At 74.0% G+C, this 56026-nt stretch carries 43 protein-coding genes and 2 pseudogenes (1 of these 45 running past the window's edge); 27 read left to right on the top strand and 18 right to left on the bottom strand.

What is annotated here, in order from left to right; all coding sequences use genetic code 11:
* Nucleotides 1-370: 370 nt before the first annotated feature.
* Complete coding sequence (locus ACIBJE_RS03720) at nucleotides 371-958, bottom strand: helix-turn-helix domain-containing protein (RefSeq protein WP_396742428.1); 588 nt, start codon at nucleotides 956-958, stop codon at nucleotides 371-373.
* A gap of 74 nt (nucleotides 959-1032) precedes the next feature.
* On the opposite strand from ACIBJE_RS03720, the gene ACIBJE_RS03715 reads away from it, so the two are divergent.
* The 4 genes from ACIBJE_RS03715 to ACIBJE_RS03700 all read left to right on the top strand — a co-directional run bounded on the left by ACIBJE_RS03715 (nucleotide 1033) and on the right by ACIBJE_RS03700 (nucleotide 5655).
* Complete coding sequence (locus ACIBJE_RS03715; RefSeq protein WP_396742426.1) at nucleotides 1033-2610, top strand: FAD-dependent oxidoreductase; 1578 nt, start codon at nucleotides 1033-1035, stop codon at nucleotides 2608-2610.
* 61 nt (nucleotides 2611-2671) lie between these two features.
* The gene (lnt, locus tag ACIBJE_RS03710; RefSeq protein WP_396743466.1) at nucleotides 2672-4252 is read left to right on the top strand and encodes an apolipoprotein N-acyltransferase; all 1581 of its coding nucleotides are present in this window, start codon (nucleotides 2672-2674) and stop codon (nucleotides 4250-4252) included.
* A gap of 48 nt (nucleotides 4253-4300) precedes the next feature.
* Nucleotides 4301-5083: a polyprenol monophosphomannose synthase gene (locus ACIBJE_RS03705; RefSeq protein WP_396742424.1), complete on the top strand. Its 783-nt coding sequence runs from the start codon at nucleotides 4301-4303 to the stop codon at nucleotides 5081-5083.
* Between the two features lie 56 nt (nucleotides 5084-5139).
* The gene (locus tag ACIBJE_RS03700; RefSeq protein WP_396742422.1) at nucleotides 5140-5655 is read left to right on the top strand and encodes an FxsA family protein; all 516 of its coding nucleotides are present in this window, start codon (nucleotides 5140-5142) and stop codon (nucleotides 5653-5655) included.
* A gap of 60 nt (nucleotides 5656-5715) precedes the next feature.
* Here ACIBJE_RS03700 and ACIBJE_RS03695 read toward each other — a convergent pair whose 3' ends face one another.
* Nucleotides 5716-6057 carry an RNA polymerase-binding protein RbpA gene (locus tag ACIBJE_RS03695; RefSeq protein ID WP_088983966.1) on the bottom strand — a complete coding sequence of 114 codons (342 nt, stop codon included), beginning with the start codon at nucleotides 6055-6057 and terminating at the stop codon, nucleotides 5716-5718.
* Between the two features lie 250 nt (nucleotides 6058-6307).
* A complete protein-coding gene (locus ACIBJE_RS03690; protein ID WP_396742420.1) occupies nucleotides 6308-7444 on the bottom strand; it encodes a hypothetical protein in 1137 nt (378 codons plus the stop codon).
* 125 nt (nucleotides 7445-7569) lie between these two features.
* Here ACIBJE_RS03690 and ACIBJE_RS03685 point away from each other — a divergent pair, with 125 nt between their 5' ends.
* Complete coding sequence (locus tag ACIBJE_RS03685) at nucleotides 7570-8049, top strand: DUF1992 domain-containing protein (protein ID WP_396742418.1); 480 nt, start codon at nucleotides 7570-7572, stop codon at nucleotides 8047-8049.
* 238 nt (nucleotides 8050-8287) lie between these two features.
* Here ACIBJE_RS03685 and ACIBJE_RS03680 read toward each other — a convergent pair whose 3' ends face one another.
* The gene (locus ACIBJE_RS03680) at nucleotides 8288-8425 is read right to left on the bottom strand and encodes a hypothetical protein (RefSeq protein ID WP_396743463.1); all 138 of its coding nucleotides are present in this window, start codon (nucleotides 8423-8425) and stop codon (nucleotides 8288-8290) included.
* Between ACIBJE_RS03680 and ACIBJE_RS03675 the strand changes: the two genes are divergently transcribed.
* The gene (locus tag ACIBJE_RS03675) at nucleotides 8375-8716 is read left to right on the top strand and encodes a hypothetical protein (protein ID WP_396743515.1); all 342 of its coding nucleotides are present in this window, start codon (nucleotides 8375-8377) and stop codon (nucleotides 8714-8716) included. The genes ACIBJE_RS03680 and ACIBJE_RS03675 overlap by 51 nt on opposite strands.
* 24 nt (nucleotides 8717-8740) lie before the next feature.
* Here ACIBJE_RS03675 and ACIBJE_RS03670 read toward each other — a convergent pair whose 3' ends face one another.
* Together ACIBJE_RS03670 and ACIBJE_RS03665 are read right to left on the bottom strand one after the other, a co-directional pair.
* Nucleotides 8741-9967 carry a glycosyltransferase gene (locus ACIBJE_RS03670; RefSeq protein WP_396742416.1) on the bottom strand — a complete coding sequence of 409 codons (1227 nt, stop codon included), beginning with the start codon at nucleotides 9965-9967 and terminating at the stop codon, nucleotides 8741-8743.
* A 9-nt stretch (nucleotides 9968-9976) separates the two neighbouring features.
* Nucleotides 9977-12202: an HAD-IIIC family phosphatase gene (locus ACIBJE_RS03665; protein ID WP_396742414.1), complete on the bottom strand. Its 2226-nt coding sequence runs from the start codon at nucleotides 12200-12202 to the stop codon at nucleotides 9977-9979.
* A 373-nt stretch (nucleotides 12203-12575) separates the two neighbouring features.
* Here ACIBJE_RS03665 and ACIBJE_RS03660 point away from each other — a divergent pair, with 373 nt between their 5' ends.
* From ACIBJE_RS03660 to ACIBJE_RS03640, 5 genes are read left to right on the top strand one after another with little or no spacing between them, the layout of a single operon-like run.
* Complete coding sequence (locus ACIBJE_RS03660) at nucleotides 12576-13280, top strand: DUF6875 domain-containing protein (protein WP_396742412.1); 705 nt, start codon at nucleotides 12576-12578, stop codon at nucleotides 13278-13280.
* Nucleotides 13270-16524: a condensation domain-containing protein gene (locus ACIBJE_RS03655; RefSeq protein ID WP_396742410.1), complete on the top strand. Its 3255-nt coding sequence runs from the start codon at nucleotides 13270-13272 to the stop codon at nucleotides 16522-16524. Before ACIBJE_RS03660 ends, ACIBJE_RS03655 begins: the two co-directional genes overlap by 11 nt.
* Entirely contained in the window at nucleotides 16521-19673 is a 3153-nt protein-coding gene (locus ACIBJE_RS03650; protein WP_396742408.1) for an amino acid adenylation domain-containing protein, read from the top strand. Before ACIBJE_RS03655 ends, ACIBJE_RS03650 begins: the two co-directional genes overlap by 4 nt.
* 32 nt (nucleotides 19674-19705) lie before the next feature.
* Nucleotides 19706-23140: an amino acid adenylation domain-containing protein gene (locus tag ACIBJE_RS03645; RefSeq protein WP_396742406.1), complete on the top strand. Its 3435-nt coding sequence runs from the start codon at nucleotides 19706-19708 to the stop codon at nucleotides 23138-23140.
* Nucleotides 23137-27705, top strand: a complete 4569-nt coding sequence (locus ACIBJE_RS03640; RefSeq protein ID WP_396742404.1) for an amino acid adenylation domain-containing protein — start codon at nucleotides 23137-23139, stop codon at nucleotides 27703-27705. The genes ACIBJE_RS03645 and ACIBJE_RS03640 overlap by 4 nt, the downstream gene beginning before the upstream one ends.
* 709 nt (nucleotides 27706-28414) lie before the next feature.
* On the opposite strand, the gene ACIBJE_RS03635 is transcribed toward ACIBJE_RS03640, so the two are convergent.
* Nucleotides 28415-29074 (bottom strand): MarR family transcriptional regulator, encoded by a 660-nt coding sequence (locus tag ACIBJE_RS03635; RefSeq protein ID WP_396742402.1) that lies wholly within the window; start codon nucleotides 29072-29074, stop codon nucleotides 28415-28417.
* A gap of 196 nt (nucleotides 29075-29270) precedes the next feature.
* On the opposite strand from ACIBJE_RS03635, the gene ACIBJE_RS03630 reads away from it, so the two are divergent.
* The 8 genes from ACIBJE_RS03630 (at nucleotide 29271) to ACIBJE_RS03595 (ending at nucleotide 35612) form a co-directional block, all read left to right on the top strand.
* Entirely contained in the window at nucleotides 29271-30476 is a 1206-nt protein-coding gene (locus ACIBJE_RS03630; protein ID WP_396742400.1) for a cytochrome P450, read from the top strand.
* A 3-nt stretch (nucleotides 30477-30479) separates the two neighbouring features.
* Nucleotides 30480-30692, top strand: a complete 213-nt coding sequence (locus ACIBJE_RS03625) for a ferredoxin (protein ID WP_396742398.1) — start codon at nucleotides 30480-30482, stop codon at nucleotides 30690-30692.
* A 243-nt stretch (nucleotides 30693-30935) separates the two neighbouring features.
* Nucleotides 30936-32363 (top strand): rifampin monooxygenase, encoded by a 1428-nt coding sequence (gene rox, locus ACIBJE_RS03620; RefSeq protein ID WP_396742396.1) that lies wholly within the window; start codon nucleotides 30936-30938, stop codon nucleotides 32361-32363.
* Nucleotides 32364-32666: 303 nt separating this feature from the next.
* Complete coding sequence (locus ACIBJE_RS03615) at nucleotides 32667-32933, top strand: TetR/AcrR family transcriptional regulator (protein ID WP_396742394.1); 267 nt, start codon at nucleotides 32667-32669, stop codon at nucleotides 32931-32933.
* A gap of 87 nt (nucleotides 32934-33020) precedes the next feature.
* A complete protein-coding gene (locus ACIBJE_RS03610) occupies nucleotides 33021-33203 on the top strand; it encodes a hypothetical protein (protein ID WP_396742392.1) in 183 nt (60 codons plus the stop codon).
* A 261-nt stretch (nucleotides 33204-33464) separates the two neighbouring features.
* Nucleotides 33465-35114 (top strand): ATP-binding cassette domain-containing protein, encoded by a 1650-nt coding sequence (locus ACIBJE_RS03605; RefSeq protein WP_396742390.1) that lies wholly within the window; start codon nucleotides 33465-33467, stop codon nucleotides 35112-35114.
* A 94-nt stretch (nucleotides 35115-35208) separates the two neighbouring features.
* Entirely contained in the window at nucleotides 35209-35346 is a 138-nt protein-coding gene (locus ACIBJE_RS03600; RefSeq protein ID WP_396742388.1) for a hypothetical protein, read from the top strand.
* A gap of 32 nt (nucleotides 35347-35378) precedes the next feature.
* Nucleotides 35379-35612: a hypothetical protein gene (locus tag ACIBJE_RS03595; RefSeq protein WP_396742386.1), complete on the top strand. Its 234-nt coding sequence runs from the start codon at nucleotides 35379-35381 to the stop codon at nucleotides 35610-35612.
* A 129-nt stretch (nucleotides 35613-35741) separates the two neighbouring features.
* Here ACIBJE_RS03595 and ACIBJE_RS03590 read toward each other — a convergent pair.
* Nucleotides 35742-35894, bottom strand: a pseudogene (locus tag ACIBJE_RS03590) (sugar O-acetyltransferase); the annotation flags it as partial.
* Nucleotides 35895-36513: 619 nt separating this feature from the next.
* Between ACIBJE_RS03590 and ACIBJE_RS03585 the strand changes: the two are divergent.
* Nucleotides 36514-37695: an MFS transporter gene (locus tag ACIBJE_RS03585; RefSeq protein ID WP_396742384.1), complete on the top strand. Its 1182-nt coding sequence runs from the start codon at nucleotides 36514-36516 to the stop codon at nucleotides 37693-37695.
* A gap of 40 nt (nucleotides 37696-37735) precedes the next feature.
* Here ACIBJE_RS03585 and ACIBJE_RS03580 read toward each other — a convergent pair whose 3' ends face one another.
* Nucleotides 37736-39676 (bottom strand): amino acid adenylation domain-containing protein, encoded by a 1941-nt coding sequence (locus ACIBJE_RS03580; protein WP_396742382.1) that lies wholly within the window; start codon nucleotides 39674-39676, stop codon nucleotides 37736-37738.
* A gap of 50 nt (nucleotides 39677-39726) precedes the next feature.
* Here ACIBJE_RS03580 and ACIBJE_RS03575 point away from each other — a divergent pair, with 50 nt between their 5' ends.
* A complete protein-coding gene (locus ACIBJE_RS03575; protein ID WP_396742380.1) occupies nucleotides 39727-40128 on the top strand; it encodes a hypothetical protein in 402 nt (133 codons plus the stop codon).
* 176 nt (nucleotides 40129-40304) lie between these two features.
* Here ACIBJE_RS03575 and ACIBJE_RS03570 read toward each other — a convergent pair.
* Nucleotides 40305-41361 (bottom strand): annotated as a pseudogene (locus tag ACIBJE_RS03570) (aldo/keto reductase).
* A gap of 183 nt (nucleotides 41362-41544) precedes the next feature.
* Complete coding sequence (locus ACIBJE_RS03565; protein ID WP_396742378.1) at nucleotides 41545-42006, bottom strand: HNH endonuclease; 462 nt, start codon at nucleotides 42004-42006, stop codon at nucleotides 41545-41547.
* 114 nt (nucleotides 42007-42120) lie between these two features.
* Between ACIBJE_RS03565 and ACIBJE_RS03560 the strand changes: the two genes are divergently transcribed.
* Nucleotides 42121-42885 (top strand): phosphotransferase, encoded by a 765-nt coding sequence (locus tag ACIBJE_RS03560; protein WP_396742376.1) that lies wholly within the window; start codon nucleotides 42121-42123, stop codon nucleotides 42883-42885.
* A gap of 18 nt (nucleotides 42886-42903) precedes the next feature.
* Here ACIBJE_RS03560 and ACIBJE_RS03555 read toward each other — a convergent pair whose 3' ends face one another.
* Nucleotides 42904-43971, bottom strand: a complete 1068-nt coding sequence (locus ACIBJE_RS03555; protein ID WP_396742374.1) for a MerR family transcriptional regulator — start codon at nucleotides 43969-43971, stop codon at nucleotides 42904-42906.
* Nucleotides 43972-44191: 220 nt separating this feature from the next.
* On the opposite strand from ACIBJE_RS03555, the gene ACIBJE_RS03550 reads away from it, so the two are divergent.
* Nucleotides 44192-44617: an Hsp20/alpha crystallin family protein gene (locus tag ACIBJE_RS03550; RefSeq protein ID WP_396742373.1), complete on the top strand. Its 426-nt coding sequence runs from the start codon at nucleotides 44192-44194 to the stop codon at nucleotides 44615-44617.
* A 171-nt stretch (nucleotides 44618-44788) separates the two neighbouring features.
* Here ACIBJE_RS03550 and ACIBJE_RS03545 read toward each other — a convergent pair whose 3' ends face one another.
* Nucleotides 44789-45970, bottom strand: coding sequence for a nucleotide disphospho-sugar-binding domain-containing protein (locus tag ACIBJE_RS03545; protein WP_396742372.1), 1182 nt, complete (start codon nucleotides 45968-45970; stop codon nucleotides 44789-44791).
* 166 nt (nucleotides 45971-46136) lie between these two features.
* Between ACIBJE_RS03545 and ACIBJE_RS03540 the strand changes: the two genes are divergently transcribed.
* From ACIBJE_RS03540 to ACIBJE_RS03530, 3 genes are all read left to right on the top strand, one after another.
* Nucleotides 46137-46976 carry an LLM class flavin-dependent oxidoreductase gene (locus ACIBJE_RS03540; RefSeq protein ID WP_396742370.1) on the top strand — a complete coding sequence of 280 codons (840 nt, stop codon included), beginning with the start codon at nucleotides 46137-46139 and terminating at the stop codon, nucleotides 46974-46976.
* Nucleotides 46973-47671: an SDR family NAD(P)-dependent oxidoreductase gene (locus ACIBJE_RS03535; protein WP_396742368.1), complete on the top strand. Its 699-nt coding sequence runs from the start codon at nucleotides 46973-46975 to the stop codon at nucleotides 47669-47671. The genes ACIBJE_RS03540 and ACIBJE_RS03535 overlap by 4 nt, the downstream gene beginning before the upstream one ends.
* 246 nt (nucleotides 47672-47917) lie before the next feature.
* Complete coding sequence (locus ACIBJE_RS03530) at nucleotides 47918-48919, top strand: tyrosine-type recombinase/integrase (protein ID WP_396742366.1); 1002 nt, start codon at nucleotides 47918-47920, stop codon at nucleotides 48917-48919.
* A gap of 7 nt (nucleotides 48920-48926) precedes the next feature.
* Here the strand turns inward: ACIBJE_RS03530 and ACIBJE_RS03525 are convergent, their stop codons facing one another.
* The gene (locus tag ACIBJE_RS03525) at nucleotides 48927-50630 is read right to left on the bottom strand and encodes an acyl-CoA dehydrogenase family protein (RefSeq protein WP_396742364.1); all 1704 of its coding nucleotides are present in this window, start codon (nucleotides 50628-50630) and stop codon (nucleotides 48927-48929) included.
* Between the two features lie 115 nt (nucleotides 50631-50745).
* Here ACIBJE_RS03525 and ACIBJE_RS03520 point away from each other — a divergent pair, with 115 nt between their 5' ends.
* Nucleotides 50746-51201, top strand: coding sequence for a hypothetical protein (locus ACIBJE_RS03520; RefSeq protein ID WP_396742362.1), 456 nt, complete (start codon nucleotides 50746-50748; stop codon nucleotides 51199-51201).
* 21 nt (nucleotides 51202-51222) lie between these two features.
* Here ACIBJE_RS03520 and ACIBJE_RS03515 read toward each other — a convergent pair whose 3' ends face one another.
* The 4 genes in view from ACIBJE_RS03515 to ACIBJE_RS03500 are tightly spaced (each overlapping or abutting the next) and all read right to left on the bottom strand, a layout consistent with a single transcriptional unit that may run on beyond the window.
* Nucleotides 51223-51915 (bottom strand): ABC transporter ATP-binding protein, encoded by a 693-nt coding sequence (locus ACIBJE_RS03515; RefSeq protein WP_396742360.1) that lies wholly within the window; start codon nucleotides 51913-51915, stop codon nucleotides 51223-51225.
* The gene (locus ACIBJE_RS03510) at nucleotides 51912-52883 is read right to left on the bottom strand and encodes an ABC transporter ATP-binding protein (RefSeq protein WP_396742358.1); all 972 of its coding nucleotides are present in this window, start codon (nucleotides 52881-52883) and stop codon (nucleotides 51912-51914) included. The genes ACIBJE_RS03515 and ACIBJE_RS03510 overlap by 4 nt, the downstream gene beginning before the upstream one ends.
* Nucleotides 52880-55624, bottom strand: coding sequence for an ABC transporter permease (locus tag ACIBJE_RS03505; protein WP_396742356.1), 2745 nt, complete (start codon nucleotides 55622-55624; stop codon nucleotides 52880-52882). The genes ACIBJE_RS03510 and ACIBJE_RS03505 overlap by 4 nt, the downstream gene beginning before the upstream one ends.
* Nucleotides 55621-56026, bottom strand: partial view of an FtsX-like permease family protein gene (locus ACIBJE_RS03500; protein ID WP_396742354.1) — the final stretch only. The gene runs 2780 nt beyond the window's last position; 406 of the gene's 3186 nt are visible here — the last part of the coding sequence; its start codon lies off the right edge, out of view — the gene reads right to left on this strand; the stop codon is at nucleotides 55621-55623. The genes ACIBJE_RS03505 and ACIBJE_RS03500 overlap by 4 nt, the downstream gene beginning before the upstream one ends.

Genomic DNA, 56026 nt, shown 5'->3' with positions numbered 1-56026 from the left:
CCGGGGGCGACACGACTGGCCGGCGCGGGTTGACAGTGCCCGGGGGGTGGCACGTACCGTCTTTGAGTCCTACTACGGGGAAGCGGCTGTTGTTCGCTTCGTCCCTTCGTCCGCTGGCCGAGCGACCAGATGGTTGCGGCGGCCAGGTCCAGCGGGCGGGGGTCGGCGGGGCGGCGCGAACCGGCCGCGGTTACCGGTGTACGGGCAGGGTGAGGTGCACGGCCAGTAGACAACGGCCCGGCGGGGGCAGCCAGTCCACCGTCTGGTCGGTCCGAAGGTCGGGGTGCCTGATCCTCGCCCCACCGGCCGGGGAGGGCCTGGGAGCATCGGGGCGCGGCAGTAGCCGCGCCCCGATTTTCGTGTCCGGGGTCTAGCGGGATGTGGTGGGGCGGGCGCGGACGTGGAGCCGTTCGCCCTGGGGTCCGTACAGGTTGAGGATCTCCGCTGGGTGCGGGTCGGGGTTGGCGACGGCGTGCGGCAGTCGGGTGTCGAACTCGGCGACCTCTCCGGGGGTGAGGATCAGGTCGTGGTCGCCGAGGATCAGCCGGACGCGGCCGGAGAGGACGTACAGCCACTCGTAGCCCTCGTGGGTGTTGGGTTGCGGGTCGGCGGGGGTGTGCGGCGGGATGATCTGTTTGAACGCCTGGAGGCCGCCGGGGCGGCGGGTCAGCGGCAGGAACGTCATGCCGTTGCGCACGATCGGGCGGGGGTGCACGCGCGGGTCGGCGGTGGGGGTGGCGCCGACGAGGTCGTCGAGGGGCACCTGGTGGGCGCGGGCCAGGGGGAGCAGCAGTTCCAGGGTGGGGCGGCGCTGTCCGGACTCCAGGCGGGACAGGGTGCTGACGGAGATGCCGGTGGTCTGCGCCAGTTGGGTGAGGGTGGTGCCGCGTCGGGTGCGTAGGGCCCGCAGTCGGGCGCCGACTCCGGCCAGCACCGCCATCTCGTCGTCGTTTGCCATAACGGCAAGGATAGTTGCCGCCGCTGCGCGGGTGGCGCACCGTTGCGGGCGACGACGACGAACAGGGGTGCGGTATGGACGACAGGTACGACGTGGTGGTCATCGGCGGCGGCGCGGCCGGGCTCGCCGGCGCGGTGGCTCTGGCCCGGGCCCGACGGTCGGTGCTGGTGATCGACGCGGGCCGGCCCCGCAACGCCCCCGCCGGCGGGGTGCACAACCACCTCGGTCGGGAGGGCAGCCCCCCGGCGGAGCTGCTCGCGTCGGCCCGCGCCGACGTCACCGGCTACGGCGGGCAGATCGTCGACGCCACGGTCACCACGGTCGGCCGCGACGACGACGGGTTCCGGGTCGACCTCGCCGACGGGCGGGGCGTGTGGGCGCGGCGGCTGCTGGTGGCCACCGGTGGCGTGGACGCGTTGCCCGACGTGCCCGGCCTGGCCGACCGGTGGGGACGGGACGTGCTGCACTGCCCGTACTGCCACGGCTGGGAGGTCCGCGACCGGCGCATCGGGGTCCTCGCCGACGGGCCGCTGGGGGTGCGGCAGGCCCTGCTGTGGCGGCAGTGGAGCCCGCACGTGCTGCTGCTGCGTCACCACGGCGACGCGCCCGATCCGGCGCAGGCCGAGCAGCTCGCCGCGCGGGCCGTCACCGTCGTCGACGGGCCGGTCACCGGTCTGGTCGTCGACGACGACCGGCTCACCGGGGTCCGCCTCGCCGACGGGGGCGTCGTGGGCGTCGACGCGCTCGTCGTGGCGTCCCGGGTGGCCGCCCGCGTCGACGTGCTCGCCCCGCTCGGGCTGACCCCGGTCGACGTCGACCACGAGGGGCAGATCGTCGGTACCCGGATCCCCGCCGACGCGTTCGGGGCCACCGACGTGCCCGGGGTGTGGGTGGCCGGGAACGTGACCGCCGTGGCCGCGACGGTCGTGGTGTCCGCCGCGCAGGGCGTGACCGCCGCCGGGGCGATCAACGCCGACCTGGTCGCCGAGGACACCGCCCACGCCGTCGCGGCGTACCGGCACGACCTGGCGACCATGTTCGAGCAGGACGCCTGGGAGGACCGCTACCGGTCCCGGCCGGTGATGTGGAGCGGCAACCCCAACCCGCAGCTGGTCGCCGAGGCCGGTGACCTGCCACCCGGGCGGGCCCTGGACGTCGGCTGCGGGGAGGGCGCCGACACGGTGTGGCTGGCCCGCCGGGGTTGGCGGGTCACCGCCGTGGACATCGCCCCCACCGCGGTGGAACGCACCGCCGCGCACGCCGCCGACGCCGGGGTCGCCGACCGGGTCACCGCCCGTCAGGCCGACCTGCGGGTCGAGGCACCCGAGGCGGGCGCCCACGACCTGGTGTCGGCGCAGTTCATGCACCTGCCGTCCGGGCAGTGGCGGGACCTCGTCGCCCGGCTGGCCGACGCGGTGGCCCCCGGTGGCACCCTGCTCCTCGTCGGCCACCACCCCCTCGACCTGCGCACCACGGCCCGGCGGATGCACTTCCCCGACCTGATGTTCACCGCCGAACAGGCCGCCGACCTGCTCGATGCGGCCCGCTGGCAGGTCCGCGTCGCGCAGACCCGGCCCCGCACGGCCGTCGACCCCGACGGCCGGGACGTCACCGTCCACGACGCCGTCCTGGTCGCCCGCCGGCTGCCCTGAGACGTCCCGGCGGCGGGCGGGTAGCCTTCGGCGGTGTGATCGAGGTGAGGTGCCGGTGACGATGCTTGACGAGGTACGCCCCGCCGCCGCCGGCACGTCGCCGCTGCCGCGTCCGCTGCCCCTCGCGGTGGCCGGGCCGCTGGCGGTGGTGGCCGGGGTGGCGCTGCTGCTGGCGTTCCCGCCGTACGGGTGGTGGCCGCTCGCGGCGGTCGGGGTGGCGGCGCTCGCCGCGGCGACACACCGCCGTCGGGCCCGCGCCGGCGCGGCCCTGGGGTTCCTGACCGGGCTGACGCTGTTCGCGCCGCTGCTGGCCTGGACGAACCTGCACACCGGCTATCTGCCGTGGGTGCTGCTGAGTCTGTCGCAGGCCGCCTACCTGGCGTTGCTCGGCGCCGCGTCCGCGTACGCGTCGCCGCTGGCCGACCGGTGGCGGGCGGCGTGGCCGGCGGTGACCGGGCTGTTGTGGGTGGGGCAGGAGGCGCTGCGCGACCGTACCCCGTTCGGCGGGTTCCCGTGGGGGCGGCTGGCGTTCAGCCAGGGCGACTCGCCGCTGCTGCGGCTGGCCGCGCTCGGCGGCGCCCCACTGGTCACCTTCGCCGTCGCGCTCTGCGGTGGGCTGCTGGTGGTGCTGCTGTGGCGGCCGTGGCGACGCCCGCACCCGTCCGCCGTGCTGCCGGCCGTCGGCCTGGTCGCCGTGTTCGTTGCCGCCCTGGCCGCGCCGGTGGGGTTGCGTGGCGGCGGCGAGCAGGTCACCGTGGCGATCGTGCAGGGCAACGTGCCGCGCCTCGGGTTGGACTTCAACGCCCAACGGCAGGCGGTGCTCGACAACCACGTCGAGGCGACCCTGGAGCTGGCCCGTCAGGTCACCGCCGGGCAGGCCCGCCGACCCGACCTGGTGGTGTGGCCGGAGAACTCCAGCGACATCGACCCGCTGCGCGACACCACGGCCGGCGCGCGGATCACCCGGGCCGCCGACGCGATCGGCGCGCCCATCCTCGTCGGGGCGGTGCTGCGCGGCCCCGGCGAGGGGCAGGTGCGCAACGCGGGACTGCTGTGGCGGCCCGGCAGCGGCCCCGACACCGACCAGCTGTACACCAAACGGCATCCGGTGCCGTTCGCCGAGTACGTGCCCATGCGGGACCTGGCGCGGATGGTCAGCAAGCAGGTCGACCGGGTGCGGGCGGACTTCGTGCCCGGTGACACGCCGGGGGTGCTGCGCACCGGCGACGCGGTCCTCGGCGACGTGATCTGCTTCGAGGTCGCCTACGACGGGCTGGTCCGGGACACCGTCACCGGCGGCGCGGAGCTGCTGGTGGTGCAGACCAACAACGCCACCTTCGACGAGTCCGAGGCGTTGCAGCAGATGGCGATGGTCCGGTTGCGGGCCGTCGAGCACGGCCGGGACGCGTTGATGGCCTCCACGGTCGGGGTGTCCGGGTTCGTCTCCCCCGACGGGCGGGTAGACGGGGCGACCGGGTTCAACACCGGCGCGGTGGTGGTCCGGCAGATGCGGCTCGGTGACGGGCTGACCCTGGCCACCCGGCTGGGCGTGTGGCCGGAGGTGGCGCTGCTGGTGGCCGCCGGCCTCGTCCTGGTCGGCGCGGCGGGGCTGCGTCGCCGGCCGGTGCCGCCACCCGGGTAGAACCGCACGACGGCCCGTCCGGGGCCGACGCGACCGGGGGAGGTTCAGGTGGGCGAGCAGACCGGCCGTGCGGCCGGAGGTCCGGAGGTGGGGCGGGTGCTGGTGGTGGTGCCCACCTACAACGAAGCCGACAACCTCGCGGGGATCGTCGACCGGGTCCACCGGCACGCGCCCGCCGTGGACGTGCTGGTCGCCGACGACAACAGCCCCGACGGCACCGGGGCCGTCGCCGACGGTCTGGCCCGTGGCGACAGCCGGGTGCATGTACTGCACCGTGAGGGCAAGGAAGGACTCGGCGCGGCGTACCTGGCGGGATTCGCGTGGGCGCGGCGACGCGGCTACGACGCGGTGGTGGAGATGGACGCCGACGGGTCGCACGCCCCGGAGGACCTGCCGGCGCTGCTGGCCGCCGCCCGCGACGCCGACGTGGTCATCGGGTCCCGGTGGAAACACGGGGCGCGGGTGGTGAACTGGCCGTGGCGGCGGCTGCTGCTGTCCCGGGGCGGGAACTGGTACGCCCGGTGGGCGCTCGGGGTGCCGGTCTCCGACGCGACCGGCGGGTACCGGGTGTACCGGCTGCGGGCCCTCGACGCCGTGGACCTGGACGGGGTGTGTTCGCGGGGCTACTCGTTCCAGGTGGAACTGTCCCGGCTGCTGCACCGGGCGGGGGCGCGGATGGTGGAGGTGCCGATCACGTTCGCCGAGCGGGAACGCGGGTCCAGCAAGATGAGCCCGTGGATCGTGCTGGAGGCGCTGTGGCGGATCACCCTGTGGGGGTTGCAGGACCGGCGGTGGGGACGACGGCGGGCGGTCGCGGGCCGGTGGCCGTGACCGGTGGCCGTGGCATCCTTGACCAGGACAGCGTCGCCGAGGCCGGATGAGGTGTGATGCGCCGGACGTGGAGGTTCGTACCGCTGGGGTTGCTGGCCGGGTTGGTGGCCGAGGTGGCGGTGTTCGTGCTGGTCGGCCGGGCGATCGGGTTCGCCTGGGCGGTGCTGGTGGTGTTCGCCGCGTCGCTGGCGGGTCTGCTGCTGCTGCGCCGGGAGGGCATGCGCGCGTGGCGGGGTTTCCGGGTCAGTGTCGAGTCGCACCAGCCGCCGGGCCGGCAGCTGACCGACGGGCTCGTCGGTCTGGTCGGTGCGTTGCTGCTGGCCGTGCCGGGTCTGGTCAGTGGTGTGGTGGGGGTGGCGTTGCTGGTGCCGCCGCTGCGTCGGCTCGCCGGCGCGGGGGTGCAGCGGGCCACGGAACGGCGGGTGTCGTCGATGGTCGCCGGTGACCTGTTCGGTCCCCGCCGGGTGCGGGTGTACCCGGGGGCGCCGTCGACCGACCCGGGTCCGTCGCCTCAGCGGCCCGCCGACCCGGCCGCCGCGATCGAGGGGGAGATCGTCGAACCGGGCCGGTGAGCCCGTGACGTGCGACGAGCCCCCGGGACGGGTCGTCCCGGGGGCTCGTCGTGGTCGGTGTCAGGCGCGACCGCGGCGGGTGCGGACCTCCTGGAGCCGCTCGGCGAGGATGTCCTCCAGCTCGGTGATCGACCGCCGCTCCAGCAGCATGTCCCAGTGGGTGCGCGGCGGCTTGGCCTTCTTCTGCTCCGGCTCGCTGCCGTCGACCAGCCGGGCGACGCTGCCGTCGAACTTGCACTCCCAGGTCGTCGGGACCTCGGCGTCGACGGCGAACGGCACCTCGAACTGGTGGCCCTTGGCGCAGAGGTACTCGCGGGTCTGACGCGGCGCGAGCTCCGTGTTGCGGTCGGACTCGTAGCTGACCGCGCCCAGACGGCTACCGCGCAGCATACGCTCGCCCATGTTCGACTTCCCCTCGTTGGTGGTGCTGGTCTTCTCGGTGTAACGGCTCGCCGTCGTCGGAGCATTCCCCGGTGACGGCGGGTGACGCGGCCACGCCCGGCGGGCGAGCCTGGCCGGACCCACGCCGGTCACCCGGCGGGCCGCCCCGGCCGGGTGGGAAACGGTGGAGTGTGCTGGCTGTCACCTGTATGGTACCCGGCCCGTTCCGGTGTCCCTTGACGGCGACCGATGCGCGTGCCGACCGGGCCGGTCAGCGTGGTGTCGTCGACGCCAGCCGGGCCAACGCCGTGGCCAGGTCACTGACCTGGTCGGCCAGCTGGGCGGCGCGGGTCGCCGCCGCGTCCCGGTCGGTTTCGGCCGCGCGGAGCCGTACGGTCAGGTCCGCCAGGCGGGCCTCGGCGGTGGCCGCCGCCGCCCGGGCGTCCGCCACCTCGGTGGTGAGTCGGTCGCGGTGGGCTGCCAGGGCGGCGATCTCCTCCCGGGCCTGTTGCGCCGTGGCGGCGCTCTCCGCGCGGGCGGCGTCGGCGTCCACCCGGGCCGCCTCAGCCGACCGGGTCGCGTCGACGGCCTCCCGGCGGGCCTGTTCCGCCTCGGCACGGGCCCGTTCGGCGGCGACGCGGTGCGTGTCGGCGTCGCGGCGGGCGGCGTCCGCGTCGGCCTGCGCCCGGTCGGCGCGGGCGGACGCGTCGGCGGCGTCCGTGGCGGCCCGGCCGGCGTCGGCGCGGGCGGTGTCCCGTTCGGCGGTCAACTCGCCGACCCGACGCCGTTCGGTGTCCCGCTCCGCGCGGACGGTCCGCAGGTCGTGGCGGGCCGCGTCCCGGTCCCGTTCGGCCTGCGTCCGCAGCGCCTCGGCGGCGCTGGCGGTCCGCTGCGCGGCGTCGCGGGCCGCCTCCGCGTCCACCGCCCGGGTGGCGGACCGGGCGGCGTCCTCGGCGTGCCGGGTGGCCTCCGCGCGGGCGGCGTCCCGCTCGGCGACGGCGTCCTGCGCGGCCCGGCGGGCGGCCACCGAGGCGGCGGACGCGTCCTCGGCGGCGCGGCGGGCCTCGTCCCGCTCGGTGTGGGCCTGCGCCACCTGCCCGGCGGCTTCCGCGCGGACCTGGGCGAGCTGCCGTTCCACCCCGACCGGGGACAGTTCGGCGTGCAGCGCCTCGGTCAGGGACTCCACGAGCTGGTCGAGCCGGTCGACGGTCTCCCAGGTCCGCGCCACCTGCCCGGCCAGGCCGGGGGCGTTGCGGTGGCGCATCCGGCTGTTGCGGGACGCCCGCTGGCAGGTGCCGTCGTTGTCGCGGCAGTACCGGAACGGGCGGCCCGCGCCGGCGCGTTGCGGCACGTCCCGCCCGCAGTGCGCGCAGGGACGGGTGTCGACGGGGGTGGCCTGGTCGTCCATCGAGGGCGAAGTCTAGGCCACCGCGCGGCGGTGCCCGGCCGGTGTCCGGGCCGGCGGGGTGGGAACGCCGACCGCCGGTCGGGCATCCTGGTGAAAGGGTGCCGACGACACGGGGAGGTTCCGGCATGACCTACGCGTGGGAGGCCGCGGTCGAGGCGCAGATCCGCGCCGCCGTGGAACGAGGCGAGTTCGACAACCTGCCCGGCGCGGGTCGCCCCATTCCCGGCCGGGACCTGCCGTACGACGAGCATTGGTGGATCAAGGGACTGCTGGAGCGGGAGAAGATTCCCACCGAGGCGCTCCTGCCCACCCCGCTGCTGCTGCGCAAACGCGTCGAGCGGCTGCCCGACGAGGTCCGGGACCTGCCTACCGAGGCGGCGGTGCGGGCGTACGCGCAGGAGTTGAACACGCAGATCGTGGCGTGGCTGCGCACCCCGACCGGGCCCCGGGTGGTGGTCCGGCCGGTCGACGTCGACGCGGTGGTCGGGCAGTGGCGCGCGGCCCGTTCCCGGCCGGTGCCGGCACCCGACGTCCGGGACGCCGGGAAGGCGCCCGACCGGCGCGCGCGACGCCGCCGCTGGTGGTGGCGTACGCCCCGGCCGTAGCCAGCGGACGCGCGGTGACCGCAGGCTTTCACCCGGTTGGGGCACGGCCCCGAACCAGGGGAAGGAACACCTCGTCCACGATCTCGACCAGCACCGCTTCCGGGACGGTGGGCGTTCCCTGGAGGGCGTACAGGTCCAACGTGTCACCGCGCAGCGTCCCGGTGTCCGATCCCGGCAGGCTCGCATCGGCGAGGTGCCCGTACGCGGCGACACCCAGCTAGGACGGTGGACTTGCTGGTCAGCGGTCGGTGAGGAGGCTGTTGATCGCGGCTTCGCGGTCGGCGTCGGTGGGCAGGCTGTACGCCCGGGTGGTTTCGAGACGTGCGTGTCCCATGAGTTCGGCGACCAGGACGATGTCGTGGCCTTCGCGGACCAGGCGGGTGCCGAAGGTGTGGCGCAGGACGTGGCCGCCGGGGAAGACGGCGGCCTCCTCGGCGCAAATGTCGCGGCCCGGGACGAGTCGTTCGCCGCGGACCTGGACCGGTTGGGGCGACCTGTACGGAAGCGGCAGGTGCCCGAGCCGGACGCGGCGGGTGACGGCGTCGTCAACCAGGTGCTCGGCTCGGTGAGCGGCACTGTGGTGCAGGCCCGCGACGTCCACGGTGACATCCGGTTGGGCCCGCCCGCAGCGGCTGACCCCCGCCGGCCGCCCGACCAGCGGGCCTGAGCCACCACCGGCGGGCCTGCGCCACTACCGGCCGGCGGGTTCCGGCGGTGGTGCCAGCAGCGCCTCGATCCGTTCGGCGGCCCGGGTGGCGGTGGTCGTCGGGTCCACGGTGGCGCCGAAACGTCGGCTGCGTTCGGCGTAACGGGCGTCGGTGAGCACCTCGGTGAGCAGCTCGGCGGCCGTCTCGGGAGCCCACCGGGTGGACGGGAGGAAGCGGGCCACCCCGCAGCGCTGCAACCGGGCCCCGGTGTCCGGCTGGTCGAAGCTGTGCGCCAGCACCACCTGCGGCACCCCGGCGGCGAGACAGCGGCCGAGCGTGCCGATGCCGCCGTGGTGGATCACCGCCGCGACCCGGGGCACCAGGTCACGGTAGGGCAGCCGGGGAAACCACCTCACCCCGGCGGGCAGCGGGTCGGGCAGCGCGTCGAGGTGCGGGCTGACCAGGATGACCGGCCGGCCGACGCGCCGGCAGGCGTACAGCGCGGCGGCGTAGAACGGTTCCCAGAGCATCTGCCCGGAGCTGGCGGCGACCAGCACCGGCGGTCCGCTCGGATCGGCCAGGATCCGCTCCACCTCCGGCGGCAGGTCGCCCGACTCGGCGGCGTCGTTAAGCAGGAAGCCGACCGGCTCGACGGCCTCGACCGTCGGCGGGCCGGCCTTGTCGAACCAGCGCGGCCAGAGCCCGAGCTGCCGGTCCGCGCCGCTCATCCAGGCCGCCCAGTCGTCGACCGGAGCCAACCCGAAGTCCGCGCGTACCGCGTCGATGCCGGCGGCCAGCGTGGACCGGTGCAGGTGCACCTGCACCGGCAGCAGCAACTGCTGCGCCGGCGTCATCGCCACCCACACGCTCGGTACGCCGAGCAGCTCGGCGGCGATCAGCGTGGCCAGCCCCGAGGTGTGCCGTCCGACCAGCACCGTCGCGCCTGCCCGGTGGCGGGCCACCGCGGCCTCGACCTCGCGGCGGAGCTGCCCGAAGAGATCGTTGCGCTGGTAGTGACCGAGCAGGTCCGGCAGGCGCGCCGAGCCGACCCGGGCGTCGAGCATGTCCCGGGCGTCGGCCAGGTAGCGGACGTACTCGTCCTCGGTGTCGATCGGTACCAGCTCGATGCCGGCCGCCCGGACGGTCGGCGCGTATCGGGCGTGGGTGGCGATCGTGACGTCGTGGCCGCGCTCGGCCAGCGCCGCGCCGAGGCGCACGAACGACAGCACGTCGCCGTTCGTGCCATGGGTGCTGAGCAGCATGGTCGCCATGGCGCCGGGCTATGCCTCCTCGGCGGCGAGCAGCGCCGCGACCTCGTCGTCGGAGAGCGCTTCCACCTGCGCGATCAGCAGGTCGATGTCGGCGCCGGACACGGGACGAACGTCGTCGATCGCGTGCGCGGCCTGGGCGACGGTGAAGCCCGTGGTGAACAGCAGGTCCATCGGCAGCTCGACGCCGTAGCCGGCGCGTACCCGGGCCATGAACTGGACCACCTGCAACGACTGGCCGCCGAGGGCGAAGAAGCTGTCCCAGACCGAGACCGGTGCCACGCCCAACACCTCGGCCCAGAGCCGGGCAACGGCCAGCTCGGTGGGCGTCCGCGCGTCGGCCGGCCCGGCGGTCGGTCCGGCACCGGGGGGCGGGGGGAGGATCGCCCGGTGCAGTGCCGCGCCGGTGGCCAGCTCACGGGCGATCCGGTCCAGCCGGTCGGCGTGCCCCGCCGCATCCGCCGCCCGGTCCGGTGCGGCCGGTTCGTTCGGCTCGGCCGGCCCGTTCGTCGCGGGTGGGCCGGCCGGCACCGGCTGCTCCGGGGTGTACCGGACCGCCGCCGCGTCGGCCGCACCCATCCGGTGTACGCCCGTAGCCGAATCGGGCGGGCCGGCCACCCGGGTCACGAAGTCCCGGGCCGGCTGGTTGCGCGCGGTCCGGCGGACCGGGACGTCGACCGTGTCGAGCCCCCGCTCCAGGGCCGCCGCGCCGATCGCGGCGAACACCCGGTGCTCCACGCCACGGCCCAGCACCCGGCAGCTGAGCAGCAGGTCGTCGACCCGCAGGGCGGTGCCGTCGACGGTCAGCGACACCAGGCCGACCAGGCCGTACGCGCCGAACCGGTCGGAGACGTCGACCGCCCAGCGCAGCTCGTCGGCGGTGGCGAAGTCGGCGGCGGTGCGCCGTACCGTGCTGGTGTTGAACTGGTTGGTGCGCTGCGTGAGCTGGGCGAGCCGGTCGGCCTGCCCGGACGTCGCCGGGGTCAGGCGCACCTCCAACCGCAGCCCGGCGACGAACTCGGCCAGCCCGGCGGAGCTGGCCCGCAGCTCGCGACGGCGGCTCTCCCGCTGGTACAGCTCGGTACGCAGCCGGTCCTCACCGGTGACCACCGGTCGGTCCAGCGCCCAGACGTGGCGCAGGTAGGACAGTGCCGGGGCGGCCCCCGCCGGCAGGTTGAGCACCAGCACCTCGGGACAGGCTGCGCGCAACTCGGCGCACTCGGCCGGGCTGTCGTCGAGGAAGAGGAAGCTGTCCAGCCCGAGGTCGAGTTCGGCGGCCAGCTCGCGCAGCGTCTCGTGCTTGGGCCGCCAGTCCACCCGCAGGGCGGTGAGCTGGCTCAGCTCCAGCCCCAGCTCGGGGCGGCGCCGGAAGACCTCGCGTACCTCGGCCTCGCTGTTCTTGCTGCTCAGGCAGAGCAGGGCGCCGGCCTCCTGCTGCCGCACCAGCAGCCGGTGCAGCTCCTGGCGGTGCGGGCCGATCCGGATGCCGTCCACCCCGTCCTCGCCGACCACGCCGTCCCAGAGGGTGTTGTCGGCGTCGACCACGATCACCTTCGGGCGAGCCGTGCGCAGTGCGTGCAACCGGCGGACGACGGCGGTGCCGAGCACCGCGTAGCCGGCCGGGGTGTAAGGCACCCGGGCCAGCTCGTCGGCGTAGTCGTCGGCGTGGTGCGGCAGGTCGTACGCCTCGACGGTGTCGGCCGTGGTCAGCACGCCCACACCGGGGATCCGGCGCAGCTCCGCCGCGATCCGCTCCTCGATGGCGGTGAGGAACCCGCCGTCGGCCGGGTCGGCCAGCAGTGCGGGGCTGGCCGGGCAGAGCACCACCAGCAACGGCGCGCTCCGCTGGCGCACGCTGCCGGCGATCGCCTCGACCAGCTCGTCGGCGACGCGTCGGACCGCCGCCCGCCCGTCGGCACCGAGCGTCGCCCGGAGGTGCCCGGAGGGCGTCGGGTCGGGGCTCGGCGGGGCGTCGGCGGCCGAGGGTGGTGCCGGTTCGGCCGGCCGGTCGCGGGCCCAGTCCTGCGGCCGGACCAGCACGACATTGGCCCCGGGGCCGGTCCGCACCAGCGGGCCGTGCGGATCGAGCAGGTGTTGCAGCACCTGCCCGTACGGTGCGACGACCAGGTCGTGCGGCAGGCCCAGCTCGGCGGTCCAGTAGCTGAAGGTGGGGGCGAGCGGATCCGCGACGAAGGTGGCGGTGACCACCACCGGATAGTCGGCGCTGTGGTTTGCCATCGCTGCCCCGTACCCCACGTCGCGGTAAGTCGATCTTCATGTTGGTGCGAATCCACCGTAGGAACGTGCCGAGCGTACTGTCAATACTCTTAACAGTTGTCCTGTGGGGTTGGTCCGGTGATGGTCGGCGGCCTTTCGTCGCGCGTCGTCACCACACAGTGGACATTGCCGGGCCCGGCCCGGCCGAATGAAGTCGATCTCGGGGGATCGCCCGATCCCGACCCTGACTGTTAGGACAGTCCACTTAACTGTAAGGACTACTTACTTATTGTCGTGCCGCTCACTAGCGTGACTGCCAGCGCGCACGGACAGGGTCGCCCGTCGGCGGCTACCGGACCACCACCCAGGGCGCGTACGCAGACGAGGGGCCCAGATGCTGACCCACCCGGCGCACGCCCGCCACACCCTGATCGAGGTCGCGGACCTGCACCAGGACCCGCTGCCCCCGCCGGTACGCGCACACGTCCGGCCGCTGCGCGCGGTCCTCGACTGGGCCCGCGACTACCTGTGCCGCCCGCACCCCGAACTCGGCCGAACCGGCAACGTCTGCCCGTACGCGCAGGGGTCGCTGGACCGCAACGCGTTCTATCTCACCGTGGCGCCGGGCCGGGCACACCCGGCGGACGAGCTGGACCGACTGCTGATCCACCACCGGGACTGGCTGCTCGATCTCAGCCGGCACCGTGGCGGTGCCGCCCAGTTCACCACGATCCTGATCGTCTTCCCGGACCTGGCCGCCGCCGACGTGCCCGAGGTCGTCGACCTCACCCAGGAGCGGCTCAAGGCGCGCTTCGTCGTGCACGGTCTGATGCTCGGCGAGTTCCACGCCGGTCCGCCGGCCAAGGGCGGGCTGTGGAATCCGGACTTCGCCGCGCTGCGCTGCCCGGTACCGCTGCTGGCCATCCGGCACATGGTGCCGACAGACATCTTCTTCCTGCGCGACGATCCGGACAACGTCCGGGCCTACCTCGCCCGCTTCGCCGGCCAGATCCCGCCGCACCTGCGCGAGACGGTGCGCCGCGCCGTCGACCAGCTCGGGCTGGCACCGGCCCCCGTCGGCGGTGCCGGTGCGCACTGACCCCCCGACGACGGTGCCGCAGCTGCTCGCGGCGCGGGCCGACGACGATCCGGACCGGGTCGCGATGCTCGTCGACGGGGTCGGCACGCTGACCTTCGGGCAGTGGCGGGCCGGGGCCGATGCGGGCGCGCACGACCTGCGGGGCCGGGGGGTACGCCGGGGTGACCGGATCGGGCTGGTCTTCGGCGGGGCGGACTGGCTCGACTACGCGGTCGCCTACGCGGCGGTCACCACGGCCGGCGCGGTCGCCGTACCGATCTCGGACCGGACCGGACCCGTGGCGGCCGACCTGCTCGCCAGGTGCGGCGCGACCGGGGTGCTGCACGGCCGGGCCGGTCCGCCGCCCGACACCGGACGCGCGCCCACCACCGGCCGGCCGCCGGCCGGCTCCTGGTGGACGGCGGCGGCCGGTGACCTCGGGCGCGGCGGTGGGCGTGGCCCGGTCGACGTCGAGGTGCGCCCTGGCGACCTCGCCCAGATCGTGCACACCTCGGGCACCACCGGCGCCCCCAGGGGGGTGGCCGCCAGTCATGCGAACCTGACCTTCGGCGCGACACCGCGACCGCGCCGCCGGGCACTGGCCCACTCCCGCCACTTCGTGCACGCCTTCCCGATCGGCACCAACGCCGCCCAGACCATGCTGCTGCAGGCGTTGACCGCCCGCCCGGCCGCCGTCGTCGCCGCACGCTTCGACGCCGAGGAGTTCGCCGCGCTGATCGCCCGACACCGGGCCGGCACGGTCTTCGTGGTGCCCTCGATGGCGATCGAGCTGCTGCGCGCCGGGGCACACCGGCGGCACGACCTCGGCGACGTGCTGCTGGTCGCCTCGACCGGCGCGGCGCTGCCGCCGGCCGTCGCCCGGGATCTCACGGCCGCGCTGCCCGGGGCCACGGTGGTCAACAACTACACGTCGACGGAGGCCGCCCCGGCGCACACCACGGTGGTCTACGACCCGGACCGGCCCACCGCGCTCGGCCGACCGGCCGCCGGCGCCCAGCTGAGGATCACCGACGCGGACGGGGCGCCGCTGCCGCCGGGCGTGACCGGTGAGGTGTGGCTACGGGCGGAGACCGAGTCCCGCACGTACTTCGGCGACCCGGCCGCCAGCGCCACGGTCTTCCGGGACGGCTGGGTCCGGATGGGCGACCTCGGCCACCTCGACGCCGACGGCTACCTGCACCTGGTGGACCGGGAGGGGGACACCGTCAAGACCGGCGCCTTCAAGGTCTCCACCCTGCACGTCGAGTCGGTCCTGTTCGACCACCCGGACGTCGCCGACGCCGCCGTGGTCGGCCTGCCGCACGCCACGCTCGGTGCGATGGTGGCGGCTGCCGTGGTGCCCCGCCGACCGCTCCCGTTCGACGCGCTGCGGGCCCACCTGACCGACCGGCTCGCCCCGTACGAGCGCCCGCTGCGCCTGGTCCTGGTCGACGCGCTGCCCCGCAACGACGGCGGGAAGGTGGTCCGGGCCGCGCTGCGCGAGCTGTTCACCGACCTGCCGGACACCGTGGCCGGCCCGCCGGCGACAACGGCCGAGATCCGGCTCGCCGCGCTCTGGAACCGGGTGCTCGGCGGGCCGGCGGTCGGCCGGCACGACGACTTCTTCGCCCTCGGCGGGGACTCGCTACGGGCCGCCCAGATCGCCACGCTGGCCGCCGCCGAGTTCGGCGTGGACGTGCCCGCCTCGGTGGTCTTCGACCGGCCGGTGCTGGCCGCCCAGGCCGACTGGCTCGCCAGCGCCGCCCGCCCGGCCTCCACCGCCAGTGCCACGTCCGTCTCCACCGCCACGGTCACGGCGACGGCCGCCCCGACCGCAGCCGTGACCGTGGCGGCACCGGAGCCGGCGACCGCTGCGGTCGTACCGGACGGCTGCGTCGCGCCGGACGCCCACGACGTGACGGTGGCCCTCACCGCCCAGCAGGAGAACTTCCTGGCCTGGATGTACGCCACCGAGGAGCCCCGCGACCCGGGGCCGATCAGCGTCGCGATCCGGATCACCGACCGGTTCGACCCGGCTCTGCTCCGCGAGGCGCTCGGCGTCCTGGTGGCCCGGCACGAGGCGCTGCGGACGGTCTTCCGGCTCGTCGACGGCTCGCCCCGGGCGTACCTGCTGCCGGACTGCCCACCGGCGGTGACGGTCAGCACCGCGACCGACGCCCGGGAGGCCGCCGACCTGGTCCGCGCCGACCGGGAGCTGCGGTTCGGGCTGGCGCACGGGCCTCTGGTCCGGGCGATCGTGGTCCGGCTCGGCGTGGACGACCACGTCCTCGGGCTCGCCGTGCACCACCTGGTCTTCGACGGCTGGTCGATGGGGGTGCTGCTGCGCGAACTCGGCCTGGTCTACTCGGCGTTGCGTACCCACCGGCCGGCCACCCTGCCAGCGCTGCCGGTGTCGCACCCCGAGGCGGTGCGCTGGACCCGGGCCCAGTGGCCCCGGACCCGCCGCTACTGGCGGGACCGGCTGGCCGGAGCACCGACCGTCGTCGAGCCGTTTCCCGGCCGCCGGCACGCGGTACGGCTGCGCAGCGACTCGCGGGAGTTCCGGATCGACCCGGCGCCGGCCGGCCGGCTGCGCTCCCTGGCGACGCAGCGGGGCGCGAGCACGTTCATGCTGGTCGCGGCGGCCTGGGCGGCCGTACTCAGCGGCTGGAGCGGGGCGCGTGACCTCGTCGTCATGTCCCCGGTCCCGGGGCGCAGCCGGCCGGAGTTCGAGGCCCTGGTCGGCTGCCTGGTGCAGTCGCTGCCGCTGCGGATCGACACCGGCGGCGATCCGCCCTTCACCGACCTGCTCGAGCGGGTACGCGGCACCGCGCTCGACGCGGTGGACCACCAGTACTATCCGTTCGCCGAGTTCTACGCCCGCTTCCCGGCCGCCGCCTGGCTCCGGTTCGAGAGCTGGGGCGGCGACCCGCACTTTCCCGGCCTGATCTCCGAGGGCTTCCCGTTGCCCCGGGCACTGGACGCCGACTGGCCCACCCCGGACGGACGGCCTGATCTCGGCGTACCGGAACTGGCCGTGGTGGAACAGCCGGACGGATCGCTGACCGGCTGGCTGCTCTGGAACTCCTACGCCTTCGACCCGATCACCCCGCGCCGGCTCGCCGACGCCCTGCTGCACCTGCTGCACGCGCTGCCCGACGGCGCCGGCGCCCCGATCTCCGACCTGGTCGACCCGGACCGGGCGACCCGATCCCCGCAGCGTCCCGGTGCCGGCCGCCCGGTGCCCGAAACGGAGGCAGTGTGACCACGGTGGAGTCGTCCCGGCTCGGGCCGGCCTCGACCGCCCAGCACGGCCTGTGGTTCACCGAGCGGATCGGCCACGCCCGGTCCGCCTACCACATGCCACTGCCGGTACGCCTGCTCGGCGCACTCGACGTCGCCGCGCTGGCCGACGCCTGTGCCGCCGTCGTCGCCCGGCATCCGGCCCTCGGGTACGCCTTCGACGACACCGACGGGGAACTGTCGCTGGTCGCCGCCCCGCCACCCCGGCTGACCCGACGGTCGGTGACCCCCGGGGAACTGCCCGCCGCCGTCCGCGCCGAGACGCTGCTCCCGTTCGACCCCCGACACGGCCCACTGGTCAGGTTCACCCTGTTCACCGTGGCACCGGCCGAGCACCTGCTGCTGATCGTCGCCCACCACCTGGTCTTCGACGGCGAGTCCAAGGACCTGCTGCTGCGCGACCTGGGTGCGCAGTACGGCGCCCGGGTCGCCGGGAGCGCCCCGCCCGGCGGGGCACCGGTGCCGTACGCCGCGCACGTCGCCGAGGAGGAGGCCCGGATCGCCGCCGGCGTGGCGGCCGCCCGGGCCTTCTGGGCCACCCGGTGGCGGGAGCCCGATCCGGTGGTGCTGCCCGGACTGCGCCGGCCCCAGGACGGCGTACGGGCCGGCGAGGTCGTCGGGTTCGACCTGCCCGAGCCGCACCGGCTGGCCCTGGCCCGGTACGCCGACGCTAGTGGACACACCCGGTTCGAAGTGCTGCTCGCCGCCGTGTACGCCCTGCTGTGCCGCTATGGCAACGGCACCCCGACGGTGGCGGTGGACCTCGGTACGCGTACCGGGGCGACCCGCGACACCGTCGGGCTGTTCGTCAACGAACTGCCGGTGGCCGTGCACCCGGATCCGGACCGTCCCTTCGCCGCCCTGGCCGCCGCCACCCGCGCCGAGTTGGGGGACACGTACCCGGTCCGGGCGGTGCCGCTGGCCCGGGCCGTGTCGGGGCTGCGCCCCCGGGCCGCGCTGGCGCCGGTGTCGGTCAGCTACCGGCGCCGCACCGGGCCCGAGCCGGTCTTCGCCGGGCTGCGCGCCGAGGTCGACTGGGCCGGCTTCCACCACGCCGCCCGCAACGACCTGCACGTGCAGGTGGTCGACGGTCGGGACCGGACCACGGTGCGCCTGCAGTACGGCGTCGACACGATCGACCCCGACAGCGTCGGCCGGATCGCCGGGCACCTGGTCACGCTGCTGGGCGCGGCGACCGCCGAACCGGACACGCCGGTCGGCGCGCTGGCGCTGCTCGGCGAGGAGGAACGTCGGCTGGTACGTACCGGCTGGGAGTCACCGGTCGGCGTCGGAGCGGCGCCGCCGGCCGGTACGGTCCCGGAGCTGGTCAGCGCGTGGGCCGCCGCCACGCCGGACGCACCAGCCGTCGTCGCCGGTGACCGGGTGACGACGTACGCCGAGTTGGACCGGGCCGCTGCCACCCTCGCCGACCGGTTACGGGCCGTCGGTGCCCGACCCGGGGTGCGGGTGGCGGTCCGGCTGCGTCGGTCGCCGGCCCTGCTGGTCGGTCTGCTGGCGGTGCTGCGCACCGGTGCCGCGTACGTGCCGCTCGACGTGGACCATCCAGCGGCCCGACGGGCGTTCGTGCTCGACGACACCACTCCCACGGTGCTGCTGGTCGAGGCCGGCACCCCGGACGAGGCGTCCACGCACCGCCCGAGGATGCTCTCCGTCGACGACCCGGCCACCACCGACCCGGCCACCACCGGGTCGGGCCCGCCGGCCCGGGGGCCGGTGCCGACCGGGCCGGAGCCGGACGACGTGGCGTACGTGGTGCACACCTCGGGCTCCACCGGCCGGCCGAAGGGCGTCGAGGTCACCCACCGGTCCCTGCGGTACCTGCTGGACGCCCTGCGTACCACTCTCGACAGCGGCCCGACCCACGGCTGGCTGGCGCTGGCGTCGGCGTCGTTCGACATGTCCAAACCAGAGCTGTTCCTGCCCCTGGTCACCGGCGGCCGGATCGTGCTCGCCGCCGAGGACGACACCCGCGACGGCGCCGCCCTGCTCGGACTGGTCCGCCGGCACCGGGTCAGCCACGTGCACGCCACCCCGTCGACGTGGCGGCTGCTGCTCGACGCCGGCTTCGCCGACCGTACCGTGGTCGGCCTCTGCGGCGCGGAACCACTGCCGCTCGCCCTGGCCCGTGAACTGCGGCCCCGGGTGCGCCGGCTGTGGAACCTCTACGGCCCGACCGAGGCCACCGTCTGGGCCAGCGCGGCGGAACTGCCCGAGCCGGTCGACGCGGTCACCATCGGCCGGCCGCTGCCCGGCACCCGCATCCACCTGCTGGACTCCCGGGGGCGGCCGGTGCCGATCGGCGTACCGGGCGAGATCCACATCGGCGGGCCCGGGGTGGCTCTCGGTTACCTCGACCGACCCGCGCTGACCGCGCGCAGCTTCCTGCCCGACCCGTACGGCCCACCCGGCTCGCGTCTCTACCGCACCGGCGACCAGGGGCGGCTCGGCCCGGACGGCCGGCTGGAGTACCTCGGGCGACTCGACCGGCAGGTGAAGATCCGGGGGTACCGGGTCGAGCCCGGCGAGATCGAGGCGGCGCTGGACGGGCACCCGGACGTCCGCCGCTGCGCGGTCGAGCTGCGCGACGACGGCACGGGGCCGCGCCTGGTCGCCTACGTCGAGTTCCGGACCGGCCGGCAGCCCCCCGCCGCCGACCTCCGGCGCCACCTGCGCGCGACGCTGCCCGGGTGGATGGTGCCGGAGCTGGTGGTGCCGCTGGCCGTGCTGCCGACCACGCCGAACGGCAAGCTCGACCGGTCCGCGCTGCCCGCCCCGGACCCCGTCGCCACCGCCACCGACGCCACCGCCGACGCCGACGGGGCGGACGCCATCGTCGCCGGCATCGTCGGGATCTGGCGACAGGTGCTGCGGATCGACCGGTTCGGCCCGCACGACGACCTCTTCGACGACCTGGGCGGCCACTCGCTGAGCGTCACCCAGATCGCCGCCCGGATGCGCCGCCAGCTCGGCATCGACCTGCCGCTGCACGTCTTCTTCGACACCCCGACGATCGCCGGCGTCCTCGCCGCCGTCGTCGGCGGTGCCGGCGTCCGGCGACCCGGCGAGCGCGGGAGCGAGCGGCGCCGATGACTGACCACGACGATCTTCGAGGAGTCCGTCCCATGCCGACCACCACCAACCCGGCGGGCGCGGACCGGCCCGGCCACGGCGGCGTGGCCGCCCTGTCACCGCAGCACCAGGAACTGCTGGCCCGGCGGCTGGCCCAGCTCGGCCTGGCGCCCACCGCCGCGCCGGCCGTTCCCCGGGTGCCGCGTACCGGCGGCGAGCAGATCTTCGCGTGCTCCTCCGGCCAGCAACGGATGTGGCTGGCTACCCAGTTCGACCCGGCCGACCCGTCGTTCCACGTCGCCATGTCCCAGCGGCTCACCGGTGAGCTCGACGTCGGCGCGCTCCGCGCCGCCCTGGCCGACCTGGTCGCCCGGCACGAGATCCTGCGCACCGGCTACGTCGGCGTCGACGGCGAGCCCCGACAGGTCCTCCGGCCGACCGGCGAGGTGCCGGTGATCGAGGTCGACCTGCGGCACCTGCCGGCGGCTGACCGCGAGGACCGGGCCCGGGACCTCGCCCGCGAGGCGTTCGCGGTGCCGTTCGACCTGGCCGCCGGTCCGGTGCTGCGGGCGTCGCTGTTCCGGCTCGCCGACGACGAGCACGTGCTGCTGGCGACCAGCCACCACATCGCCATCGACGGCTGGTCGATCGGCAACGCGCTGCGGGAACTCGCCGCGCTCTACGCGTGGCGCCTCGCCGGTGGCACCGGAGCACCGCCGCTGCCCGACCTGCCGGTGCAGTACGCCGACTACGCCGAATGGCAGCACCGGGGCATCGCCGACGGCGCGCTGGAGCCGGGGCTGGCGTACTGGCGCACCCACCTGGCGGCGCCCCGGGCCGACGCGCACCTGCCGATCGCCCGCCGGCACGCCGGCCCGGCCCGGGCCGGTGGCGCCAAGCGGCACCTGCGGATCGGCCCGGACCTCGTCGAGGGGCTGCGGGCGGCGGCCGGCGGCACCCGGGGCACCACCCCGTTCGTCACCCTGCTCTCCGCGTTCACGGCATTGCTGGCCCGCTACACCGGGCAGCGCGACGTCACCGTCGGCACCCTGGTGGCCGCCCGCACCCACGTGGAGCTGGAGCCCCTGATCGGCTACTTCGCCAACCCGATCGCGATGCGGACCGACCTCGATCCGGACCTGACCTTCGCCGAGGCGGCCGGCCGGGTACGGCGCACCGTCATCGACGGCTTCGCCCACCAGAACGTGCCGTTCGACCTGGTCGTGCAGGAGGTGGCGCCGCGCCGCGACGCCGACCGGCACCCGTTCTTCCAGAGCGCGGTGATCCTGCACAACTTCACCGAGGGCGGCCCGTCGGCCTGGCCAGGGCTGTCGGTGAGCTGGTGGGACAGCCAGCTCGACGACATGCTCTTCGACCTGACCCTGGTCGGGGTGCCGCAGGCCGACGGCGGACTGGAGCTGACGTTCTCGTACCGCACCGAGGTCTTCGACGACGCCGACATCGGCCGGTTCGCCGGGCACTTCCGGCAGTTGCTGACCGCAGTGGTCGCCGCGCCCGGACAGCGCCTCGGCGACGTGGCACTGCTCACCCCGGACGAGCGGCACCGGGCCCTGGTCGACTGGCAGGGGCCGACCGCCACGCCGCTGGCCGGGAGCTTCCCCGAGCTGTTCGCGCACGCCTGCGCGACCACGCCGGACGCGATCGCGGTCAGCGACGACGCCGACCGGCTGACGTACCGGGAGCTGGCCGCCAGCGCCGACCGGCTCGCCGCGCTGCTGCGCGAGCGCGGGGTCCGGCCGGAGACACCTGTCGGGATCTGCCTGGACCGGTCGGTGTCGATGCTGGTCGCGGTCCTCGGTGTGTGGCGGGCCGGCGGGGCGTACGTGCCGCTGGACCCGGCGTTCCCCCCGGATCGGCTGCGGCTGATGGTCGACGACGCGGGCGTCACGGTGCTGGTGACGCAGCGGTCCGTGCGGAACCGGCTGCCGCAGCTCTGCGCCGGTCCGGGCGTGGTGTGCCTGGACGACGAGCGGCAGCGGCTGCGGGCACCCGCCCCGGCGGCCGGCGACCCCGGGGCGCCGCCACCGGTCCGGCCACCGCACGCCGGTCAGCTTGCGTACGTCATCTACACCTCCGGCTCGACGGGGCGACCCAAGGGGGTCGAGGTCACCCACGGCGCGGTCGCCAACCTGCTGCTGTCGTTCCGCCGCTCGCTCGGGCTCACCGACGCCGACCGGCTGCTCGCGGTCACCACCCTGTCGTTCGACATCTCCGTGCTGGAGCTGCTGCTGCCGCTGATCTGCGGGGCCCGGGTGCTGGTCGCCACCGCCGCCGAGGTCGCAGACGGTACGGCGCTGCGCGGGCGGGCCGAGGCGGACCGGGCGACAGTGCTCCAGGCCACCCCGGCGACCTGGCGGCTGCTGCTCTCCGCCGGTGGCGTACCGGCCGGGATCCGGCACCGGCTCTGCGGCGGTGAGGCGTTCTCCCGCGACCTGGTGCGGGAGCTGGCCGGGGGGCGGCTCTGGAACGTCTACGGCCCGACCGAGACGACGGTGTGGTCGGCGGCCGGCGTCGTCGACCCTGGCGACGGGCCGGTGGCGATCGGACCGCCGATCGACAACACCCGGATCCTGCTGCTCGACGGCCGGGGCCAGCCGGTACCGGTCGGCGTCGCCGGCGAGGTCCACATCGGCGGGCTCGGGCTGGCCCGGGGCTACCACCGGCGACCCGCACTGAACGCGCAGCGGTTCGTGCCCGACCCGTTCGGCGACACCCCGGGCGGCCGGCTCTACGCCACCGGCGACCTGGCCCGCTACCTGCCGGACGGGCGGCTGGAGTTCCTCGGCCGGGGCGACCAGCAGGTCAAGGTGCGCGGCTTCCGGGTCGAACTCGGCGAGATCGAGGAGGCACTGCGGGCCGAGGAGCGGGTTCGTGACGCCGCCGTCACCGCCTGGCACGGTGCCGGCGACGGCGACGCCCGACTCGTCGCCTACGTGGTCGGCACGGAGTCCGGCACCGACCCCGCCGGGCTCTGGGCGGCGATCCAACCCGGGCTGGCCCGGCGGCTGCCCGGCTACATGGTGCCGGCGACCCTGGTGGTGCTCGACGCGCTGCCGCTCACCCCGAACGGCAAGGTGAACCGGCAGGCGTTGCCGGCACCGGACTGGGGCGCGACCGACGCCACCGCGTACGTCGCGCCCCGTGACCCGGTCGAGGAGGCGATCGTCGGGATCTGGGAGGAGGTGCTCGACGTACGCCCGATCGGGGTGGACGCCGACTTCTTCGCCCTCGGCGGGCACTCGCTGCTCGCCGAACGGGTGCTGGCCCGGGTCCGGGCGTACTTCCAGCTGGAGGCGCCGACCCGGGCGCTGTTCGAGGCGCCGACGGTCGCCGGGCTGGCCGCCGCGCTGACCGGACTGGAACCGGTACCCGGGCAGGTCGCCGCGGTAGCCGAACTGCGGGCGCAGATCGCGTCGATGTCGCCCGAGGCGGTCGAGACGATGCTGGCCCAGGAGGGCGCCCGGTGACCGCCTCGGCCGACCAGCTCCTCGCCGTCCTGCTGGCCCGGCGCGGCATCGAGGTCACCGGTACGCAGACGATCCGGCCCGGCGACCGCGCCGGCGACCTGCCGCTCTCCCCGGCCCAGCAGCGGATCTGGTTCCTCGACCGGCTCGGGGTCGGCGACTCGGCGTACGTGATGGGTAGCGCCCACCGGCTCACCGGGGCGCTCGACGCGACCGCCCTCGCCGCCGCGCTGCGACTGCTCGTGCGCCGGCACGAACCGTTGCGGACGTCGTTCGCCGAGCGGGCCGGCCATCCGGTGCAGGTGATCCTGCCGGCCGACGATCCCAGGACGGCCGTGCCGCTGCCCCTCGTCGACCTGGCGGAGACGCCCGCCGCGACCCGGCAGACCCGGCTGGACCGGCTGGCCCGGTACGAGCTGACCCGTCCCTTCGACCTCGGCCGGGCGCCGCTGGTCCGGGCCACCCTGGTCCGGCTCGCCGCCGACGACCACGTCCTGCTGCTCGCCTTCCACCACGTCGTCTGCGACGACGTCTCGGCCCGGCTGCTGCTCGCCGAGCTGATCAGCGGGTACGCCACACTCGTCGCCGGCCGGCAGCCGGCGTCCGAGGCGCCGCCGGTGCAGTACGCCGACTACGTACGCTGGCTTGGCGAGCGCGATCCGGCGGCACTGGCGGCGCAGGAGGCGTACTGGCGCGACCACCTGACCGGTGCGCCGGGTCAGCTCGACCTGCCCACCGACCGGCCCCGACCGGCGCGGCCCCGGTCCCCGGCCGGCACCCGGCCGTTCCGGCTCCCCGGGCGGCTGACCTCGGCGATCGAGGAGCTGCGCCGCCGCGAGGACTGCACCACGTTCACCGTGCTGCTGGCCGCGTTCACGATCCTGCTGGCCCGGCACAGTGGCCAGGAGGACGTGGTCGTCGGCGTACCGGCGAGCACCAGGTCGCTGCCCGAACTCGAGTCGATGGTCGGCATGTTCGTCAACACCCTGGCGCTGCGCACCGACCTGAGCGGCGATCCGAGCCTGCGCGACGTGCTGCGCCGGGTCCGGCGGACCAGCCTCGGTGGGCTCGGGCACCGGGACGTACCGCTCGAGCGGGTCGCCGAACTGGTCCGGCCGGCCCGGGGAGCCGGCCGGCAGCCGCTGTTCCAGGTGATGTTCGTGCTCAACGGCACCGACTCCGGCCCCGACCCGACGGCCGGCCCGCCGGTCGCGACCGGCGGGCTGACCGTGACGGCGGCCGGACTCGACGGCGGGACGGCCCGGTTCGACCTGACCCTGGTGGTGGTCGAGCGCGCCGGACAGCTCGCCGGCCAGCTGGACTACGACGCCGAGCTGTTCGACCCGGCGACCGCCGCACGGCTGGTGGCACACCTGGAGCTGGCGGTGGCCGCGCTGGCGTACACCCCGGAGCTGCCGCTTCGCGACCTCGCCCTGCACACCCCCGCCGACCGGGCCCGGCTGCACGCCGGCCTGCGGCCGGTGACCGGCGTGGCATCCGCCGGCGTCGACGCCCCCGGCTACGTCGACGCCCCCGGCTACGTCGACGACCTGGTGGCGGCGCAGGCCGCCCGGACACCACGGGCGCCCGCCGTCGTCGGCGACGGGCAGGTGCTGACCTACGGCGAACTCGACCGGCGAGTCGACCGGCTGGCGCGGCGACTGCGCACGGCCGGCGTCGGCCGCGAGGCGCCGGTCGGGATGGCCCTGCGGGCCGGCCCGGACGGAATCGTCGCGCTGCTGGCCGTCATCCGGGCCGGCGGCGCCTACCTGCCGCTCGACCCTGGCCACCCGGTCGACCGGGTCGGCGCGCTGCTCGCCGACGCGGGCGCGACGATCCTGGTCACCGACGCGACCGGGCGCGACCTGCTCGCCGGCCTACCGGTCACCGTCGTCGACGTCGCCGACCCGGCCGACACCGCCGTCCCGACCCCGGCCGACGCCACGGTGTCGCGGGCCCGCCGGCCAGACCAGCTCGCGTACGTCGTCTACACCTCCGGCTCGACCGGCCGGCCCAAGGGCGTCATGGTGACCCACCGGACGCTGACCGCCCTGGCCACCTCCTTCCGTGACCGGCACGGTTTCGGCCCCGGGCAGCGGATCCTGATGATCCCGCCGCTGACCTTCGACGCGTCGGTCGGCGACGTGTTCCCCGCCCTGATCAGCGGCGCGGCGCTGGTGGTGCACCCCGACCCGGCCGCCCTCACCGGACCGGCGTTGGTCGACCTCTGCCGGGTCGAGGGCATCACCGCCGTGGACGCACCGGCGGCGCTCTGGCAGCGCTGGGTCGACGACCTCGACGGCCACCGGCTCCCCGCCGACCTGCCGCTGACCGTGATGATGGTCGGCGGTGAGCGGGTGTCCGCCGACAAGCTCGCCGCCTGGCACCGGCTGACCGGTGGCCGGACCGCCTTCTACAACCACTACGGCCCCACCGAGGCGACGGTCTGCGCGACCGTGTTCCGGTCCGCGCCCGCCGACGAGGCCGAATCCGCCACCGCCACCGACGCCGCCGGGCCGGACTCCGGCGACGCCCCCGCCGATGGGTACGCGGCCGGCGGGCACCTGCCGATCGGCCGGCCGCTGCCGCACGTGCGGGCGTACGTGCTGGACCGGTGGATGCGGCCGGTGCCGTACGGCGCCGCCGGTGAGCTCTACCTCGGCGACGACTGCCTGGCCCGTGGCTACCTCGGTCGCCCGGACCTGACCGCCGCCGCGTTCGTACCCGACCCGTTCTCGGCGGCGCCCGGCGCCCGGCTCTACCGCACCGGAGACCTGGCCCGGGTCGGTCCGGACGGGCAGCTGGAGTTCCTCGGCCGGGTCGACCGGCAACTGAAGATCCGGGGGCACCGCATCGAGCCGGCCGAGATCGAGGCGGTGCTCGACGGGCACCCCGGCGTCGCCCGGTCGGTGGTGGTGGCCCGGGGGCAGCGGCTCGCCGCGTTCGTCGTGCCCCGTCAGGTGGCGCCGACCGCCGACGAGCTGCGCGCCCACCTCCGCTCCCAGCTGCCCGAGTACCTGGTGCCGGCCACCGTCGTGGCGCTGGCGGAACTGCCGCTGACCGCGCACGGCAAGGTCGACCCGGACCGGCTACCCGCCGACACCCCGGACGAGGAGCGCCCCTTCACCGCCCCCGCCACGGCGACCGAGGTCGCGGTGGCTCGGATCTGGTCGCAGGCGCTGGACCGCGAGCGGGTCGGCGTCGACGACGGGTTCTTCGACCTGGGCGGTCACTCACTGCTGGCCGCTCCGGTGCTCAGCGAGGTCAACCGGCACTTCGGCACCCGGCTGCCGCTGCGTTCGCTGTTCGACGCCCCCGCGCTGGCCGCCTTCGCCGCGCTGGTCGACGCCGCCCTGCCCGACGCCCCTGCGCCCGATTCGGTACCCGCCGCTGCCGTCGGCGCCCACCGCAGGCCGGACCTGCGCGCCGAGGCCGTACCCCCCGACGACGTGGCGCCGCTCGGGACGTACGTGCCGGTGGCCGACCCGGCCGGGGTGCTGCTGACCGGAGCGACCGGCTTCCTCGGCGCGTACCTGCTCGACGACGCCCTGCGGCACACCACCGCCGACGTGTACTGCCTGGTCCGGGCCAGCTCGGAGGGCGCGGCGACGGCCCGGATCGAGGAGAACCTGCGCCGGTACGGGCGCTGGCGGCCGGGGTACCCCGCCCGAATCGTGCCGGTCGTCGGTGATCTCGCCGAGCCTCGACTGGGACTCGGCCAGCGGGCGTTCGACGCGCTCGCCGACCGGGTCGACGTGGTGCTGCACAACGGGGGCAGCGTCCACTTCGTCCAGCCGTATGAGCGGCTGCGGCCGGCCAACGTGTCCGGGACTGTCGAGGTGCTCCGGCTGGCGTCGCGCGGCCGGCCCAAGGCTGTGCACCACGTGTCGACGCTCGGCGTCTACCTGTGCCCGGCGTACGCCTCGCGGACCGTCACCGAGGCGCTGCCGCCGGACGAGCCCGAGGGCCTGCACGGCGGCTACAACGAGAGCAAGTGGGTCGCCGACCGGCTGGTGCGGACCGCCCGGGAGCGCGGCCTGCCGGTGTCGGTGCACCGGCCGGCCCGGGTGACCGGGGACAGCCGCACCGGCACCGGCAACACCGACGACTACTTCAGCCGCCTACTGCGTACCTTCGCCGAGACCGGCGCGGTACCGGCACTGGACCACGTCGAGGACATGGCACCTGTCGACGTGGTGGCCGCCGCCATCGGCCGGCTGTCGCGGCGCCCCGACGCGCTCGCCGTCGACCGGCACTACTTCCGGCCGGGGCTGTCCTACCCGCAGATGGCCGAGGTGCTGGGCGGGCTCGGCATCCCGGTCCGACTGCTGCCGTACCGGGACTGGCGGGCCGGTGTGCTGCGTGCCGGCCCGTCGGTCGCACTCGGGCCGTTCGTGCCGACGCTGGCCGAGGAGGACGGGCCCCGCGAGCATCCGTACTTCGACTGCGCCCACACCGAACGGGCGACCGACGCGGCCGGGGTTCCCACCCCGCCGCCCGCGGCGACCCTGCTGCGGCGCTACCTGAGCGCCCTGCGCCTGGGCAGGGAGGCAACCGGTAGCGCGTGACCGGGTAGGCGTCGCCCGGCCCGGGGCGGCGGGTGCCGGGCGACGCCCGCCGGCCGGTTCCGCCGCCGGTTCCGCCTCAGGTCGTAGGCCCTGCGCCAGATGGCGTGGCGACGCCGCTCCCGCAGGCTTGCCAGAGGCCCCGGGCGACGCCGCACGGATCTGCTCCGGACACCCGAGCGGCCTGGAAGGCAGCAGACGATGATCCGCGACGACCTGTCCCGTTGTTCGTCGCGCCCAGTCAACCGGTCTTCGTCACCAGCATCGCCCTCGGCGCGCTGCGGGCGTTCCTCCTCGACGGCGCCGAACGCCTACGCTGCGGCGGCGCCGAGGTCGTCTTCGTCACCGGCTCCGAGATCAGCCTCTTCACCCACGGTTTCCTGCCCGGTGACAACCTGGCCGCGCGGCTCGCCGTGCTCCGGGACCCCGCTCGGCTGCGTGCCGTGGTCCCCGCCGTCCGCGCCGGAGTCGCCTCCTTCCTCGCCGACGTGGACTTCCGGGATCAAGTTGCGCGCGCAGACCTCCCAACCGGAGCCGTACGGCGAGCTTCGGTGTCGTCACGGTTCTCGGCCCTGACCGGACCGGTACGACGCACCCGGGACTGCCGTGGGAACCGAAGGCCGCCTTCCACGCCCTCGCCGAGTACGGCCGCATCCGAAGGGCCAGCCGGTCGTGAGCGGGACCAGGTGCAGAGCCTCGTCCGAAGACCCCATCACGCCAGGAGCGCGCGCCAACGGTCGGCCGACTCCACCCCGTCCAGGCTGACCCGCTCCAGGAATGCCCCCGCCCTGGCCAGCCGCTGCCCCACAGGGCTGCCGGGCCCGGCCGTCCCCGCCGCGGCCATCGCGGCCCGCGCCGCCTCGAGTGTCTGCCGTGCGCCGAGCACGACGGAGTGGTACCAGGCCTCGTCGTCGATCACGTAGACGTCACGACGCCGCTGCGGATCGCGCTCGCGCCGGACATACCCATGCTGGACCAGGTAGTTCACGGCCACGGAGACGGAGGCCGGGCTGACCCGCAGCCTGCGGGTCAGTTCGGCTGCGGTGCGTCTGCCGTCCTCGGACAGCAACAGGTCGACGTGCACGCGCGCGGTCATCCTCGGCAGCCCCGTCCGGACCGCCAGCTCGATGATCTCCTCTCCCGTCGTGTCACCCGGAGGTCCGGCCGCGCACGGGGGCGCCGGTGTGCCACGCCGCGCCCGCTGGGCCGTCAACCGATGCGCCTGCTGGGGCTGGTAGCCGCCGGGGCCACCGTTGCGTCCGACCTCCCGACTGATCGTCGAGGTCGGCCGGTCGAGTCGCCTCGCGATCTCGGCGTAGGAGAGCCCGCCGGCGAGTCCGGCCGCGATGAACTGGCGGTCCTGCTGGGTCAACCGTCCTCCTGGCATGCCGCCAGCATTGCCTTCGTTGCCATTCAGTGCAACGCCGCATTGCATTAGAGCACAGCGTCATTGCATCAATTTTCCGCCGTTCACCTGGGCTGATACTCATTGCTGATTGACGCTCTTTCTGAATGCAACGTAGCGTTCAAGTACCGTCAAACGTGGTTCCGTGAGATGAGGAATGGCCATGGGTAAATCCCTGTACGCCGTAACGACGATGCCGACGGCGCGTCAACCCGGCTGCCCCTTCGACCCGCCGGCAGAGCTGGTCGAGGCCCGCCGGCACGGCCCCATCAGCCGATACACCTTCCCCGGCGGAAGACCCGGCTGGCTGATCACGGGATACGACCTGGTCAGATCGGTCCTGGCCGACTCGCGGTTCAGCTCACGCAAGGAGCTCATGCGCCACCCGACCATCGACTACGGAGACATCGAGGTCCCCCCGGCGCCGCCCGGCGAGTTCCTCCTCATGGACGAGCCCCAACACAGCCGCTATCGAAAACCGCTGATGGGCAAGTTCACCGTACGGCGGATGCGACTGCTCACCGAACGCGTCGAGCAGATCACCGTCGACCACCTGGACGCCATGGAGAAGGCCGGGCCGCCGACGGACCTGGTGACCGCGTTCGCCAAACCCATCCCCGCCATCATGATCTGTGAGCTGCTGGGGGTGCCGTACCAGGACCGGGGGGCCTTCCAGGAGCAGGTCGACTCGTTCATGAACGGGGAGACGAGCGACGAGGACCTGATAGCGGCCTACACGGCGACCCAGGACTACCTCGCGGAGCTGGTGGCCGCCAAACGCGCCAACCCCACCGACGACGTGCTCAGCGACCTCACCGACAGCGACCTGACCGACGAGGAGCTGACGGGAATCGCCCTGATCCTGCTGGCGGCCGGGCTCGACACCACCGCGAACATGCTGGCCCTCGGCACCTTCGCGCTGCTGCGCAACCCGGAGCAGCTGGCCGCGCTGCGCGCCGATCCCACGCTCGCCGACCGGGCCGTGGAGGAACTGCTGCGCTACCTCAGTGTCGCCAAGACGTTCATGCGGACGGCGCTCGAGGACGTCGAGGTGGGCGGCCAGACCATCAGGGCCGGCGCGCCGGTGATCCTGTCCTACCACACCGCCAACCGCGACGCCGAGCGCTTCGCCGATCCCCACGTGCTCGACCTGCGCAGGCAGAACGGCGGGCATCTCGCCTTCGGCCACGGCATTCACCAGTGCCTGGGTCAGCAGCTGGCGCGCGTCGAGATGACGGTCGCGTTTCCCGCGCTGGTCAACCGCTTCCCCACGCTGCGCCTGGCCGTACCGCCGGAAGGGGTTGCCCTGCGCCCGGAGACCGCGGACATCTACGGGGTGAAGAGCCTCCCGGTCACCTGGGATGCGTGACCAATGAGGATCACCGTGGACGCCGGGCGCTGCGTCGGCTCCGGAATGTGTGTGTTGACGGCCGGCGAGGTGTTCGACCAGCGTCAGGACGACGGAAAGGCGATCGTCCTGCGACCCGAGCCGCCCGCCGATGCGCGGGACTCGGTTCGCGAGGCCGTCGACCGGTGCCCTGTCGCGGCGATCGTCCTGTCGACCGACCGCCGACTCCCGCACTGAGGCCGGGGACACCCAGGTCTCGAAAAGAGAACTCACCCATTCGCCTCAGGCGACAAAGTGCGTGGAAATCCCCCACTCCCTGCCACTCTTAACATATAGCGCATCGGGGGTCTTGCGGCAAGACCCGGGTCGTGCCGCAGAATCCTCGGCCGAGGCCAACGCTGACGAGAAGTCACGGATTCACGACGTACGTGCGCGTTGACGTACCGCGTACGGCAGCTGGCCGGAGCAATGGGGGATTTCATGATCGACGTGATCGTCGCCGGCGGCGGACCGACCGGCTTGATGCTGGCGAGCGAGTTACGGCTGCACGGCGTGCACGTGCTCGTGCTGGAGAAGGAGGCGGAGCCGACCAAGGTGGTCCGCGCGCTCGGTCTGCACGTGCGCAGCATCGAGGTGCTGGACCAGCGCGGTCTGCTGGAGCGGTTCCTCGCGCACGGCCGGCAGCACCCGGTCGGTGGCTTCTTCGCCGGCATCGCCAAGTCCTCACCCGACCGGCTGGACACCGCGCACCCGTACGTCCTCGGCATCCCGCAGCCCACCACCGATCGCCTGCTGACCGAGCACGCCGTCGACGTCGGCGTCGAGATCCGGCGCGGCTGCGCGCTGGTGGGGCTGAGCCAGGACGACGACGGGGTGACCGCCGAGCTGGCCGACGGCACACACTTGCGCTCGCGTTACCTCGTCGGCTGCGACGGCGGCCGCAGCACGGTACGCAAGCTGCTCGGTGTCGGCTTCCCCGGCGAGCCCAGCACGGTCGACACGCTGCTCGGCGAGATGGAGGTGACCGAGGATCCGGCAACCGTTGCCGCCGTCGTCGCGGAAGTCCGCAAGACCCACCTGCGGTTCGGCGTCGGGCCCCTCGGGAACGGGGTGAACCGCGTCGTCGTACCCGCCCAGGGGGTGGCCGAGGACCGCTCGGTCCCGCCGACCCTCGAGGAGTTCAAGCAGCAGCTGCGGTTGTTCGCCGGCACCGACTTCGGTGTGCACTCACCGCGCTGGCTGTCCCGCTTCGGCGATGCCACCCGACTGGCCGAGCGTTACCGGGTCGGCCGGGTACTGCTGGCCGGCGACGCGGCGCACGTCCACCCGCCGACCGGGGGGCAGGGCCTCAACCTCGGTATCCAGGACGCGTTCAACCTCGGCTGGAAACTGGCCGCCGAGGTCAACGGCTGGGCACCGGAGGGGCTGCTGGACAGCTACCACACCGAACGGCACCCGGTGGCCGCCGACGTGCTGGTCAACACCCGCGCGCAGATGGCGCTGATGTCCACCGAGCCGGGCGCCCAGGCAGTGCGCCGGCTGGTGTCGGAACTGATGGACTTCGAGGACGTGAACCGGTACCTGGTCAAGAAGATCACCGCGATCGGGATCCGCTACGACGTCGGTGAGGGCCACGAGCTGCTCGGTCGGCGGATGCGGGACGTCCGGCTGGGACGGGGACGCCTCTACGAACTGATGCGCGGCGGCCGTGGACTGCTGCTCGACCACACCGGCCGGCTCTCGGCGGCGGGCTGGGCGGATCGGGTCGACCACGTCGTCGACGACAGCGACGAACCGGACGTGCCCGCCGTGCTGCTGCGGCCGGACGGTCACGTGGTGTGGGTCGGCGACGACCAGCAGGATCTGCTCGACCAGCTACCCACGTGGTTCGGCGCCTCCCACGGTTGAGCGCGTAGTTCCCCCTGAATTGCCCCGAGGCTCGGACGTCGGGTGTGGCGCCGTCGGGGCGAGTTGGGGACGAGCCACGGGACGCGACGCTGCGGTCTGGTCATCGGCCCGGTTGAATCCACAGTAGAGGCGGGCCCGTTCCGTATGAACCGTCCGGATCTTGTAGAGGCAGGCAGGCAAGAACCCGCCAGCGTCTGAGCCTTGCGGATGTTGGACTGACCCACCTCGTACCACACCGGTCGCCGGGGCGCGACGCGGCCACCCACCTTCACCGAGCAGGCCCGTCGCGCCCAACTGGTCGAGGTGACCACCCAGCTGATCGCCGCACACGGGTACACGGGCTGTTCACTGCAACGCATCGCCGAGGCGGCCGGCATCACCAAGGCGGCGGTCATCTACCACATCGCCACCAAACAGGCGGTGATCCGCGCCGCCTACGACACGGTCGTCTCCGGGCTGACCGAGCACGTCGGCGCGCTGATCGCCGAGGCAGAGACGCCGGCAGGCCGGGTGGAGACGTGCGTGGACTCGTCGGATACCTGGACGATCACCCCGACCACGTCCGGGTGATCGTCGAGGCGCTCGACGACGACCACGCCACCGGCGTCACCGACCGGCCCGGCTCGCCCGAACGCAGGCGTCCCCCTGGCGGACCTGGTGTCGGCCGCCACGGCAGCCGGGATGTACCGGGCCGACCTGGACGCCCGTACCACGGCGATCATGCTCGGTGGCGCGATCGACGCCGTGGTCGCGGAGTCCCTCACCGACCCTTCCTACGACCTGCGAGTCGCGGCGGACGCCGTCGTCGACATGCTGCACCGGGCACCGCGGCGGACGTGACCGCACTGGCCGGTGCCCGGCCCCGGCCACCTCGCCGCGGCCGGCGGTCCACCGGCCACCCGCAGCCGGACGGGAAATGACCGTGCCGTGACGCGTTGGCGCTGCTAACGTCGCCGTCGTGGCACGAGGTATCTGGTCGCAGAAGGTCCGCACCGCCCGCTGACGGCGGCGCCTCCTCTCTGTCGAACGCGCTCGCCGTCCCGGTTCCCGCCGGGCGGCCGCCTGACGCTGCCCGGCTCCCCTGCGAGCTGCGGAGCACCGTTGAACCTCATCCCGAATCCCGAATCCCTGCCCCTCGACGCGGGTGGTAGCGCCCACCTGCGCGCCGTCGGCGTCACCGTCGTCCGCGGCTCCCGGCGTGTCCTGAACGACGTCTCGGTCACCGTCTCCGCCCGGTCACGGGTCGCCGTCGTCGGCGAGAACGGCCGGGGCAAGACGACGTTGCTGCACGTTCTCGCCGGCCTCGCCTCGCCCGACGAGGGCATTGTGCACCGCGCCGGCACGATCGGTCTGGCCCGCCAGGAACTGACCGTCCGCGACGGTCAGACCGTCGGCACCCTGACCTCCGACGCGCTGGCCGCGTCGCTCGCGGCCCTCGCCGCGCTCGACGAGGCGGTCACCGCGGTGACCGCCGGCGGTCCCACTGCCGACGACCGCTACGCCGCCGCGCTGGACGCCGCCATCCGGCTCGACGCATGGGACGCCGAGCGTCGTGTCGATGTCGCCCTGAAGGCCCTCGGCGCCTGCCCGGACCGGGACCGCCCGTTGGCGACGCTGTCGGTCGGGCAGCGCTACCGGGTACGGCTGGCGTGCCTGCTCGGCGCGCGGCACGACGTGCTGCTGCTCGACGAGCCGACCAACCACCTCGACGCCGGCGGGCTGGACTTCCTGACCCGCAGGTTGTGCGAGCACGACGGTGGCCTCGCCGTCGTCAGCCACGACCGGGCACTGCTGCGTGACGTCACCGACCGGTTCCTGGATCTCGACCCGACCCGTGACGGTAGACCGCGTCTCCATGCCGGCGGCTACGACGCCTGGCAGGACGCCCGGCGCCGCGAGCGTGAACGCTGGCAGCAGGAGTACGAGGAGCAGCAGACCGAGCAGCGGCGGCTGCGGGACGCGGTGTCCCGGGCCCGGGACCGGCTCTCCACCGGCTGGCGGCCGGACAAAGGGACCGGTAAGCACCAGCGCCAGTCCCGCGCGCCGGGCGTCGTGCAGGCGCTGCACCGCCAGCAGGAGGCCCTGGCGGCGCACCGGATCGACGTACCGGAACCGCCGCCGACGTTGCGCTGGCCCGACCTGCGCGTCCGGCCGGGTACGCCACAGGTACGCGCCCACGGTGTCGCCGTCGACGGGCGGCTGGCCGGTCCGGTCGACCTCACCCTCGACGGCGGTGACCGGCTGCTCGTCACCGGAGCGAACGGTGCCGGCAAGTCGACGCTGCTCGCGGTGCTGGCCGGTGCGCTCCCACCCACGGACGGACGCGTCTGGACGGCGACGGACGCCCGGGTCGCCCTGATCAGTCAGGAGACGAGCGAGCAGGATTCCGGCCGCACCGCCCGCGAGGTGTACGCACGCCATGTGGGGCAGCTGGTGGCGTGCGGGGCGCTGCGTGACACCGACGTTGTCCCGCTCGGGTCGCTCGGCCTGCTGGATTCCGAGGCGTCACGCACGCCGGTCGGGCGGCTGTCCCAGGGGCAGCAGCGGCGCCTCGACCTGGCGTTGGCGCTGGCCGGACGGCCGGGACTGATCCTGCTCGACGAGCCCACCAACCACCTGTCGTCGGCTCTGGTCGACGAGCTGACCGGCGCGATACGCGCGACGAGCGCCGCCGTGGTGGTGGCCACCCACGACCGGCAACTGCTACGCGACCTTGCCGACTGGCCGCGCATGGAGATCGAGGGCCGGTAGGGGAGGAGGACAGGTGACGACCACGAGGCTCTGAACCGTCGGCCGGGAAAGGGGAGCTGTTGAAGATCAGCATGCGGAGTCGGCAAGCCCGTAGGTGCAGCAGCGGGTCCGGGCGAGCTTCGAGCGCCAGGGGCTGATGCGTCATCTCGGTGCGCGCTTGGCGTACGTCGCGCCGGGACGGGTGCACATCGTGCTGCCGGCCCGGCCGGAGGTGACCCAGCAGCACGGCTGACGCTGTTCCCCGCTGACACCGACGTCCTCACCGTGGAGTACAAGATCAATCTGCTCGCCCCGGCCGTAGGGGACCAGATCGGAGCTGTCGGCACGGTGCTGAAGGCCGGCAGAACGCTGACCGTGTGTCGGCTGGAGGTGTTCGGTATCCAGGGCCGGGACCGGTCCCTCGTGGCGACCGGCCAGCCGCGTCCAGCCAGGGTCCGGCCGGTGACATTCTGTGGGTGGTTCCGGCGCGGGCGGTGTCGTGCCCGGCCAGTCCCGTGACGCCGTCATGATCACGACTGCCACGGGCCACCACTGTCCGCATGCGGTAGTAGCGGCCCTCGTTCCTTCAGCGCCGGTCGTCTGACCGGAGGAAGACGTGTCCGGCGACGCTGGCGTTCTGGGCGTGCGTCAAGGCTGGTAGCCCGTCCTGTCGGCGTCGGTGATCTCGCGCACCACCCGAGCCGGCGACCCGACGGCGACCACGTTTGCCGGGATCGCGCGTGTGACCACGCTGCCCGAGCCGATGATCGTGTTCGCGCCGATGGTCACGCCCTGGTTGACATCCGCGCTTGCGCAAGCCGACGAACACGGCGCGGGCGTCACCCCCGACGCCTACGAGTGATCGTCCTGAGCACCCGCAAACCGGCCCGCGTGCGGGAAGCGGCCTCGGCGTCCCCTGAACGAACAGGATCGGATTGCAGCATTACCGGTAATGATAATCCAATAATTGCCCGGGGCAAAAGGTGCGTATCGACCACGCACCATAATGTCAGTTAAGGTGCGTAAAGCTTTGCCGTGGTGTAGCAGGGGTCGATCCGCCATCCCGCAGGGACGAGACGCCGCCCCGGATCGTCGTACGTGGTGGTCTGTCGACCAGGGTGATGCGACGGGCCGACAGGCAAAGGCTTCGCGGGGGCGATCGAATGGAGTCCGGTCGGAGCGTCGTCAGGCCGTCAGGGGCTGGGCGCGACTCCTTGACCGGGCGGAGTTCGGCGAGTCGGATGGAATCGTGCGCTGGCCTTCCGACCGGTTGTCCGGCGGCCCCGCGATCTGGAGAACTCGATCGAGTCCGATGATTGTGGGGTTAGGGGGATCACAATCTCTGCGCGCGTTCTCCCGCCTAGGTTCATTCCCGGACATGCGGGAGTGAATCTGTGCGGACATCTGAGGGAGTGGATCTGTGCGGACCGAGTTGGAGCCTGAGGTCGCGACCGCCGACAAGCGATCGGTACGGTACGCGCTGTTGATCTCGCTGGCGGGTGGGATCGGCTATCTGCCGTTCGCTCTGACCATCCCGATCCTGCCCGGCTACGTCACGGGCCAGCTGCAAGGGGGTCCGGCGGACGTCGGCGCGGTCGTCGGCGGTTACGCCCTGGCCGCGCTGCTGTTCCGCCCGGTGTCGGGCATGCTGATGAACCGCCTCGGCGCCCGGGCCCTGGCCATCGGCGGTACGGTGCTGACCGCGCTCGCCACCGTCTGCTATCCGCTAGCTGGTTCGATCGCCCAGCTCATCGGCCTGCGCCTGCTGGTGGGCGTCGGCATGGGCGTGATGCTGACCGCGACCGGGATATGGCCGGTGCAGCTGGTCGCCAAGGATCGGCAGAGCTGGGCGTTGGGACTGGGCGGCACCGTCAACTACGTGGCCATCGGCCTGGGCGCTCCACTGGGCACGATGATCGAACAAGTGGTGGGCCCGGCCACCACGTTCGTGATCTCCGGGCTGGTCGCCCTGCTGGTCATCCCCATCGCCCTGTGCATACCCGAGGTGCGCTTCTCGCGTACGACGGAGCGGACCGGCATCGAGCAGGGCCGGGCACTGCTCGGCACCGTGCTGCCCAGCATCGCGCTGATCTTCACCGCTTTCGGCTTCGCTGCCGTCTCCAGCTTCGCGGTCGCGAAGTTCGACGCCCTGGGTATCGCCGGGGGAGCAGCCGTGGTCACCGCGTATTCCCTGACCGTGGTGCTGTTACGGATAGCGGGCACCTGGATCCGGTGGGAAGCCACGCGACCGGTGGCGCTCGCCGGCCTGTTCCTCGTCGAGGCTCTGGGGGTCGCGCTCCTCGGGGTGTCGGACGGCCTGGCTGTGGGTGTGGTCGGCGGTGTGCTCATCGGTGTGGGCATGTGGCAGATCTACCCCGTGCTGGGGCTGTTCGTGGTGCGCTCGGTCAGTGAACGGCAGCGGGCCACGGCGCTGTCGACGTTCGGGGCCTGCTTCACCGTGGGCCTGGCCGCCGGCAGTGGCTCCCTCGGGCTGGTCGCCCAGGCTGCCGGATACCAGGTGATGTTCCTCGTCTGCGCAGCCTGCATCGGTCTGGGACTGCTGGTGGCCGTGGCCGCGGCCCGCGTTGCCCGGATCGGCTGACCAATCCCGGTGACGGGATGATTGGGTCCGGCCCCCGACGTCACCGGTCGGCTTCGCTGAGCCGCCGGACGAACTCGACGAACTGCGCCGCGGTCGAATGACCGTAGAACTGCCTCAGTGACACCTTGGGCAGGTTTCGTGCCCGCATCTCGGCGAGAACCCGGACGACCAGCAACGAGTTTCCGCCCAGGGTGAAGAAGTTGTCCTGCAGGCCCACCCGGGTGTTCAGCAGCTTGCTCCAGATGCTCAGGATGTCATCGGCGACGCCGTTGGAGGTGGGCTCCTGGACGTCGGGTGCGCCGGCCGGCCCGGTACGTGGGTCGGGCAGCCTGGAGACGTCCGGCTTTCCGTTGATCGTCAGCGGAATCTCGGTGACCTCGGTGATCGTCGTGGGTGTCATGTAGTCGGGAAGTGTCGCCTTGGCATGTGCGAGCACCTGTGCGGGGTCCGCGGCTGCGTCGAGGACGACGTAGGCGTCGATTCGGCTGGTCGCCGGATCGTCCGGCTGGTCCCGGTTGACCACGACGGCTGCGGCGGTGACCTGGGGTGCACCCAGCAGCACCGTGCGGATCTCGTCCAGTTCGATGCGATGCCCGCGCACCTTGACCTGGTTGTCGAGTCGACCAAGGTGGTCAAGGCGGCCGTCGGGGTGCAGTCTCCCCTTGTCGCCGCTGCGATAGATCCGTTCCCCGGTCAGCTCGTCGAGGACGAACCGCTGCGCGGTCAGCTCCTGCTGGCCGAGGTAATGGCTGGCCACCCCCGCGCCGCCCACGTAGATCTCACCCGCGGGACCGGGCGGAAGGACCCGCCCCCGTTCGTCCCGGATGGACACCCACCAACCCGGCAGCGGACGGCCGACCGATCGTGAGCCCGCCACGACCTCCCGGGGGGTCACCGTCTGGGCGGTCACGTGCACGGTGGTCTCGGTGATGCCGAACATGTTGACCACCCGGCAGTCGGTGGCCGGGTGCCGGGCGAACCAGGGGGCCAGCATGCGCACGTCGAGTGGTTCGCCACCAAAGATGATCAATCGAAGGGCCAGGTCCCCTCGGACGCGGTGGTCGTGGTGGACGAGTGGCGCGAACGCTGACGGCGTCTGGTTCAGCACCGTGACGCGTTGCTCGGCCAGCAGGGCGTAGAACTCCTCGGTGTCGCGGGTGGTCCAGTAGGGCACGACGACGAGGCGGCCGCCGGTGAGCAGGCAGCCCCAGATCTCCCATACGGAGAAATCGAAGGCGCTGGAATGGAACAGCGTCCAGGTGTCGTCCCGACCAAGGGCGAAGTCCTCGGCGGTGGCCCACAACAGTGCCAGCACGTTGCGATGTGGCACGACCACGCCCTTGGGCGTGCCGGTGGAACCGGACGTGTAGATCACGTAGGCGGGGTCGTCATCTCCGTCGGATGGTCGTGCACCGGCCATCGCCTGGTCCGCTCCGAGTTCCGTCAGCGCGGAGGGGGTCAGCAGCCGGGTCCCGGGAACCGGGGGGAACTCCGGTGCGGACGTGATGATGACGGGCATCCCCGCGTCCTGCGCGGTGAAGCGCAGGCGCTGCGCCGGATAGCGCGGATCCATCGGCACGTACGCACAGCCCGCCTTGAGCACGCCGAGCAGGGTGACCACCAGATCGGCGTCCCGTTCCAGGCAGACACCGATCCGGCTGCCCGGTGCGATGTCCAGGGCACGCAGGCCCGCTGCCACCGCGTCCGCCCGGCCGTCCAGTTGTCGGTAGGTCAGCCGCTCACCGCCGGCCAGCAACGCCACGGCTTCCGGCTGCTTGGCGACCACGTCCTCGAAGGCGCGATCGATCCGCCCGCGCACGTGCGGAGCGTCACCCGCTCCGCCCGCCCGGAGGAGCGTGGCCTGTTCGGCGCGCGGCGACAGTTCCAGCCCGGACAGTGGCCGGTCCGCTGGGCCGTCCGCCAGCTGCCCGGCCAGATGAGCCACGTGAGCGCAGAACCGCTGTGCGATGGAGGCGTCCACGATGCCCTGGTCGAATCGGCAGATCGCGCGTGACGAGCCCCGATCCAGCTGTGCTGGACGCACTGCTGCGGATGCGCGGCGAGGCGCTGGGCGCGCTGGAGCACCAGGCCGTCCAGTTCGATGACGTGATCACCCGGTTGAATCCGGTCCGGCGGTTCGGACACACCCCCTACGTGAACGTCACGCTGAACATGAACCTGCTGGACGGCCACGCCGCTGTGCTGGGTGGGACGCGGCTGACGCTGGTGTTGAACGACTCGCTGCGCAGCGAGAACGCCAAGTTCGGCCTGACGGTGACCATGGCGCAACGCGACGGCCGTCTGATCGGACTGGTGGCCTATCGCGGAGATCAGCTCAGCGGCGGACATGCCCGGGAACTGGCCGACGAGCTTGCCGGCCTGCTGGCCCGGTTTCCCGACGCCCTGGGTGAGCCGGTCATGCGGCCGTGCTGAGCCGACACGCGCGCGGAGATGAGGCAGACCGGCCGTGGGCTGGCTCGGTTGTGGTGTAGGGCCCGCCAGCGGCCGGTCGGAGCACGTCGGCGCCCTGGTCCGGCGGCGGATGCCCACCATCCGATGCTCGGCGCGGTGGCATACCCACCCGGCCGCCGGACCTTGTGGAGATCACCTCAGTGCTGTCCCGGCAGCTCGGTGATGGGGTGTCCGACGACGTTGTGCGGCTGGTATGGCTCTTCGAGATAGTTGATCTCTTCGTCGTCGAGCTCCACGTCCAGCGCGGCGATGGCGTCATGGAGATGGCGCATCTTGGTGACGCCGACGATGGGGGAGGTGACCGCTGGCTTGGCGAGCAGCCACGCGAGCGCGAGCTGTGCCATCGGCAGTCCCCGTTTGGCGGCTAGTTGTCCGAGCCGGCCGACGATCTCGCGATCGGTGTCGTGGTAGAGGGTCTGCCGAACTCGTCCGTTTCGCTGCGGGCGCTGACGCTGTCCCATTCCCTGGCGAGTCGTCCCCTGGCCAGCGGGCTCCAGGGGATGACGCCGACACCCTGGTCGGCGCAGAGGGGCAGCATTTCCCGCTCTTCTTCGCGGTAGATCAGGTTGTAGTGGTTCTGCATGGTGGTGAAAGGGGTCCAGCCGTTTCGCTCGGCGACGTGCTGGGCTTTGGCGAACTGCCAGGCCCACATCGATGACGCGCCGATGTGCAGTGCCTTGCCCGCCTTCACCACGTCGTGCAGCGCCTGCATGGTGACCTCGATCGGCGTTGCCGGGTCCCACCGGTGGATCTGATAAAGGTCGACGTAGTCGGTGCCGAGCCTGCGCAGACTGTTGTCGATCTCGGCCATGATCGCCTTGCGGGACAGTCCTACGCCGTTGGGTCCGGGGCGCGTCCGCCCGTTGACCTTGGTCGCCAGCACGATCTCTTCGCGGTGGCCGTATTCGCGGAGTATCTGCCGACGATCTGCTCGCTGCTCCCAGCGGAGTAGACGTTGGCGGTGTCCAGAAAGCTCACTCCGGACTCCAGAGCGTGCAGCAGCACCGGCCGTGACTGGTCGAGGTCCAGGGTCCAGCGGTGAACGCCCTGACCCGGTGCGCCGAAACTCAGGGCACCCAGGCAAATCCGCGAAACGTCTAGGCCGGTCGAGCCCAGCTTGACGTACTTCAAGATTTTCCTCCTCGGTCGAATCAGTGCCGGAGCGACAAACACCTCATATTGGCAAGGGTGCATACTTCCTCGCAAGTGTTGGCGGAATAAAATCGAGTAAATGGGAAGTGCGGGTGCCGCGGAAGTCAATGCAGATTGACTCTGGCTGATCTTTTGTGGTCTGCGCTGATCTGCTCGTTCGCGGCTGGTGACAGGATCCTCGTCGGCGCCCCTACGGCGCGGCCGGCTCCGCCCGCCCGGGCGCCACTATCCGCGTCCGTGCGCGACGCGGGCCTGGGCGACCTCGTCGGCCTGCCGTTGCCGCCAGCGGCGTTGGGCTTCCCGGTTGCACTCGCGGCACACCCGGCGGTACGTGCCGGTGGCCGGGTCGACCTCCCGCTCGTGCCCGTTGCGGCACCGCGGTGGGCGGACCCGGTCCCGGCAGTTCTCCGCGTGGGTGACCTGACGCAGGTGGGTGGGCTCGATGCAGTCCGCGACACCACAGGTGTGGTCGACCTCGAGGGCCGGGTCGTAGTCGCCGACGAACACGGCGTACGCGGCGATGTGCGCCCAGGCCCGGCCGGCGACCTTCTGGTGAACGCCACGCCGGGTGCCGTAGCCGCGGACGACGAGGCAGCCGGTGTCGGCCCGGACGGAGCGGGCGAGGAGGTACTCGCGCAGACTGTCCGGAGTGAAGTGACGGGACAGGCCGTTGACGCGGGAGAGCATGCGTCCACGCTACGGTCCGGCACCGACCGCCCGCGTCGGTCCCGACGGGCGGCGGTGTCCCTATCAACCGCCGGCCGTACGGAGCCGGTGGGTCCGCAGGAGGGAGCCCTGATCGTGGAACAGCGTCTGCCCGGCGGGAACGCCGGTGGAGCGGTGCGGATCGGTGACACGGTACGTCGCGCCCCGGGGCCATGGACACCGGCGGTGCACGCCCTGCTCCGCCACCTGGAGGCGGTCGGCTTCACCGGGGCCCCACGGGCGATCGGCGTCGACGAGCAGGGCCGGGAGGTGCTGACGTACCTTCCCGGCGAGGTGGTGGGGGACCGCCGGCCGTGGCCGTCCTGGGTACACGGGCAGGATGCGCTGCGTCAGGTCGCCGGTTGGCTGCGGGACTTCCACGCGGCGGTCGCCGACTTCGTTCCGCCGCCGGACGCCGTCTGGCGGGAGGGTGGCCGGTGGCGTCCGGGGTTGGTCGTCGGGCACAACGACGCCGCGCCGTACAACGCGGCGTGGTCCGGTGGACGGCTGGTCGGGTTCTTCGACTGGGACTTCGCGGGGCCCGTCACCGTCGAGTGGGACCTGGCGTTCACCGCGTTCGCCTGGGTGCCGCTGCACGCCCGGCACGTGGCGACGGCGGAGGGTTTCACCGCGTTCGCGGACCGGCCGGCCCGGCTGCGGCTCTTCCTCGACGCGTACGGCTGGGACGGGCCGCTCGACCGCTTCCTGGCGGTCGTCCGGGAACGCGTGACCGCGTCGGCGGACGGCATCCGGCGCAACGCGGCAGCGGGCGACCCCGCCTTCCAGGCGATGGTCGCGCACGGGGTCGACGCGACGCTGGACACGGCGGTCCGTGAGCTGGCCGACTTTCCGCTGTCCTGAGCACGGGGCCGACGCGGTTCAGGTCGCGACGACGTCGGCGACGACGCAGGCGATGTTGTCCGGTGCGCCACGGGTATGGGCGAGGTCGATCAACCGTCGCACGGTCCGCTCCGGGGTGTCGGGGTCCTGCAGCGCGGCGTGCAGGGCCGCCTGGTCCACCACGGCGGACAGGCCGTCGGAGCAGAGCAGGTAGCGGTCGCCGGGCAGGGCGGTACGCAGGGCCAGGTCCGCCTCGACGTCGTGTCCGGCGCCGAGGGCGCGGACCAGCAGTGCCCGCCGGGGGTGCGTCGCTGCCGCGTCCGGGCCGAGCCGGCCCTGGTCGACCTGGGTCTGCACCCAGGTGTGGTCCTGGGTGAGGCGGAACAGGTCCCCGCCGCGCAGCAGGTACGCCCGGGTGTCGCCGACGTGCACCACGGCCAGCCGGGATCCGTGGCGCAGCAGCGCGGTCAGGGTGGTGACCGGCTGGTGGTCGGCGGTTCCCGCGTCCCGGACGAGGCGGTGCGCGTCGGCGACCGCCCCGGCGAGCAGGGTCAGCAGGTCGGCGGCGGGCGCGTCGGTCAGCTCCAGCGGTTTGAGGGCGTCGATGGCGGCGGCGCTGGCCGCGGCGCCGCCGGGGCCGCGCATGCCGTCGGCGACGGCGAGCAGCCGGTCACCGGCGTACGCGGCGTCCTCGTTGCTGTCCCGTACGGCGCCGGGGTCGCATCCGGCGGCGCAGCGGACGGCGATGGTGGGCGTCGGGTCGGACATGGTGGTGCCCCTTCCGGAGAGGTCCTGGACGAGGAGGGCAGCCAGTCGGGCGCGGGTGGCCGTGTCGGCGGTGACCTGCCGCCAGTACGCGGTGACGGCCTCGGCCGCCGCGCTGCCGTCGAGTCCGCACACGGTGCGGATGTCGGCCAGCGGCATGCCGATGCGCCGTAACCGGGCGATGAGCCGGGCCCGGTCGAGTTGCGCCGGATCGTAGAGCCGGTAGCCGGACTCGGCGTGCACCGCCGCCGGTGGCAGCAGGCCCAGTTCGTCGTACAGGCGTAACGCCTTCTGCGTCAGCCGTGCCGCCCGGGCGAACGCCCCGATGGTCAGCAGCCCCACGTCGCCATCCTCCTCGGGCCGGTCCGGGTGACCGGCACGGACCAGCCTGGGGTCTGACCGAGGGGGAGGGTCAACGCCCCGGTGGGTGGCCACGGCGGACGGGCGGCGTGGTGGCCGGTCCGACTTGACGACCGCGCGGGGGCGCGCTATCAAAGAGGGGAAGTTGAGTCACCCGGACTCAACTCGGAACCTTCGGCCAGGAGAACCGAGGAGGCACACCATGCTCATGCGTACCGACCCGTTCCGGGAGATCGACCGGCTCGCCGACCAGGTCTTCGGCACCACCACCCGTCCGGCGGTGATGCATCTCGACGCCTACCGCGACGGCGACTACTTCTACGCCGCCTTCGACCTGCCGGGCGTCGACCCGGACAGCATCGACTGCACGGTGGAGCGCAACGTGCTCACCGTGCGGGCTGAGCGCCGTCGCCCCGTCGGCGACAAGGTCGAACTCGTGGCCGCCGAGCGCCCGATGGGGATCTTCACCCGGCGGCTGTTCCTCGGCGACACCCTCGACACCGACAAGCTGGAGGCCGGCTACGACAACGGGGTCCTCACCCTGCGGATCCCGGTGGCCGAGCGGGCCAAGCCGCGCCGGGTCGCCATCCTGACCAACGGCAACGGGCGCAAGGAGATCGACGCCTGAACGGCGGTGCCACGGGCGGCTCGGATCTGACCCCCGCCGATCGGACCAGGCCCCGGGGACTCCTCCGCAGCCCGGGGCCTGGTCCGACTGGTCTGCCGGTGCCGGGCCGGTTGGTGCCGGCTGCGGTGGCAGGCGCTTGTCCGGCTGGTCGGCGCCGGTGGGGCCGGGGAGTCACGAAGCGTGCTTCTCCAGTATCGGAACGACCTCGGCGGGCAGCGGCTTCTCCTCGATCTGGCCGCGTAGCCTCTCGGCGGCGGTGCGGTACCCGGGCGTGTCCAGCACGTCCTGTAGCGCCGCGACGACGGTGCCGTCGGCGATCTCCTCGGCGGTCAGCACCCGACCCGCGCCGGAGGCGGCCAACTGGCGGGAGTTGAAGCGGTGGTCCGGGAGCATCGGGGCCACCACGAGCTGCGGCAGGCCGTGCGACAAACCGTTGAGGATGGTACCCACGCCGCCGTGGGAGATCACCGCGGAGCAGCCGGGCAGCACGTGCTGGATCGGCGCCGACTCGGCGACGATCACGCCCTCGGGCACCGACGCCAGCAGGTCGGCACGCTGGTGGGCGGCCACGACGGCGAGGACTTCGACGCCGGTGGCGGCGATCCTGGTGATGACCCGGCCCATCAGGGAGCGGGCCGGGTCGAGGCGGCCGATCGTGGTGCCCCAGCTGACGCAGACCCTCGGACGCGTGGGCGCGGGAAGGGCGGGCGGCAGGACGCCGTAGTCGTTGTAGGGCAGGTAGCGGATGTCCTGGCGGTGCGGCGCCGGGTTGGCGACCTGCATGCCCGTCGGGCAGTGATCCAGCGTCAGGCCCTCCCGCGGCCGGATGTCGCGTAGACCGAAGCGCTCGGCGATGGGCGCCAGCACCTCAACCTCCACGTCGGACACGCCCTGCATGGCGGCCACCTCGGACATGATGTCCGCGCCCCAGGGGAAGCGCACCAGCGGCGCGTCCACGGCCTTGGCGGCCAGCGCGCCGACGAACGCGGTGGGGTCGGCGATCACCAGGTCCGGCCGCCAGTCGCGGGCCAGCGCGATGGTGTCCTCGGCCATCACGTCGGCCAGCTCGGCGAACATCCCGATCGCGCGCGGGGTCCTGCGGGGGCCGTCCGGGGCGGGCTTGCCCACGACGCCGTGACCCGCGGGCGGATTGACGAAGGTGCGGAAGGCCGCCTCCATGTCCAGGTCGCGGCCGACCGGGACGAACGGCATTCCGGAGCCGGTGACCACGTCGGCCAGCCCCGGCTGGCTCGCCACCCGCACCTCGTGCCCGGCGGAGCGCAAGGCCCAGGCGAGCGGGACCAGCGGGTAGTAGTGCGTGGGCCACGCCCAGCTTGTGATGAGCACTCGCATGTCCGGGGACGTTAGGCAGGCGCGGTGGTGGGCCGCTCGAACCCGCGTCCATTCACGCATCTTCGAGCCGCGCTGTAGTCGCCCGGTGTTGCATCTTGCCGGACGGGTACGCGAGCCACAGAAGGGGACCTGAGCGGATATGGACGTAGGTGTTGGGCTTCCGTCGATGGTTCCGGAGACGACCGGGGACCAGCTCGTGGAGTGGGCCAGAAGGGCCGACGAGCTCGGCTTCTCCACCCTCGGTGCGCTGGACCGGCTCGTGTACGGCAACTACGATCCGCTGGTCGCGCTCGCCGCCGCGGCCGCGGTCACCAAGCGGATCAGGCTCGCGACCACCATCATGATCGCCCCGTACCGGGCCGACGTGGCGGTGGTGGCCAAGCAGGCCGCCTCCATCGACAAGCTTTCCGGCGGGCGGCTGGTGTTGGGCATGTCCGCGGGCGGTCGCTCCGACGACTTCGAGGTCAACGGCACCTCGTACGACCGCCGCGGTCGCGCGCTGGACGCCATGGTGAAGCGGATGCGCGCCATCTGGGCGGGCGAGCACGACGGGCTCGACCACCCGATCGGCCCGACGCCGGTGAGCGGTCCACGGCTGGCCTTCGGCGGCCACTCCGAGTACGCGGTGCGTCGCGCGGGCCGCTGGGGCTGGGGCTGGGTCGCGAGCGGCTCCTCGCCGGCCGGCCTGGAGCGCCTGCTGGAGTTCGCCCGGGAGACCTGGGCCGCGCAGGGTGTGACCACCGAGCCGCGGAAGCTGGTCATCCACTACTACGCGCTCGGCGACGACGCCGAGGTGCACGTCAACCGGTTCCTGCAGGACTACTACGCGTACCTCGGGCCGCAGTTCGCCGGGAAGATCGCGGCGGGCGCGCTGAAGACCGAGTCCGAGGTCGCCGACACCATCGCGCGCTATGCGGCGGCGGGTTGCGACGAGCTGATCCTCATTCCGTGCAACCCCGACCCGGAGCAGGTGGACCTGCTGGCCAAGGTGCGGGGGACGGCATGACCGGGCAGCGTACCGCCCTGGTCACCGGGGCCACCGGCGGGCTGGGCGCCGCCGTCGCGGCGCGGCTGGGCGAGCTGGGCCACCGGGTCGTGCTGGCGGGCCGGGACGGCGATGCCGCGGCGGCCATCGCCAAGGACCTCGCCGAGCGGACGGACGCGACGACCGACTGGGTCGGCCTCGACGTCACCGACCCCGCGTCGGTGGACGCCGCGCGCGACGCGGTCGGTGCCGTGGACATCCTGGTCAACAGCGCCGGTGTGCTGGTGGACGCCGGGCACGCCGCGGCGACCGTGCCGTTGGAGTTGGTGGAACAGACCCTGGCGGTGAACACCCTCGGCGCCTGGCGGGTCTCGCAGGCGTTCCTGCCCGGGATGATCGAGCGGCGGTGGGGCCGGATCGTGAACATCTCCAGCGGCACCGCCTCCTTCACCCACGGGATCTTCGGTGCCGCGCCCGCGTACTCCCTGTCCAAGGTCGCGCTCAACGCGCTCACCGTGCTGCTGGCCGGGTCCGCCAAGGACTCCGGGGTGCTGGTGAACGCGGTCAACCCCGGCCGGGTGCGCACGCGCATGCAGCCCACCGCCCAGCGGACGCCCGACGAGGCGGCCGAGGGCATCGTGTGGGCCGCGACCCTGCCCGACGACGGTCCCAGCGGCTGCTTCCTCCGTGGGGACCGCGAGGTCATGGGGTGGTGACTGCTGCCGGCCCGGCGAAGGCGGCCGGGGGGGGGTGAGGTGTCCTCGAGTGGCGGCGCGTTCAGTGCGTAGCCGCTGGTCGACGGGGTCGCGGAAGCCGTAGGCCGCGCGGATGCGCGCGGACATCCGCCGGTGACGGCTGGCCGACGGGCGGTTGGGCGGGTGCCCACCGTTCCGGCACGGTGGCGGCCGACGGGCCGGGCGCGCCGCGTCGCGCTCCCGGCCCGGACCTGAGAACCTTTCCCCATGCCGCCCTCCGACCTTCCGGTGCGCTCGAACACCGCGCAGACGCCCGCCCTGCCCGGCGGCCCGGTCGACTTCACCGAGGCGTGGCTCGCCAACCGGCGGTTGTCCGGGCACACCCGGGACGCCTACCGGCGCGACGTCGCCGGCTGGCTCACCTGGTGCGCCGGCCGCGACCTCGACCCGCTGCGGGCCACCTTCCTGCACGTCAACGCCTACGGCCGGGACCTGGAGTCGACCCTCGCCGCGCGGACCGGCCGCCCACTGACCCCGGCCACCGTCGCCCGGAAACTCTCCGCGCTGTCCAGCTGGTACGACTTCCTGGTCAAGCTGCGTGCCGTCGACGCCAACCCGGTGTCCGGCGCCGACCGGCCCCAGGTCGACCGGGACCACTCGGCCACGGTCGGCCTCACCCCCCGGGAGGTCGACGCGCTGCTCGCCGCCGCGGAGGCCGACACCGGTCCCACCGGCGTCCGGAACCGGGCCGTGGTGGCGCTCCTGGCCGACCTCGGACTACGGGTCGGGGAACTGGTGTCGCTGAACCTCGACGACCTCGGCGTGGAACGCGGTCACCGCAGCGTCCGGTTCGTCGGCAAGGGCGGCCGTTCCCGGCGGCGGGCGCTGACCCCGGGCACCGCGTACGCCGTGGACGCGTACCTGGCGGCGCGCGCGCAGGCGCAGGGCGTGCCGGTGCACGAGCTGACCGGGCCGCTGCTGGTGACCGCCACCGGTGGCCGGCTCGACCGGCACTCGGTGTTCCGCCTCGTGCGCCGCCTGGCCCGGGACGCCGGGATCCCCGCCTGGGCGAAACTGTCCCCGCACTCGCTGCGGCACTCGTTCGCGACCACCGCCCGCGCCGAGGGTGTCCCTCTCGAGGACGTGCAGGACGCGATGGGTCACGCCGACCCACGCACCACCCGCCGCTACGACCGGGACCGGCACAACCTCGACCGGGACCCGGCGTACGTGATCTGGGCCGCCCGGTCCCGGCGGTCCCCCGGCTGACCGGCTGTCAGCAGAGCAGGTCCAGGTGCTGGTGGGCGTCCAGGGCGATCTCCTCGTGCCGCAGCCAGCGCCGGGCCCACAGCCGGGCCGCCACGTCGGCGGCCTCGTCACCCCAGGCGGCGTGCTCCACCAGCAGCGCCGCCGTCAGGGCGTACGCGGCACGCAACGCCACCGCGCGGGCCCCGGCGACCGCCTCCACCCCACCCGGGTCGGCGGTGACCGCGACGAAGGTGTCCCGCAGTTCCTCGGTGACCGCCGTCAGGGTGTGTGCCAGGGCGGGGGACAGGCCGCGGGCGGTGTCGGCGGCGGCGGCGAGGCGGCGCAGCAGCGGCCGGGCGGCGTCCTCCCGGGTCACCGCGCGCAGCACGTCCAGGGCGAGCACGTTGGTGGTGCCCTCCCAGATCGGCAGGACCTGCGCGTCACGCAGCAGCCGGGGCACGCCGGTGTCCTCCACGTAGCCGGCCCCGCCGAACGCCTCCACGTACTCGCTGGCGCAGGCGACCGCGAGCCGCCCGGTGGCCAGCTTCGCCAGCGGCGCGACCACCCGCAGTTCGGCGGCGGCGTCCGGGTCGGAGCCGACCTCCACCCGTCCGAACAGCGCGAACGCGTGCCCGGCCAGGACGAACGCGCCGGCCGTGTCCACGCCGAGGGTGCCGAGGGTGGCCCGGTGCAGCGGCGAGTCGACCAGCCGGCCCCCGGCGACCTGCCGGACGTCGGCGTAGGCCCGCGCGTGCGCCAGGCCCCGACGCATCCCGGACACGGCGGCGGCGGCGTTGTGCAGCCGGGTGACCACCACCAGGGTCATCGCCCGGACCAGGCCGGGCTGCGCCGGGTCGCCCAGCGGCAGCGCGTACGCCTCCCGCAGGCCAACCTCGGCGGTGGGCAACGCCCGGGTGCCGAGCTTGTCCTTGAGCCGGTGGATCCGCACCCCCGGCGCGCACGCGGTCGGGTCGCCGCCGTCAGCGAGGGGTGAGTCGGCGGCGTAGCGGGGCACCAGGAACGGGGCGAGGACCCGGCTGCCCGGGCCGGCACCCTCGGGCCGGGCCAGGGCCACCGCCATCGCCGAGTCCACCGCCGAGCAGAACCACTTCTCGCCGGTCAACCGCCACGAGCCGTCCCCGGCGGGGCGGGCCACCGTATCAGAACGGGACAGGTCCGAACCGCCCTGCGCCTCGGTCATCCACTGGCCGCTGGTCACCGCCACGTCCGGATCGGTGGCGGTGAGCCGGGGCAGCCACGCGTCCCGCACGCTGGCGTCGACCTCCGGGCGGGACAGCAGCGCCGCCGCACCGTCGGCCATCGCCACCGGGCAGGAGAACGTCGCCGACTCGGCCCCGTACAGGTGCAGCAGGGCGTGCTGGACGACCCGGGCCGCCGCGCCCCACTCGCCGCGTGCCGAGTCCAGGTAGGGCAGGGCGACCACGGCGTGCCGGGCGGCGGCGGCCCGCTGCGCCCGCCAGCCGGCGGAGGTGTCGACCCGGTCGATCCGGGCACCCCACGGGTCGTAGCGGACCAGGGTGGGTGGGTGTGCCTCGGCGTCGGCGTGCGCGGCGCGCAGCGGCCCGGTCACGTCGGCGGCCAGCTCCGTCAGGCGGCCTTCGGCGGCGGCGTGCCCGGCCGGGCCGAGCTGCCGCTCCAGCCACGACCGCAGCAGCGGGTCACCGGTGTACGGGTCGGCGGGGGCGGGCACCGGCTGCACGAAACGGGCCATGCGTCACTCCTGGCGAGGGGGAACAGGGGTTCCGTCGACGGTAGACGATCCCTGCGGGCCGCGACAGACGCGAGTTCCTGCGCGGTGGGTGTCGGATTCTCTACCGTTGGTCATCATGGCCTCGGCGCAGTGGTCCCGCCCGCACCGGCCCCACCGGCCGGTGCGGGCCGGGCTGGTGGTGGGCGGCGCCGTGCTGGGCCTGTGCTGCGTCGGGGCAGCCGGGCTGGGGGCGTGGAACGTGCAGGCGGTACGGCAGGCGGACGCCCCGGTCCGCGAGACCGCCGAGGCGTTCCTCACGGAGGTGGCCGCCGGTGACGCCGACCGCGCCTACCGGCGGCTCTGCGCGCCGGCGCGGACGCGGTGGAGTCCGGTCGGGTTCGCGGCCTGGGTGCGTACCCCGCCGGTGGTGACCGGACACCAGGTCACCGACGTGTCGGTGAGCACCCGCGACGGCCAACCCACCGGCACGGTGACCGTGCGGCTCATCCGGGACGGGGGACGCACCGAGCAGCGGGACCTGCCGGTGGTGCGGGAGAACGACGACTGGCGGATCTGCGGCGACCCGTTCTGACCCGACGGGGCCGCCGCCGGGTCAGGCCGGCACCCGGTCGTCGACCCGCCGGCCGTCGCGCAGCGTCACCACCCGGTCGGCGACCTCCACCAGCGCCGGGTCGTGTGTGGCCACCAGGGCGGTCATGCCCCGGGCCCGGACCAGCGCCCGCAGCAGGTCCATCACCGCCTGACCGGTCTCCGAGTCCAACTGTCCGGTCGGTTCGTCGGCGATCAGCAGCGCCGGGTCGTTGGCCAGGGCCCGCGCCAGGGCCACCCGCTGCTGCTGGCCGCCGGACAGCTCGTACGGGCGTTGCCGGGCGTGTCCGCCGAGGCCGACCAGTTCCAGCAGCACCGCCACCCGCTGTTCCCGTTCGGCGGCGGGCACCTTCGCCAACCGCAGCGGCAGGCCCACGTTCTCCGCAGCCGACAGGATCGGGATCAGCCCGAACGACTGGAACACGAAGCCGATGGTGTCGCGGCGCAACGTCAGCAGTTCCCGACGGTTCGCGGCGGTCACGTCCCGTCCGGCCACCCGGATCCGCCCGGTGGTGGGCCGGTCGAGGCCGCCGACCAGGTTGAGCAGGGTCGTCTTGCCGGAACCCGAACGGCCCCGCACGGCCACCAGTTCACCCCGGCCGGCGGTGAACGACACGTCCCGCAGGGCGTGCACCGCCGGCCCGGCGCCGGGGAACTCCCGACCGACGCCCTCGACGGTGACCAGGTCCTCGCTCACGGCTGCTCCTTCTGTTCGCTGCCCGGGTGCACCTGCACGTGGTCGGGTTCCAGGGTGAGCCGGACCCGGTCGCGCAGGTCGAGGGCGTCGACGAACGCGGCGGGCAGTTGCATCCGGCCGGTGCGGTCGAGCACCGCGTACTCCTCGGTGACCAGTTCCTCGACGCCGTCGGCGCCCAGCCGTGCGGAACGGCGTACCTCGCTGGCGGTGCGGCCGTCGCGGATCGCGACGGTCCGGCGGACCTGGGTGGCGACGGCGTGGTCGTGGGTGACCACCACGACGGTGACGCCCAGTTCGGCGTTGATGGTGCGCAGCGCCCCGAACACCTGCGCGGCGGTGCTCTCGTCGAGTTCGCCGGTCGGTTCGTCGGCGAAGAGCACCTCCGGGTCGTTGGCGACCGCCACCGCGACCGCGCAGCGTTGCTGCTCGCCGCCGCTCATCCCGGCCGGTCGCCGGTCGGCGCAGTGGCCCACCCCGACCATGTCCAGCAGGTCCGCCGCCCGACGTCGGGCGGCACGGCCCCGCCGGCCGGCCAGCCGCATCGGCAACGCGACGTTCTCCACCGCACTCAGGTACGGCAGCAGGTTCCGGGCGGTCTGCTGCCACACGAATCCGACGGTCTGCCGGCGGTAGGCCAGGCGTTTGCGCGCCGACATGGTCAGCAGGTCGTATCCGGCGACCCGGGCGATCCCGGCGGTGGGCACGTCCAGCCCGGAGAGGATGTTCAGCACCGTCGACTTGCCGGAGCCGGACGCGCCGACGATGGCGACCAGCTCACCCCGGTCGACGACCAGGTCGAGGCCCTGCAACGCGACGACCTCCACCCCGTCGGTCTTGAAGATGCGCACCAGTCCGTCGCAGACGATGTGACCGCGCAGCCGGTCGGCGCCCCCGGCGCGGGCAGCGGCCCGGTCGGCGGCCCGCTGCTGCAACGACACCAGGTCCGGCACGGTGTTAACGGCGGTCACGGGTTCTCCTCTCCCAGCCGGAGCGTCTCGGCGGGACGCGTCCGTCGGTTCACCAGAATCTCCACGCCCAGCCCGGCGGCCAGGCCCACCGCGACCAGCCCGAGCACCACGCCGACGACCAGCGGGTCCAGGTACCAGCCGGCGGTGACACCGGGGGTGAAGGCGGACAGCCCGAGCGCCGGGCCGAGCAGCCCCGGCAGGGCCACCCCGACAGCCGCGCCGACCAGCGCGGCGACCCCCACCAGCGGCACGAGTTCGGACATCAGCAGCCGGCGGCCCTGCCCCTCGGAGAAGCCGAGGGTCCGCAGCCGGGACAGCATCCGGGTGCGGGACCGCGAATCGGCGAGCACCGCGAACCCGACGGCGAGAACGGCCAGCGCGCTGCCGCCGACCGCGCCGACGGTGAACGCCAGCACGAGCACGTCGTTGGCGCCGGTACGGTCCAGGCCGTCCCGGAAGGCGCTGCGGGTCAGCAGCTGCGCCGGCACCTCGGGTACGTCGACCTGGGTGCCCAGCACCGCCGCCTGCCACCGCCGTTGCCCGTCGTCGGCGGCCGCCAGCACCGCCGCCGGGTCGTGCCCGTCAGCGGCCAGCAGGAACCGGTTGGGGATGACCGGGGTGTGCGCGTACTCGGTCAACGCCTGCCAGGGCAGCACCACGAACCGGTCGGTGCCCAGGTCCACGCCGGGGAAGGTGTCCACGACCCCGGCCACCCGGAACGGGTACAGGCGGCTCTGCACGTCGGCGGCGGCGGTGTCGCCGAGAGCCTCGGCGACGTCGGGGGACACCACCGCCGGCACCGGTCCGTCGCCCCGCCTGGCGGCACGCAGCGCCTCCGGCACGTCCACGTCGACGCCGCTGACGGCGGCGACCCGGGCGAACGCGGGCGCGTCGACCACCATGACCCGGGCGGTGCCCAGGGTGCGGGCCTGCGGGTCGGTGCCGGACAGCAACGGCCGGTTCGAGTCGATGCGCACCGGGGCGACCGCCCGTACTCCGGGCAGCCCGGCGAGCCGGTCGGTGGTGTCGGGGGTGAACGCGTACCCGGTGAGCCAGGCGTCGGCGGGCACGCTCAGGTCGGCGGCGGTGTCCCGGGCCCGGCCGACGGTGTCGGTGACGACCGCGCTGAACACGCCGGTGCTGACCGCGACGACCAGCACCGCGAGCGGGCCGGTGGTCACCGGCGTGCCCCGGCCGGCGCGGGCCACGCCGAGGAACAGCAGCGCGCCCCGGGCCCGGGCGGCAGCCCGGTCGAGCAGCCGCAGCGGCCACGGCAGGGCCCGCAGGACGAGCAGGGCCACCGCGACGGCCAGCAGCACCGGCACCGCCGCGAGGTACCCGTCGACGCCGCCGCCGGCGTCCAGGCCGCGACGGCGCAGCAGCACCAGCCCGAGGACGGCCACCAGCAGCACGGTCACCTCGACGGTGAGGCGACGCGCCGACGGGCGGGCCCCGGCGAGGTCCTGCCGGCCGGCGACCACGGTGACGTGCCGCTGCCCGGCCATGGCGAACACCGGCACCGCGCCGGTGGTGACGGCGGCGATCAGCGGCAGAGCCCACCAGGTGCCGCCGTCGCGGCCGGGGACCAGCAGCGCGAGCAGCGTCCCGACGGTCACCGCGGCCGGTTGCAGCAGGGCCGCCTCGGCGAGGGTGTGCCGGCCGATGGTGGCCAACGACGCCCCCCGCGACCGCAGCAGGGCGAGTTCGGCGCGGCGGGTCTGCACGGCCACCCGGGCGGCGAGCAGGATCAGCCCGAACAGGCTGGCCAGCAGTCCGGCATGCACCACGGCCAGCAGGTTACGCACCGAGGTGAGCTGGTCGCCGAAGCGCACCAGGTGGGTGTCCAGGGAGGTCTGCACGGCCGCGCCGGGCAGCCACCGGGTGCGGCGGGCCGCGCCGACGGCGGCGGCGACCGGTTCGATCGTGGAGGAGTCGAGACGTTCGTGGTCGAACCGGTACCGCCAGGAGTGGGTGACGGGCAGCCCGGCGCGGCCGGCGGCGGCCAGGCCGGCGGGGTCGGTGACCGCGACGGCCACGAACGGGTCACCGTCGTTGACCGGCAGCAGCGGTTCCAGCGCCTGCGGCGTGGCCGCCCACAGCGGGTCGGCGGGGCGGACCGGCTGGAACACCCCAGTGACGAGCAGTTCGGCGGTGGCCCGGCCGGGTGCGGTGACGCCGAGGCGCACTCCGGGCCGCAGGGCGAGGGTGTCGGCGACGGCCTGCGACACGGCGACCTGCACCGGCTGGCCGGGGCCGTTGGAGGGCCACGTCCCCGCGGTCAGCCGGGTCGCCTCCGCCACGCCGGTCTGGGTGTGCAGGCCGAGCCGGACGGTGCCGCCCTCGGCGAGCGGACCGACGTCACCGGAGGTGATCACCTCGTCGGCGTCGACGGTGGCCGCCTGCCACCGCTGGTCGACCAGGTCGGGCAGGGGCGACGGCAGGGCGGCGCCGAAACGGTCCAACCCGCCGGCCGACCCGGCGGGCGCCGCCCCGTCGGCGCCGCCGCCCACCTCGATGGTCAGGTCACGCACCTGGTACGGCAGCGGGGCCAGGTCGGCGTGCATGCTCCGGTCGGCGAGGTCGTTGGTCAGTCGGGGCGCGCCGGTGACCAGTGCCGCGGCGACCAGGCCGAGCAGGGCGAGCAGGACGGCGGGACCGGCGACGGTCCGCAGTCGGGCGCCGGGTCCGCCGGTGCGTCGCCGCCGGCCGTCGGTCGATGGTGCGGTCACGGTGTCGGTCACCGGTCCTCCCCGCCGCGCAGGTGGCCGGCCTCGGAACCGCCGCTGTGCCGGGTCGCCGCGACGGTGGTGGCGGTGACGGCGAGCAGCAGCACGCAGGCGGCGGTGGCCAGCAGGGGCGGCCAGTCGATGAGCAGGGTGGGTGGGGGTGTCGGCCGGTCTGCCGACGGGGTGAGGATGACCAGTGGTGCCATGGTCGCGGCCACCGCGATGCCGACGGTCAGGCCGACGGCGACGCCGGTGCCGGCGAGGAACGCCTGTTCGGTGACCAGGGAGCGGGTGACGGTGCGGCGGGTCGCGCCGAGGGCCCGCAGGACGGCCAGTTCGGTGGCGCGGCGGCGGGCGGTGGCGTTGACGTCGACGGCGATGCCCACGGCGGCGAGCAGTACCGCGCCGAGGGCTGCG

The sequence above is a fragment of the Micromonospora sp. NPDC050187 genome (assembly GCF_044459745.1).
Classification (GTDB): domain Bacteria; phylum Actinomycetota; class Actinomycetes; order Mycobacteriales; family Micromonosporaceae; genus Micromonospora.
The sequence above is the reverse complement of the archived record's forward strand: the minus strand, read 5'-3'. Positions and strand labels throughout refer to the sequence as shown.

Excerpts from the sequence above, each read along its gene's own strand:
- rox (WP_396742396.1), top strand. The coding sequence starts at position 30,936 with ATGATCGACGTGATCGTCGCCGGCGGCGGACCGACCGGCTTGATGCTG.
- ACIBJE_RS03715 (WP_396742426.1), top strand. The coding sequence starts at position 1,033 with ATGGACGACAGGTACGACGTGGTGGTCATCGGCGGCGGCGCGGCCGGG.
- ACIBJE_RS03535 (WP_396742368.1), top strand. The coding sequence starts at position 46,973 with ATGACCGGGCAGCGTACCGCCCTGGTCACCGGGGCCACCGGCGGGCTG.
- ACIBJE_RS03700 (WP_396742422.1), top strand. The coding sequence starts at position 5,140 with ATGCGCCGGACGTGGAGGTTCGTACCGCTGGGGTTGCTGGCCGGGTTG.
- lnt (WP_396743466.1), top strand. The coding sequence starts at position 2,672 with ATGCTTGACGAGGTACGCCCCGCCGCCGCCGGCACGTCGCCGCTGCCG.
- ACIBJE_RS03685 (WP_396742418.1), top strand. The coding sequence starts at position 7,570 with ATGACCTACGCGTGGGAGGCCGCGGTCGAGGCGCAGATCCGCGCCGCC.
- ACIBJE_RS03645 (WP_396742406.1), top strand. The coding sequence starts at position 19,706 with ATGCCGACCACCACCAACCCGGCGGGCGCGGACCGGCCCGGCCACGGC.
- ACIBJE_RS03630 (WP_396742400.1), top strand. The coding sequence starts at position 29,271 with ATGGGTAAATCCCTGTACGCCGTAACGACGATGCCGACGGCGCGTCAA.
- ACIBJE_RS03530 (WP_396742366.1), top strand. The coding sequence starts at position 47,918 with ATGCCGCCCTCCGACCTTCCGGTGCGCTCGAACACCGCGCAGACGCCC.
- ACIBJE_RS03625 (WP_396742398.1), top strand. The coding sequence starts at position 30,480 with ATGAGGATCACCGTGGACGCCGGGCGCTGCGTCGGCTCCGGAATGTGT.
- ACIBJE_RS03545 (WP_396742372.1), bottom strand. The coding sequence starts at position 45,970 with ATGCGAGTGCTCATCACAAGCTGGGCGTGGCCCACGCACTACTACCCG.
- ACIBJE_RS03550 (WP_396742373.1), top strand. The coding sequence starts at position 44,192 with ATGCTCATGCGTACCGACCCGTTCCGGGAGATCGACCGGCTCGCCGAC.
- ACIBJE_RS03525 (WP_396742364.1), bottom strand. The coding sequence starts at position 50,630 with ATGGCCCGTTTCGTGCAGCCGGTGCCCGCCCCCGCCGACCCGTACACC.
- ACIBJE_RS03665 (WP_396742414.1), bottom strand. The coding sequence starts at position 12,202 with ATGGCAAACCACAGCGCCGACTATCCGGTGGTGGTCACCGCCACCTTC.
- ACIBJE_RS03720 (WP_396742428.1), bottom strand. The coding sequence starts at position 958 with ATGGCAAACGACGACGAGATGGCGGTGCTGGCCGGAGTCGGCGCCCGA.
- ACIBJE_RS03690 (WP_396742420.1), bottom strand. The coding sequence starts at position 7,444 with ATGGACGACCAGGCCACCCCCGTCGACACCCGTCCCTGCGCGCACTGC.
- ACIBJE_RS03695 (WP_088983966.1), bottom strand. The coding sequence starts at position 6,057 with ATGGGCGAGCGTATGCTGCGCGGTAGCCGTCTGGGCGCGGTCAGCTAC.
- ACIBJE_RS03540 (WP_396742370.1), top strand. The coding sequence starts at position 46,137 with ATGGTTCCGGAGACGACCGGGGACCAGCTCGTGGAGTGGGCCAGAAGG.
- ACIBJE_RS03565 (WP_396742378.1), bottom strand. The coding sequence starts at position 42,006 with ATGCTCTCCCGCGTCAACGGCCTGTCCCGTCACTTCACTCCGGACAGT.
- ACIBJE_RS03520 (WP_396742362.1), top strand. The coding sequence starts at position 50,746 with ATGGCCTCGGCGCAGTGGTCCCGCCCGCACCGGCCCCACCGGCCGGTG.
- ACIBJE_RS03660 (WP_396742412.1), top strand. The coding sequence starts at position 12,576 with ATGCTGACCCACCCGGCGCACGCCCGCCACACCCTGATCGAGGTCGCG.
- ACIBJE_RS03670 (WP_396742416.1), bottom strand. The coding sequence starts at position 9,967 with ATGGCGACCATGCTGCTCAGCACCCATGGCACGAACGGCGACGTGCTG.